General features: G+C 35.8%; 57 protein-coding genes and 1 pseudogene (2 of these 58 only partly in view). 34 read left to right on the top strand and 24 right to left on the bottom strand.

Annotation, left to right across the window (positions count from 1 at the left end; genetic code table 11):
* Nucleotides 1–956, top strand: the 3' portion of a protein-coding gene (locus WBG21_RS03180; protein WP_340074735.1) for an MlaD family protein. 16 nt of this gene lie to the left of the window's left edge; only the last 956 of its 972 coding nucleotides appear in the window; the start codon falls outside the window, past its left edge; the stop codon is at nt 954–956.
* Nucleotides 957–962: 6 nt separating this feature from the next.
* On the opposite strand, the gene WBG21_RS03175 is transcribed toward WBG21_RS03180, so the two are convergent.
* The 7 genes from WBG21_RS03175 to WBG21_RS03145 form a co-directional block, all read right to left on the bottom strand.
* Nucleotides 963–1727, bottom strand: a complete 765-nt coding sequence (locus WBG21_RS03175) for an LOG family protein (RefSeq protein ID WP_340074733.1) — start codon at nt 1725–1727, stop codon at nt 963–965.
* A 65-nt stretch (nt 1728–1792) separates the two neighbouring features.
* The gene (locus WBG21_RS03170; protein ID WP_340074731.1) at nt 1793–2467 is read right to left on the bottom strand and encodes an ABC transporter ATP-binding protein; all 675 of its coding nucleotides are present in this window, start codon (nt 2465–2467) and stop codon (nt 1793–1795) included.
* Nucleotides 2468–2476: 9 nt separating this feature from the next.
* Nucleotides 2477–3739, bottom strand: coding sequence for an ABC transporter permease (locus WBG21_RS03165; protein WP_340075105.1), 1263 nt, complete (start codon nt 3737–3739; stop codon nt 2477–2479).
* Nucleotides 3736–4731, bottom strand: a complete 996-nt coding sequence (locus WBG21_RS03160; RefSeq protein WP_340074729.1) for an efflux RND transporter periplasmic adaptor subunit — start codon at nt 4729–4731, stop codon at nt 3736–3738. Before WBG21_RS03160 ends, WBG21_RS03165 begins: the two co-directional genes overlap by 4 nt.
* A gap of 189 nt (nt 4732–4920) precedes the next feature.
* Nucleotides 4921–5289 (bottom strand): cupin domain-containing protein, encoded by a 369-nt coding sequence (locus WBG21_RS03155; RefSeq protein ID WP_340074727.1) that lies wholly within the window; start codon nt 5287–5289, stop codon nt 4921–4923.
* Between the two features lie 24 nt (nt 5290–5313).
* The gene (locus WBG21_RS03150) at nt 5314–5871 is read right to left on the bottom strand and encodes a hypothetical protein (protein ID WP_340074725.1); all 558 of its coding nucleotides are present in this window, start codon (nt 5869–5871) and stop codon (nt 5314–5316) included.
* Nucleotides 5872–5876: 5 nt separating this feature from the next.
* The gene (locus tag WBG21_RS03145; protein WP_340074723.1) at nt 5877–7403 is read right to left on the bottom strand and encodes a helicase HerA-like domain-containing protein; all 1527 of its coding nucleotides are present in this window, start codon (nt 7401–7403) and stop codon (nt 5877–5879) included.
* Between the two features lie 56 nt (nt 7404–7459).
* On the opposite strand from WBG21_RS03145, the gene WBG21_RS03140 reads away from it, so the two are divergent.
* Nucleotides 7460–7906: a Rid family detoxifying hydrolase gene (locus tag WBG21_RS03140; RefSeq protein ID WP_340074721.1), complete on the top strand. Its 447-nt coding sequence runs from the start codon at nt 7460–7462 to the stop codon at nt 7904–7906.
* 5 nt (nt 7907–7911) lie between these two features.
* Here WBG21_RS03140 and WBG21_RS03135 read toward each other — a convergent pair whose 3' ends face one another.
* Entirely contained in the window at nt 7912–8112 is a 201-nt protein-coding gene (locus WBG21_RS03135; RefSeq protein ID WP_340074719.1) for a GDCCVxC domain-containing (seleno)protein, read from the bottom strand.
* Nucleotides 8113–8187: 75 nt separating this feature from the next.
* Here WBG21_RS03135 and WBG21_RS03130 point away from each other — a divergent pair, with 75 nt between their 5' ends.
* The gene (locus tag WBG21_RS03130; protein WP_340074717.1) at nt 8188–8820 is read left to right on the top strand and encodes a 7-carboxy-7-deazaguanine synthase QueE; all 633 of its coding nucleotides are present in this window, start codon (nt 8188–8190) and stop codon (nt 8818–8820) included.
* A gap of 1 nt (nt 8821) precedes the next feature.
* Here the strand turns inward: WBG21_RS03130 and WBG21_RS03125 are convergent, their stop codons facing one another.
* Complete coding sequence (locus tag WBG21_RS03125) at nt 8822–9592, bottom strand: membrane metalloprotease (RefSeq protein WP_340074715.1); 771 nt, start codon at nt 9590–9592, stop codon at nt 8822–8824.
* 122 nt (nt 9593–9714) lie between these two features.
* Between WBG21_RS03125 and WBG21_RS03120 the strand changes: the two genes are divergently transcribed.
* On the top strand, nt 9715–10215 hold the full coding sequence (locus WBG21_RS03120) for a YkgJ family cysteine cluster protein (protein ID WP_413789390.1): 501 nt from the start codon (nt 9715–9717) through the stop codon (nt 10213–10215).
* 9 nt (nt 10216–10224) lie between these two features.
* Here WBG21_RS03120 and WBG21_RS03115 read toward each other — a convergent pair whose 3' ends face one another.
* On the bottom strand, nt 10225–11550 hold the full coding sequence (locus tag WBG21_RS03115) for an exo-beta-N-acetylmuramidase NamZ family protein (RefSeq protein WP_340074710.1): 1326 nt from the start codon (nt 11548–11550) through the stop codon (nt 10225–10227).
* Between the two features lie 3 nt (nt 11551–11553).
* On the opposite strand from WBG21_RS03115, the gene WBG21_RS03110 reads away from it, so the two are divergent.
* The gene (locus tag WBG21_RS03110) at nt 11554–12789 is read left to right on the top strand and encodes an ABC transporter permease (RefSeq protein ID WP_340074708.1); all 1236 of its coding nucleotides are present in this window, start codon (nt 11554–11556) and stop codon (nt 12787–12789) included.
* Nucleotides 12790–12900: 111 nt separating this feature from the next.
* Nucleotides 12901–13878: pseudogene (locus WBG21_RS03105) on the top strand (PLP-dependent cysteine synthase family protein); the annotation flags it as partial.
* Nucleotides 13879–13987: 109 nt separating this feature from the next.
* Here the strand turns inward: WBG21_RS03105 and WBG21_RS03100 are convergent.
* Entirely contained in the window at nt 13988–16444 is a 2457-nt protein-coding gene (locus tag WBG21_RS03100) for a M14 metallopeptidase family protein (RefSeq protein ID WP_340074707.1), read from the bottom strand.
* A 136-nt stretch (nt 16445–16580) separates the two neighbouring features.
* Here WBG21_RS03100 and bshC point away from each other — a divergent pair, with 136 nt between their 5' ends.
* Nucleotides 16581–18191, top strand: coding sequence for a bacillithiol biosynthesis cysteine-adding enzyme BshC (bshC, locus tag WBG21_RS03095; protein WP_340074705.1), 1611 nt, complete (start codon nt 16581–16583; stop codon nt 18189–18191).
* Between the two features lie 84 nt (nt 18192–18275).
* Nucleotides 18276–20033: a M14 family metallopeptidase gene (locus WBG21_RS03090; RefSeq protein WP_340074703.1), complete on the top strand. Its 1758-nt coding sequence runs from the start codon at nt 18276–18278 to the stop codon at nt 20031–20033.
* Here the strand turns inward: WBG21_RS03090 and WBG21_RS03085 are convergent.
* Complete coding sequence (locus WBG21_RS03085) at nt 20020–20610, bottom strand: NUDIX hydrolase (RefSeq protein ID WP_340074702.1); 591 nt, start codon at nt 20608–20610, stop codon at nt 20020–20022. The genes WBG21_RS03090 and WBG21_RS03085 overlap by 14 nt on opposite strands.
* 7 nt (nt 20611–20617) lie before the next feature.
* Here WBG21_RS03085 and pyrE point away from each other — a divergent pair, with 7 nt between their 5' ends.
* Together pyrE and WBG21_RS03075 are read left to right on the top strand one after the other, a co-directional pair.
* Complete coding sequence (gene pyrE / locus WBG21_RS03080) at nt 20618–21259, top strand: orotate phosphoribosyltransferase (RefSeq protein ID WP_340074700.1); 642 nt, start codon at nt 20618–20620, stop codon at nt 21257–21259.
* Nucleotides 21260–21275: 16 nt separating this feature from the next.
* The gene (locus WBG21_RS03075; RefSeq protein ID WP_340074698.1) at nt 21276–21668 is read left to right on the top strand and encodes an SRPBCC family protein; all 393 of its coding nucleotides are present in this window, start codon (nt 21276–21278) and stop codon (nt 21666–21668) included.
* A 16-nt stretch (nt 21669–21684) separates the two neighbouring features.
* Here WBG21_RS03075 and WBG21_RS03070 read toward each other — a convergent pair whose 3' ends face one another.
* Entirely contained in the window at nt 21685–22416 is a 732-nt protein-coding gene (locus WBG21_RS03070; protein WP_340074696.1) for a biotin--[acetyl-CoA-carboxylase] ligase, read from the bottom strand.
* Nucleotides 22417–22511: 95 nt separating this feature from the next.
* Between WBG21_RS03070 and rsfS the strand changes: the two genes are divergently transcribed.
* From rsfS to WBG21_RS03040, 6 genes are all read left to right on the top strand, one after another.
* On the top strand, nt 22512–22883 hold the full coding sequence (rsfS, locus tag WBG21_RS03065) for a ribosome silencing factor (RefSeq protein WP_340074694.1): 372 nt from the start codon (nt 22512–22514) through the stop codon (nt 22881–22883).
* A 15-nt stretch (nt 22884–22898) separates the two neighbouring features.
* Nucleotides 22899–24884: an ATP-dependent zinc metalloprotease FtsH gene (gene ftsH / locus WBG21_RS03060; RefSeq protein WP_340074692.1), complete on the top strand. Its 1986-nt coding sequence runs from the start codon at nt 22899–22901 to the stop codon at nt 24882–24884.
* Between the two features lie 109 nt (nt 24885–24993).
* Complete coding sequence (locus tag WBG21_RS03055) at nt 24994–25599, top strand: LUD domain-containing protein (protein ID WP_340074690.1); 606 nt, start codon at nt 24994–24996, stop codon at nt 25597–25599.
* Nucleotide 25600: 1 nt separating this feature from the next.
* Nucleotides 25601–26404 (top strand): phosphatidate cytidylyltransferase, encoded by an 804-nt coding sequence (locus WBG21_RS03050; RefSeq protein WP_340074688.1) that lies wholly within the window; start codon nt 25601–25603, stop codon nt 26402–26404.
* Nucleotides 26394–27041, top strand: a complete 648-nt coding sequence (locus tag WBG21_RS03045; RefSeq protein WP_340074686.1) for a phosphatidylserine decarboxylase family protein — start codon at nt 26394–26396, stop codon at nt 27039–27041. The genes WBG21_RS03050 and WBG21_RS03045 overlap by 11 nt, the downstream gene beginning before the upstream one ends.
* A gap of 6 nt (nt 27042–27047) precedes the next feature.
* Nucleotides 27048–27311 carry an acyl-CoA-binding protein gene (locus WBG21_RS03040; RefSeq protein ID WP_340074684.1) on the top strand — a complete coding sequence of 88 codons (264 nt, stop codon included), beginning with the start codon at nt 27048–27050 and terminating at the stop codon, nt 27309–27311.
* A gap of 4 nt (nt 27312–27315) precedes the next feature.
* Here WBG21_RS03040 and WBG21_RS03035 read toward each other — a convergent pair whose 3' ends face one another.
* Nucleotides 27316–29949 (bottom strand): valine--tRNA ligase, encoded by a 2634-nt coding sequence (locus WBG21_RS03035; protein WP_340074682.1) that lies wholly within the window; start codon nt 29947–29949, stop codon nt 27316–27318.
* A 130-nt stretch (nt 29950–30079) separates the two neighbouring features.
* On the opposite strand from WBG21_RS03035, the gene WBG21_RS03030 reads away from it, so the two are divergent.
* On the top strand, nt 30080–30466 hold the full coding sequence (locus WBG21_RS03030) for a DUF1573 domain-containing protein (RefSeq protein WP_340074680.1): 387 nt from the start codon (nt 30080–30082) through the stop codon (nt 30464–30466).
* Between the two features lie 42 nt (nt 30467–30508).
* On the opposite strand, the gene WBG21_RS03025 is transcribed toward WBG21_RS03030, so the two are convergent.
* Nucleotides 30509–31846, bottom strand: a complete 1338-nt coding sequence (locus tag WBG21_RS03025) for an aspartyl protease family protein (protein ID WP_340074678.1) — start codon at nt 31844–31846, stop codon at nt 30509–30511.
* Between the two features lie 145 nt (nt 31847–31991).
* Here WBG21_RS03025 and WBG21_RS03020 point away from each other — a divergent pair, with 145 nt between their 5' ends.
* The 10 genes from WBG21_RS03020 (at nt 31992) to WBG21_RS02975 (ending at nt 42187) form a co-directional block, all read left to right on the top strand.
* The gene (locus tag WBG21_RS03020; protein WP_340074676.1) at nt 31992–33185 is read left to right on the top strand and encodes a pyridoxal phosphate-dependent aminotransferase; all 1194 of its coding nucleotides are present in this window, start codon (nt 31992–31994) and stop codon (nt 33183–33185) included.
* A 4-nt stretch (nt 33186–33189) separates the two neighbouring features.
* A complete protein-coding gene (murB, locus tag WBG21_RS03015; protein ID WP_340074674.1) occupies nt 33190–34203 on the top strand; it encodes a UDP-N-acetylmuramate dehydrogenase in 1014 nt (337 codons plus the stop codon).
* 145 nt (nt 34204–34348) lie between these two features.
* Nucleotides 34349–34885: an RNA polymerase sigma factor gene (locus WBG21_RS03010; protein ID WP_340074672.1), complete on the top strand. Its 537-nt coding sequence runs from the start codon at nt 34349–34351 to the stop codon at nt 34883–34885.
* Between the two features lie 18 nt (nt 34886–34903).
* Complete coding sequence (locus tag WBG21_RS03005) at nt 34904–35668, top strand: anti-sigma factor (protein WP_340074670.1); 765 nt, start codon at nt 34904–34906, stop codon at nt 35666–35668.
* 59 nt (nt 35669–35727) lie between these two features.
* On the top strand, nt 35728–35934 hold the full coding sequence (locus tag WBG21_RS03000) for a membrane or secreted protein (protein ID WP_340074668.1): 207 nt from the start codon (nt 35728–35730) through the stop codon (nt 35932–35934).
* A 90-nt stretch (nt 35935–36024) separates the two neighbouring features.
* Nucleotides 36025–36588 (top strand): RNA polymerase sigma factor, encoded by a 564-nt coding sequence (locus tag WBG21_RS02995; RefSeq protein ID WP_340074666.1) that lies wholly within the window; start codon nt 36025–36027, stop codon nt 36586–36588.
* On the top strand, nt 36585–37802 hold the full coding sequence (locus WBG21_RS02990; protein WP_340074664.1) for an Nramp family divalent metal transporter: 1218 nt from the start codon (nt 36585–36587) through the stop codon (nt 37800–37802). The genes WBG21_RS02995 and WBG21_RS02990 overlap by 4 nt, the downstream gene beginning before the upstream one ends.
* A 244-nt stretch (nt 37803–38046) precedes the next feature.
* Nucleotides 38047–38922 carry a lipoyl synthase gene (gene lipA / locus WBG21_RS02985; protein ID WP_340074662.1) on the top strand — a complete coding sequence of 292 codons (876 nt, stop codon included), beginning with the start codon at nt 38047–38049 and terminating at the stop codon, nt 38920–38922.
* 22 nt (nt 38923–38944) lie between these two features.
* Nucleotides 38945–39946, top strand: a complete 1002-nt coding sequence (gene gap / locus WBG21_RS02980; protein ID WP_340074660.1) for a type I glyceraldehyde-3-phosphate dehydrogenase — start codon at nt 38945–38947, stop codon at nt 39944–39946.
* Nucleotides 39947–40045: 99 nt separating this feature from the next.
* Nucleotides 40046–42187 carry a response regulator gene (locus WBG21_RS02975; RefSeq protein WP_340074658.1) on the top strand — a complete coding sequence of 714 codons (2142 nt, stop codon included), beginning with the start codon at nt 40046–40048 and terminating at the stop codon, nt 42185–42187.
* Between the two features lie 11 nt (nt 42188–42198).
* Here the strand turns inward: WBG21_RS02975 and lpxK are convergent, their stop codons facing one another.
* On the bottom strand, nt 42199–43203 hold the full coding sequence (gene lpxK, locus WBG21_RS02970; protein WP_340074656.1) for a tetraacyldisaccharide 4'-kinase: 1005 nt from the start codon (nt 43201–43203) through the stop codon (nt 42199–42201).
* 45 nt (nt 43204–43248) lie between these two features.
* Here lpxK and WBG21_RS02965 point away from each other — a divergent pair, with 45 nt between their 5' ends.
* From WBG21_RS02965 to WBG21_RS02940, 6 genes are all read left to right on the top strand, one after another.
* Nucleotides 43249–44343 carry a Nif3-like dinuclear metal center hexameric protein gene (locus WBG21_RS02965; RefSeq protein ID WP_340074654.1) on the top strand — a complete coding sequence of 365 codons (1095 nt, stop codon included), beginning with the start codon at nt 43249–43251 and terminating at the stop codon, nt 44341–44343.
* A 3-nt stretch (nt 44344–44346) separates the two neighbouring features.
* Nucleotides 44347–45126 carry a zinc ribbon domain-containing protein gene (locus tag WBG21_RS02960; protein WP_340074652.1) on the top strand — a complete coding sequence of 260 codons (780 nt, stop codon included), beginning with the start codon at nt 44347–44349 and terminating at the stop codon, nt 45124–45126.
* A gap of 64 nt (nt 45127–45190) precedes the next feature.
* Nucleotides 45191–45760 (top strand): non-canonical purine NTP diphosphatase, encoded by a 570-nt coding sequence (locus tag WBG21_RS02955; protein ID WP_340074650.1) that lies wholly within the window; start codon nt 45191–45193, stop codon nt 45758–45760.
* A 99-nt stretch (nt 45761–45859) separates the two neighbouring features.
* Nucleotides 45860–47605, top strand: a complete 1746-nt coding sequence (locus tag WBG21_RS02950) for a DEAD/DEAH box helicase (RefSeq protein WP_340074648.1) — start codon at nt 45860–45862, stop codon at nt 47603–47605.
* Nucleotides 47606–47691: 86 nt separating this feature from the next.
* Complete coding sequence (locus WBG21_RS02945) at nt 47692–48450, top strand: carboxypeptidase-like regulatory domain-containing protein (protein WP_340074646.1); 759 nt, start codon at nt 47692–47694, stop codon at nt 48448–48450.
* A gap of 70 nt (nt 48451–48520) precedes the next feature.
* A complete protein-coding gene (locus WBG21_RS02940) occupies nt 48521–49000 on the top strand; it encodes a hypothetical protein (protein WP_340074644.1) in 480 nt (159 codons plus the stop codon).
* A gap of 3 nt (nt 49001–49003) precedes the next feature.
* Here the strand turns inward: WBG21_RS02940 and WBG21_RS02935 are convergent, their stop codons facing one another.
* The 8 genes from WBG21_RS02935 to mnmC2 all read right to left on the bottom strand — a co-directional run bounded on the left by WBG21_RS02935 (nt 49004) and on the right by mnmC2 (nt 56983).
* Complete coding sequence (locus WBG21_RS02935; protein WP_340074642.1) at nt 49004–50170, bottom strand: sigma-54-dependent transcriptional regulator; 1167 nt, start codon at nt 50168–50170, stop codon at nt 49004–49006.
* A 3-nt stretch (nt 50171–50173) separates the two neighbouring features.
* A complete protein-coding gene (locus tag WBG21_RS02930) occupies nt 50174–51034 on the bottom strand; it encodes a mechanosensitive ion channel family protein (protein WP_340074640.1) in 861 nt (286 codons plus the stop codon).
* 3 nt (nt 51035–51037) lie between these two features.
* Complete coding sequence (locus WBG21_RS02925; RefSeq protein ID WP_340074638.1) at nt 51038–52375, bottom strand: ABC transporter permease; 1338 nt, start codon at nt 52373–52375, stop codon at nt 51038–51040.
* Nucleotides 52368–53306, bottom strand: a complete 939-nt coding sequence (locus WBG21_RS02920) for an ABC transporter ATP-binding protein (protein ID WP_340074636.1) — start codon at nt 53304–53306, stop codon at nt 52368–52370. Before WBG21_RS02920 ends, WBG21_RS02925 begins: the two co-directional genes overlap by 8 nt.
* A gap of 205 nt (nt 53307–53511) precedes the next feature.
* The gene (gene dnaJ, locus WBG21_RS02915; RefSeq protein ID WP_340074634.1) at nt 53512–54630 is read right to left on the bottom strand and encodes a molecular chaperone DnaJ; all 1119 of its coding nucleotides are present in this window, start codon (nt 54628–54630) and stop codon (nt 53512–53514) included.
* Nucleotides 54631–54661: 31 nt separating this feature from the next.
* The gene (locus WBG21_RS02910; RefSeq protein WP_340074632.1) at nt 54662–55225 is read right to left on the bottom strand and encodes a nucleotide exchange factor GrpE; all 564 of its coding nucleotides are present in this window, start codon (nt 55223–55225) and stop codon (nt 54662–54664) included.
* A gap of 107 nt (nt 55226–55332) precedes the next feature.
* Nucleotides 55333–56241, bottom strand: a complete 909-nt coding sequence (locus tag WBG21_RS02905; protein ID WP_340074630.1) for a TIGR01777 family oxidoreductase — start codon at nt 56239–56241, stop codon at nt 55333–55335.
* A 73-nt stretch (nt 56242–56314) separates the two neighbouring features.
* The gene (gene mnmC2 / locus WBG21_RS02900; RefSeq protein ID WP_340074628.1) at nt 56315–56983 is read right to left on the bottom strand and encodes a tRNA (5-methylaminomethyl-2-thiouridine)(34)-methyltransferase MnmC2; all 669 of its coding nucleotides are present in this window, start codon (nt 56981–56983) and stop codon (nt 56315–56317) included.
* Between the two features lie 132 nt (nt 56984–57115).
* Here mnmC2 and WBG21_RS02895 point away from each other — a divergent pair, with 132 nt between their 5' ends.
* A protein-coding gene (locus tag WBG21_RS02895) for a branched-chain amino acid aminotransferase (protein ID WP_340074626.1) crosses the window boundary here: on the top strand, nt 57116–57671 show its 5' portion. It continues 512 nt past the right edge of the window; only the first 556 of its 1068 coding nucleotides appear in the window; it begins with the start codon at nt 57116–57118; its stop codon lies off the right edge, out of view.

The following is a 57671-nucleotide window of genomic DNA, read 5'->3' as shown; positions in this document are numbered from 1 at the left end:
CCGAAAAAATAAAACTTGGAATGTTTGTTATTATTGGGCTTGTTTTTATAGCAATAGCTTCTTATTTGATCGGGAATAAACAAAACTTATTTGAAAAAACATTTAAAATCTATGCTGTTTTTAATAATGTAAATGGTCTTCGTTTGGGCAATAATGTTCGGTATTCCGGTATTAATACAGGAAATGTCAACAATATTGAAATGCTAAATGATTCAACTATCATTGTTACAATGACCATAGAGCAGGAAATGATAAAGCATATAAAAAAGAACGCAGTGGCTGCTATAGGTTCTGACGGGCTTGTGGGCAACATGATTATTAATATCATACCGGGCGAAGGTAAAAGCACTGCAATAGCTCCTCGAGATACTATCCGTTCTTATAACAAAGTCCGGACAGATGATATTCTAAATACCTTAAGCGTAACCAATGAAAATGCAGCAACCCTAACAGCTGACCTCTTAAAAATAACTAATAGTATTGTTGAAGGGAAGGGTACTATTGGGATCCTCCTAAACGACACTATAATGGCAGCTGACCTAAAACAAACCATTACCAACTTAAAAGTTACAAGTAAAGAAGCTGCCTACTCTATCAATACACTTAACAAAATAATTGCTTCAGTAGACTATAAAGAAACTGTAGCTGGTGTCCTCTTAAGCGATACTGTTTCTGGAAAGCAGATAAAATCATTGATTACCAATTTGCATAGCTCTAGTGAAGGGATCACTATTGCTACAGAAAATTTGAATACCATCCTTAAAAATATAGAAGAAGGGGAAGGGGCTATTAACTACCTAGCTAATGATCCTATCTTTGTACAGCGATTGGATTCAACCATGAAAAACATCAACGAAGGCAGTAAACGGTTTAATGAGAACATGGAAGCACTGAAGCACAATTTTCTTTTCAGGGGCTATTTCAGAAGATTAGAGAAGAAAAATAAAAAAGAATAGCGGTATTTAAGTAGTTCTTTTTTCTATAGCTTTTTCACCAAGCCACCAACGTGTTTTGTATGGCTTTTCTACCAATCCAAACTTTTTTACGGCATGTACTTTTAAATGGGCAACCATTTCATCCACAGAATCAGTTATAAATAAAAGTTTTTGATCTTCTTGGTCAATACTTTCGTTTTCTGTCATAATTTGTATATGATGGTATAGCTCTTTGTGATATTCTTTTCCAAAAATTACCACAGGGAAGTGTTTGATCATTTTTGTCTGTATGAGTGTAAGCGACTCAAAAAGCTCATCAAGTGTTCCAATACCTCCGGGCATTACCACAAAAGCATATGAATATTTTATCAATAGAAATTTACGAACAAAAAAATACGGGATGTTAATCCACTTATGAAGGTATGGGTTTGGATCCTGTTCATGTGGTAAAATAATATTGCATCCTACAGAATGCCCTCCAGATTCATATGCTCCCTTATTGGCTGCTTCCATAATTCCAGGGCCTCCTCCGGTCATTACCGTAAATCCCATGTTGGCCAAAGCCTTTCCTACTTCTTCAGCTTGCTTATAATGTAAATTGTCCGGCTCAAAACGCGCAGAGCCAAACACCGTTACACACGGACCTAAAAAGTGCATCTTCCGAAAGCCTCTTATAAAGTGATATTGTACTTTTAATGTAAAAATAAATTCTTTCCAACGGGTTCGGGGCCCTTTTAAAAAAGAACCTTCTTCTGTTAAAAATACTTTCTCGTTATTCGTTTTCTTGCTCATGTGAATACAGATTTAAGGTGTACTTTTTATCGTTTTATCAAAGTTATTGATAATATAGTATATGTTCAATTTAAGATGGTTCCATCTCCCATTTCGATAATCCGGTCCGTCTTTTCTGCAAAATCCATATCATGTGTAACAACCAGTAAAGACAATCCTTGTTCTTGACTCAATTGCCTGAAGACATTGAATACATTCTCTGCATTATGGCTGTCTAAATTCCCTGTAGGTTCATCTCCCATTACAATGGATGGGTTGTTAATTAATGCACGGGCAATAGCTACACGTTGTTTTTCTCCTCCGGATATCCTTGAAGCTTTTTTCTTAGCTAAATGTCCTATCTCTAAAATATTTAGTTTATTCATTGCATCCTGTTCTATCTCTATAACTGTTTTTTTTCCTAATTTTTTAGCTGGGAGCATCACATTTTCCATAACGCTAAACTCCGATAGCAAATAATGAAATTGAAATACAAAACCTATATGCCTATTTCTAATTACAGAAAGTTCACGATGGTGCTTCCCCGTAACTTTTTCGCCATTTATAAACAATTCTCCTTCATAATCTGTATCCATTGTAGATAGAATGTACAATAAAGTAGATTTTCCACACCCTGATTTTCCCATGATAGAAGCAAATTCACCTCTTTTTACCTCAAAATTAATATCTTTAAGCACATGGAAAAGTACTGGCTTTTTAAAATATTTATTGATGTTTCTTGCTTCTAATACGGTGTCCATTTTTTAATCTTATTGCCCTCTTATAATCCTTACAGGGTCTATCCCTTTGGCCTTTTGAGATGGTAAGTATCCAGCCAAAAAAGTGGCCACTATGGCAAAAGTAATCCCTATTGCATAATATGATGGGTTATAGTTAATCGGATAGGTCTTTATAGTAGGTAGTGCTTCTGTCTCAAAAGGCACTGTATCTATAAAAGAAGCAAGGGCATACCCTATAAAAAGCCCTAATATGCCTCCTATAATCCCAATAATCATAGCTTGACTCAAAAAAATATACTGTACATCTTTTCCTGAAAAACCGGTTGCTTTTAAAATAGCAATGTCATTCATCTTCTCATAAATAAGCATATTGAGGATATTGTAAATACCAAAACCGGCAACAATAAGCAATGTAATTGAGACTGCGTATGTAATAAGGTTTCTAATGTTAGAACCTGTTTCAAACTGAGCATTAGCTGTATTAACATCTATTGCCGTAAGTTTAAATTGTTTTTCTATCGTTTTGGCCATAGGGGTTGCTTCATTAATGTCATGAAGTTTTACATTAATATCGGTAATATAGTTTTCCGCTTCCCCAAGGATACGTTGCACCGTTTTTATATTTGCATAACTTTGAATATTATCAATATCAGCAATCCCACTTTGATAGATGCCCACTATTTTTAAGGGGAAAACAGCTCCTCTCACAGTACTTATTTGAACACGGTCTCCCACATCAAGCGACATTTTATAGGCAATTCCGGCACCTATTAAGATAGCGTTGTCGCCCTTTTCCAAATCTTCTGGTGTCCCTTTTATGATATATTCATCGAAGTTAAATAACCGTGCTTCATCTATTGCATTAATTCCACTTAAATTTCCTCCTATTTCTATTGAACCTGCTATATAAAAAATTTGTGCCTGAAGTTGTGGAATAGCCCCTTTCACCCTTTTATCTTTATTTAGATAATTAATGATAGGAAGGGCATTATGGATTTTAGCAGGGTTTTGTTTAGGTTTGACCGAGTGTATTATTTTATGGCTGTTTTCAAAAGCAGTATATAGGTCTACCGGTTGTTTTTCTGAAGGTTTTATCTCATTGTATATATGTACGTGGGGGGTTCGGTTTAGTACAAGCCCATCTAACATTTCATTAAGCCCTGTCATAAAGCTCACTAAGGTAATATAAGCTCCTATGCCGAACATTACACCAAGTGCTGCTGTAGTAGTTTGTTTCCTTCTACTAATCAGATGCGTTTTGGCAATGCTTAATATAACGCTCCAATTCATCAGTCCTCGGGTTTATATATGTGGGTTTCTTTATTAATCCCTGAAATAACTTCTACAACATCCATATTGTGTAATCCGGTGACAATAGTTATAACCCCTCTCGCTGTTTTTACCTGATTTGTACCTATAAGATATACTTTAGGAATAGTAAGTACATTTTCTTTTTTGGCAATAATTATATTTCCTTCACCTGATAAACCGGGGTATAATACATCCGGTTGCCCCTTAAAAACTGCCTCTACGGTAAATGTTTGCGAGCGTTCATCTTTTTTAGGGTATATTTTATGGACTATTGCCTCAAAGACCGTAGCGTTATAGGCCTCTAATGTTACCAATACCGGTTGCCCTATAGCTACTTTCACAATATCTACCTCATCAACCAACATCTCAATAACAAAAGTATCTGTCCTGCCTATAGATGCCAATGGTTGCTGTGTTGTTATTGATTCTCCTGGGTTTTTATACAAGGCATACACTGTTCCATTTATTTTACTGGCAACCGTATAGTCATCTGTTGTTATAAGTGCCGTTTTATAATTGTTTTTTGCTTGCTCTAAAGCACTTTGCAACTCATTCTTTGTAGTTTTGTACCTGCTTTTAAGCAACCTAAGTGTATTGGCTGATAATTCATAACGAAGTTTTTTTGCATCAAAAGTTTCTTTAGTCCCTATATTTTGCTCCCATAGGTTTTTCTGCCGAAAATAGTTGATAGAATCATTTTGGTACTGAAGAAGTGCTGTCTTTATTTCTGTTTCCAACTGTGTTAATAGCGTTGCACTCCCTTTATAGTTTTTTTGAGCCAATTCTAATGCTAAACGAGCATTTTCCGTATTGAGTTTTGGCGTATTATTAATAACCTGAAGGATTGGAGTCCCCACAAGAACAGTATCATTTTCTTCCACCAGGTTCTTATCCAATATACCACCTACAGCACTATAAACTTCATACAAACTGTCCGGTTGGACAGTAACCGATGCATAAACTGATTCAACCAAATCGGTTACAGTTGGTTTTATATATGACTGATTTTTATTACAAGAAACTAAAAGAATAAAAAAAACTATTAATGAATAGAACAACTTCAATGCAAATCATTTTTTAATTAAGAGGTTAAATTACGAAGAAAATAAATGCATGAGAAATGACAGATATCATAACTTATGTAAAAGTGCTTTTTCATTCTTTTATTCTTCTTCTCTATTAGCTATTTCTATAGAAAAAGCAGGTAAACAAACAGCTACATATTCACAAGGTTCATCAAATGGATTGGAATATTGAACCCGCGTATGTTTTTCAATTTTAATGGATTGCCCTGCCTCCAAAACAACAATTTTATCCTCAATATTAAATTGCTTTTTACCTTTTAAAATTAGCGTATATTCATCAAATTCAGGGGTTTGAAAAGGCTCGCTCCACCCAGGAGGTGCTACCATCCGGGCAATGCTTATATCGGTATTTCCATCGGTGGCATTGCCAAAATGTTCCTCAATATGTTTACCATCATCAGTCGGAACAACAAAGGGTGTTTTTTGAATAGTATGGCTTTTTTTCATTTAATTATAAATAATGTTTATTTATTATTCCCACCCTATCATAAAATACTTGATTTTTGCATTGTCCGGAATTTGGACAGCTTCTATCTTTTGACTGGTATTATATCGGAGATCTGCCGGCAATTCTTTTTTATCAATCGTAAAATAGGCGTCTATTTCATTCACAAAAATCAACACATTGTTCATTGTATTTACAATTTTTGAAATCTTATGGTTATCCTTAATTGTTTTGAAAGTACTATTTACATTAACGCCTTTACCCGTTTTATAACGCTCGTCATAAATTTGGATATTTTCAATGGTTCGAATACTATCAGATGGTTTTGAAGGTGAAATTGTCATCAAATGCTTCCCTCCTTTTTCATATATTAAGTAACGGACTGTACTGGCATAACCAAAGCCTTTAATGCCTCCATCTTCATATATGGAGTCATTTGCAAAAATGCTATCTAATTCTTCAACTCCAGTTTCCTTAGTTAAATATCCAACTTGTCCTTTTGTTATAAGAAATGGATCCGTTTTTTCGGTACACTGCCAAAAAAACGCAACTAATATTACTATCAAAAAAATATGCTTTCTCATATCTATTATCTTCTTTTTTTACTTTTACTGATAATTCCCAGAACACCACGTATAAAAGTGGCACTTGTTACCACTTTTAAAATAGGTTTTACCCAATCTACTTGCTTCTGAGTAATTTTCTTTTTTGATTTGTTTTCTATTTTTTCACGTTCTTCCGCTACCTTTTGTTTTGCTTCTGCTGCTGCAATTTTATCATTTAATAACTCATACGCACTCTCTCTGTCTATTTCTTCATTGTATTTTTTTATAAGCTTAGAATGATCAATTACGTTTTTAAGTTCTTCTGCTGTTAACACATCCATACGGCTCATCGGTGCCCGGAGCATGGTAGCGGCAAGCGGCGTTGGCCGGCCTTTTTCATCCAATGCTGTAACTAATGCTTCCCCAATACCTAATGAGGTTAATACTTCAGTTGTCTTGTAATAATCTGATAACGGATAATTTTCTGCGGTTAGTTTTATAGCTTTCCGGTCTTTAGCCGTGAATGCCCTTAGGGCATGCTGTACCTTTAGTCCTAATTGGGAAAGTACAACATCCGGCACATCTGTTGGGTTCTGGGTAACAAAATACACTCCAATTCCTTTAGAACGGATAAGCTTAACTATATTTTCTATTTGATTGAGGAGAGCTTTCGAGGCTTCATCAAAAATAAGATGGGCTTCGTCTATAAAAAGCACCAACTCAGGCCGGTCACTATCACCTTGTTCAGGAAATGTAGCATATAGCTCTGCTAGTAAGCTCAACATGAAAGTGGAAAACAATTTAGGCCTGTCTTGTATATCTGTCAAACGGATGATATTGATGTATCCCCTACCATTTTGATCAATTCGTACCAAGTCGTCCACATCGAATGAGCGTTCTCCAAAAAAACGTTCAGCTCCTTGTTGTTCCAACTCAACTATTTTTCGAAGAATGGCTCCTGTAGAAGCAGTAGATATACGGCCATAAACATCCTCAAATGCTTCCTTGCCCTCATCTGTTGCGTATTGGAGAACCTTTTTTAAGTCTTTTAAATCTAATAGGGGCAATTTATTATCATCACAATATTTAAAAACTACCGCTAAGACCCCTTGTTGTGTTTCATTTAAATCTAATATCCTGGAAAGTAGTACAGAGCCAAACTCCGACACGGTGGCCCGCAATCGCACACCTTCTTGTTCGGAAAGCGACAATATCTCAACCGGAAAACCCTTGGATTCAAATGGAAAACCTATTTTTTCATGGCGTTCATCTATTTTAGGATGTCCCGAACTGGGCTGTGCAATACCGCTCAAATCACCTTTTAAGTCCATTAGAAGGACAGGGATTCCTTTATCAGAAAGGTTCTCAGCAATAATTTGTAATGTTTTTGTTTTTCCTGTACCGGTAGCTCCTGCTATAAGCCCATGACGGTTCATTGTTTTTAAAGGAATTTTTACATAGGCGTTGGTAACTGTTTCTCCATCTAGCATGGCAGCACCTAATGTTATATAATCGCCTTTCGTAGTATATCCAGTCGTAATATGGTCAAAAAAGGCTTGTTTTCTATCCATGCATTACAATTTTTTATAAAAATAGCGTAATTTTAATCAACTTAAAAAATCAACTGATGAAATCATCCATACTGTTTCTTCTTATTCTCTTTTTAACCGGATGCACTACAGAAAATACTCAGAAAAATGAGATTGTTTTTCACCCCTCACATATAGAACAGCGATTGAAAAATCCGTTTAGTGATGCTGTAGAAGCAAATGGCTTTCTATTTCTCACCGGACAAATTGGGTTTGATTATGAAGAAGGTGCCTTAGTGGAAGGCGGCATACAAACAGAAACGGAACAAGTGATTAAAAACATCGAAGCCGTCTTGGAACAGCATGAATTAACGTTGGACAACGTAGTTAAATGTACCGTTATTTTAAGTGATATTAATGATTTTGCTGCTTTTAATTCCGTATACAAACAATTCTTTACAAAAAAACCGGCCCGGACTACTTTTGCTGCTTCCGGACTGGCCCGAAATGCTAAAATAGAGATTGATGTGATTGCTAAGAAATAATATGATTAGCAACAATTCTTTTTCCCCTGAATAAAAGGGCATTTTTCGGAACTATAAGAGCAATAGACACAACAATCGCCCTGAAGAGGTTTTAGAATAGTTTTACAGTCGTTACATTCATAAAAATATTGACAAGCGTTTATTGGCATTTGCTCTTCTTTTTTATACCCACACTTTGGGCAGGTAATTACTGTACTGGTATTCATTTTTATTTTTAGACTTAACTACAAAGATATTCCATTAGGATTTAACAAACTTCAAACAATTCCTATCTTTACAGCATGATAAAAAATGAGGTTGCTGCATTAGTCGACAAAGGAGAAATGCTACCCTTGATGGAAGCATTTTACACCATTCAGGGGGAAGGGTATCATAAAGGAACCGCAGCCTATTTTATACGTATTGGAGGTTGTGATGTAGGCTGTCATTGGTGTGATGTAAAGGAAAGTTGGGATGCTGCTACCCATCCGCCCACTGCTATAAAAAGTATTGTGGAAAATGCAGCAAACTATTCAGATACGATTGTGGTTACAGGAGGAGAGCCATTGATGTGGAATATGAAACCATTAACTTCACAGTTAAAAGCAGAAGGGCTTAAAACACATATTGAAACTTCAGGAGCTTATCCACTTACAGGCATTTGGGACTGGATCTGCCTTTCTCCTAAAAAAACAAAGTTGCCTTTGGATGAAGTCTACATAAAAGCAGATGAATTAAAAATCATCGTTTATAATCAACACGATTTCATTTTCGCAGAAGAACAAGCTAAAAAAGTTGGTGAAAATTGTATTTTATACCTCCAACCGGAATGGAGCAAACGAGATAAAATTATCCCTGCTATTGTTGATTACGTAATGAAACATCCTAAATGGAAAGTGTCATTACAAACACATAAATATTTGAATATTCCTTGATTTATTTGCCTCCATTTGCCTGTAGGTCCTGAATGCATAATGCTTCCAATTGAGGTATGGTGTTATTAGACATCATATCTAAGCTCCCAAATTGTATTTGTGCTTCCATTAAACATCCGTCTACATTACAGTGGTTTCCATTTTCCGTGTCTAAATGATCTGAAGTCAACGGGGTACCCAAATCTACCAAACCTAAGATGTGTGCAAATTCATGCATTAGTGCAGCACTCTCAATAGTGGTACTCGTAATACCTGCATTGTTATTGGAAGCTTCAAAAATAGTGCTTTCATAAATCACAATAGATGTATTCCGGTATGCAGAGCCTAGTACTACTGAAGGACCATTGGTATTCTCCGAAGGTGCATCAGCGAAGAATATATAAACTGCTATTTCATTTCCTTCATTATAGTTCACTCTAAAATCTGTTTCTAAATCAGCTATTTCTTGTATCGAAAATTCATCATCATTAGGAGACGATACTTCCGTATACTCTACGGTAACTCCTCCGGGTTTAAATGTACGGTCATTGATAAAAGAAACCAGATTGGCTATCGCTTGGTCTGTAGGGCGAAAACCGCTTACGTATACTATTTCGAGCACTAAGCTTGTGAAATCATTTTGTGTGAGTAAATCTCGTGCTGAAGAACCTACAGGTTGTAAGTTAGCTGACCTATCAACAGGTGGTGTCACATCTTTGGGATCATTATCACTAGAACAGCTAATGATAAACAAGAACAAAAATAATACAGCTAATACATGTAATTTTTTCATAAAAACAGGTTTTATTTTAAGGGCAATCTTTCATAGTATAACAGCTTAAAAACGAAAAACCCCATATGATTGTTATAATATATTTAATACTGTCTGTGATAAAATACTATTTTTGAAATGTTATGAAAATAAATGAACTCTTAAAACAACTTCCACAACTTGCCAAAGATAAGTACAAAGAAAACAAAAAATATTTTTCAAAACTGAAAAAGAAACTCCCGAAAGATTTGGACTATCTAATGCAAGAACTTCATGAAGCTGAATTTCAGCACACTAACTGCCTTTCTTGTGCAAATTGTTGTAAAACAACTGGCCCTCTTTTTACCAAAGCAGATATAGAACGTATTTCCAAACACTTGAAATTAAAGCCTCAAAAATTTATAGATCAGTATTTAAAAATTGATGAAGACAATGATTATGTATTGCAAAATGTCCCTTGCGCTTTTTTAGATCATGAAAATTACTGTATGGTTTATAATGTCAGGCCTAAAGCTTGTAGAGAATACCCGCATACCGACAGAAAAAAGTTTCACCAAATAACCCATCTCACTTTAAAAAATATCGCTATTTGTCCTGCCGCATATAATATTGTAGAAGCCATGAAGAAACAAGTCCAAGTTTAATTTAACCTTTTAATTATAGATTAAATACTTTTTTCGCATTGTTTTGTATTTTTCCAAATCTGCTTCCCAAGTTTCTTTAATAGTTTCTTCTGTATTACCCAACTCTATTTGTTCTTGTAATTGTGTAGTTCCTGCCAATTTGGTGAAAAATGAATTAAAAAAAGAAGTTTTGTCTGTTGTTGCTTGGTACGTCTTTATCAACCACGACAGGTCTAAATAGTTTCTATCAGGTACCGCTCTTAAATCTTCTCCGTAACACTTTTTCCCTTCATGTAGCGGATATTTAGCACCTCCGTTAGGTTGTGGTATAAAAGAAAACCCACTTTCTGGTAGAAAAGGAGAACCGTATACCTGAAATTGCATGTCTGTGCCCCGGCCTACACTTACATGAGTCCCTTCAAAAAAGCAAAGGCTCGGATAAAGGTTAATAGCCTTATCGTTTGGAAGGTTTGGCGATGGGAATATCGGCAAACTATAGCTATAGCTTTTTGAATAATCTATACATTCTATAACTGTTATATCACATTGAATTCCACCGGTCAGCCATTTTTCACCATTGATCATCTGGGCATACTCCCCTACAGTCATTCCATGAACCACAGGTACAGGGTGCATCCCAACAAAACTTTTGTGCTGTATTTCTAAAACGGGGCCGTCTACATAAAACCCATTGGGATTGGGACGGTCTAAAATCAGCAAAGGCAATCCTGCTTCCGTACATGCTTCCATTACATAATGAAGTGTAGAGATATAGGTATAAAAGCGTGCACCCACATCCTGAATATCAAAAATAAGCATATCCAAGCCTTGCAATTGCTCAGGTGATGGTTTCTTATTTTTTCCATATAACGATATAATAGGTACCCCCGTTTTTTTATCAACACCGTCAATAACTGTTTCTCCCGCATCTGCTGTCCCCCTAAAACCATGTTCAGGAGCAAAAACCTTTTTCACATTTACGTCTAACGAAATCAATGAATCTACTAAATGTGTATATTCATCCGTATAAATATCAAAAAGAGCTACTACTTCATAAAAAATATCTTCTTCAGGATCGTAGGTCTCAAGTGTGTCGTTAACTTTAAAAGATTTAAAAATAACACTTGTTTGATTGGCTACCACACCTATTCGTTTTCCTTTTAGCTCTGGAAGGTAGTAATGGAGCCTGTTTGCTCCTACCGTAACATTTCTGTTTTGATCGCTGTATCCATAATAATTCCCTTGATATAAAGGTTTATTATTTTGCTTGTCCTTAATATTTTGGCTCTTTAAACAAGAGAAAAAAGCGAGGCATAATAATAAAACTGTATTTTTGAATTGTTTAATTGATATCATCTTTTGAATTTAGCATATTTCATAGCAAAACGGCTTATTACCGACAAACAATATAAAAATAGCATATCGGCACCAATAATAAAAATGGCGATTGCCGCCATTGCTTTGGGGTTAGTTATGATGCTGGTAGCTATTGCCACCGGCACCGGATTGCAGCAAAAAATACGAGAAAAAGTAGCTGCTTTTAATGGACATATCCAGATTTTTAACTATGATAGCAATAACTCTGCCGTTTCGTTAACCCCTATAAAGATACAGCAAGATTTTTACCCTGAATTTAACAACATAGAGGGGATAACACACATTCAAGCTGTTGCCACAAAGGGGGGGATCATTCGTACCGAGGATACTTTTGAAGGGGTCATTGCTAAAGGTGTAGGCACTGACTATCAATGGGATACATTTAAGAGTTATCTCATTGCAGGACGGATACCGGACTATTCCGGAAAATTGAATAATGAGGTGCTAATTTCAAACTATCTTGCTAAAAGACTTCACCTGAACATAGAAGATACTTTTTTTTCATTTTTCTTGAAAGATGATGGAGGCCAGATACCCAATCAACGAAATTTTAAAATAGTCGGCATCTACGAAAGTGGTTATGAAGAGTTTGATGCTACCTATATTTTCACGGATATTCGTCATATCCAACGAATGAATAAATGGAAAGAAGATGAAATTGGCAATTTTGAAGTGTTTATTGACGATTTCTCCAAAATCAAAGAAAAAGGACAAGAAATTTATGGTAAAACGCTTTCTACGCTTGATTCACAAACGATTACCGATAAGTATAACTATATTTTTGAATGGATCAATTTGTTTGATTTTAATATTGCCATTATTATCGGAATTATGATCCTTGTTGGAGGGTTTAATATGATTACTGCTCTGCTTGTTCTCATTTTAGAGCGTACACAAATGATCGGTATATTAAAAGCACTGGGAAGTACGAATGCCAACATCCGAAAAATATTTCTTTACAATGCCACTTACTTGATTTTAATAGGGTTGTTTTGGGGAAATGTGATCGGGATTGGGTTGCTACTCATTCAAAAATACTTTGGTTTCATAAAACTAGACCCTGCTACCTATTATGTCACAGAAGCTCCTGTATATTTAAATGTAGGGAATATCCTAGCCCTAAATGCAGGCACTTTGATTTTATGCCTAATCATGTTGCTCATCCCTTCCTATATTGTATCTAAAATAACCCCTGTGAAAGCCATCAGGTTTGAATAGTTTTTATCATGTTTTATTTCTTTCTCAAAATATTAAAAAACTATAAATCATAGACTATAAATTCAAAATCATCCGTCCTATTTATTACCTTTGCCACTTCAAAATAATGACATGGAATACGCAAAAAACATCCTCGAAACTATCGGAAACACACCATTAGTAAAACTCAATAAAATTACTAACGGAATTGATGCATTGGTTTTGGCAAAAGTAGAAACTTTTAATCCCGGAAACTCCGTAAAAGACCGTATGGCTGTGAAAATGATAGAAGATGCAGAAGCAGATGGGCGATTGAAACCCGGAGGGACTATCATTGAAGGGACTTCAGGAAATACAGGCATGGGGCTTGCCCTTGCGGCAATTGTTAAAGGATATAAGCTTATTTGTGTTATTAATGACAAACAATCCAAAGAAAAAATAGATATCCTACGGGCTGTAGGTGCCGAAGTTATTGTATGCCCAACTAGTGTGGAGCCCTCAGATCCTCGTTCCTATTATTCCGTTTCTAGGCGATTGGCCAAGGAAACTCCAAACTCTTGGCATGTAAACCAGTACGACAACCCCTCTAATGCACTAGCCCACTATGAACAAACCGGGCCCGAGATATGGAAACAAACTGAAGGAAAAATAACGCATTTTGTAGTGGGCGTGGGAACAGGAGGTACTATTTCAGGTGTTGGGAAATACTTAAAGGAACAAAATCCAAACATAAAAGTATGGGGAGTTGACACATATGGTTCTGTGTTTAAAAAATACCATGAAACAGGGATTTTTGATGAAAATGAGATATATCCGTACATTACGGAGGGAATTGGAGAGGATATTTTACCTGAAAATGTGGATTTTAGTATTATTGACGGGTTTACAAAAGTAACTGATAAAGACGCTGCTATTTTTACCCGAAAACTAGCCAAAGAAGAAGGTGTTTTTGCAGGGAATTCGGCAGGAGCAGCTATCAAAGGTGTACTTCAATTAAAAGAACATTTTAAACCGGATGACATTGTAGTAGTCCTTTTTCATGATTCAGGAAGCCGGTACGTGGGTAAAATATTTAATGATGACTGGATGAAAGCACAAGGGTTTTTAGAATAACAATTCTTTCTCGGTTTGATTATTTTTTCATTAAATTCTGCATAGACTTGAAAAATCTGTTGAAAGACATTCAATACTCATACACTTTTCTGTCTCTAACTATTTATTATCGATTATTCACCATAAACAAAGCATTGGCAAAAAACAGTTTGCCGTTTTCCCAAAATCCTCTAAACAAGGGGTTGTCTATCATATAAACCACATTGCCACGCCCATAGTTTTCTGCACCAAATACTAATGATTTTGGCACTTGTTTTTGGGCTTCGCTTCCCGCAAAACCAGCTATAGGAGTTCCTTTATTTTCAATATATACTACATTTCCTTCCTTTAGGTATTCGTAGCTATTACTGGTTAACTTTAACGTGAAATAATTTCCGCCATAACCGTACGCCAATGGATGTGAAGTATCTACTTTTGTTTTAAATATGGCTCCTGTAATATAGTTTTTTACCCGCCCACGTTCCTTATCTTCATAAGCTGAGGGCATTATTTCTTCTTCATCCTTATGCTGTTCTTTTTCTTTCAGGCCAAACCCATTATCCCCTGTAAGGATATTAACAGCACCTCCTATAGCAATTAGTTTGCCTCCGTTGCCTACCCATTCTTTTATATGTTTCATTCGTTTTTCCGTAAAAAAATCACCTCGCCAAGCTTGCGGAAGTATAAACACCTCATATTTCGATAAATCTACATTATCAAAATAATCAGTATCGATTACTGCTACCGGATAACCTAGTTGCTGCTCGAAAAAGTGCCAAACTTCTCCAAAACTTAATGTAGACACAGATCCCCCTGAGAGTATCGCTGCTTTCACATTTGGAATCATTTTTACAGCACTAGACCCGAAATCTTTCCCACTATCCACAAATCCTGTTCGAGTGGCTGTTAAGTTTCTTCCATACTCATATGCAATAGCTACAAGTTCTGTGTCAAAATTTTCCTTGTTTTTGTTATCTGTACGGGTAATGATCAGACTTCCCCGTTCAAATCGCTCCCCTTCTACTGAAAATGGTTCTTCATGGTAACGCACACGGAAGTTCTTATTTAAAAGCGCCGCTAAAAAACGGGCATCCTCCATACTGTTCCACTTTGTTACATAGGCATATGCATTTTCATATGCTTTGTTAGATACTGTAGAGGCTACCTCTAACACAGTGCTATTGACTATTGTTTCTGAGGCAATTGCACGCAACCCATATGCATAAGGAAGCGACCATGCCGTAATATCATAGGTAAGCGAATCGCTCAGCTTAGTTTTAGGTTCAAAAAGTACTTTTACTAATTTTCCTTTCATTTGATCGGTATGAACAACCAAATCTGCAGAAGTCGTTTTTATACTACCGGTTTTTCCTATACTATAATCATATCCTTTTACAGTAGTTGCACTTGCATTTCCATATGTAATTTCATGTTGATCCAAAAGCTTTTTTAAAGCATTGATTTTATCAGGGTTTCCGCTCATTACATAGCTTCTGTATTTGAAACGTTTATCTGCATAAAACTTTTTAAATTCATCATTTAGTTTTTCAGCATTTTTACTGGCAATCTCCACCGTAGAGAGCCCGGTTGTATTATGATGCGCAATCCGGTCCTTTAGTGTAAGTGTATCACCATAACTAGTCAATACTCCCAATCCTGCTCGCCCACTTCCTCCTTGCTCATAAGTCATTCCGATGGCACCATTATATGTAGGATAGGTATCACCGTAACTGGGATAAAGCAAATCAAAAATTTCTTTTGTAAAATAGAACCACCCATTCGCATCAAAATACTTTGCATGGTTTTTTCCTATAGTTACCTGAAAATCGCGTTGCCATTGTGTAATCACCTCATGTAACGGCTCTGCTGCAGGTGCAAAATAATAAGGGTTATCCACTCCTTGCTCATGGAAATCAACATGTACATGCGGTAACCATTTATTAAATATTTTTAAGCGCTGTTGGCTCTCTTTTTGAGTTACCCAAGCCCAATCACGGTTAAGATCGAACATATAATGGTTGGATCGCCCGCTTAGCCACCCTTCATGATGTTCCTTACTGTTCGGATCATTATTATATGGCGTGTTTTTGAACTGATTGTACCAATTCACATAACGATCACGCCCATCTGGGTTGATACAAGGGTCTATAATAACAACTGTGTTGTCTAACCATGCTTGTTTTTTAGATATCAGTTCATAGAGGGTCTGCATAGAAGCTTCTGTACTAACACTTTCATTACCATGGACATTATACCCTAACCATACAATAGCTTCAGAAGGGCTTCCTTCTCCTTTTATCGTTTTAAGGTGTTCTTGACGGATTTCTTCTAAATTATTGCCATTAGCCTTTGATGAAACATAGGCAACCATTAATTTCCGTCCCTCATAAGTTTCTCCATAAACTTCCAGTTTTACCATTTCAGGAACAGTTGCTGCTACATATTCATAGTAATCCATTACCTGATGGTGCCTTGTGAAACGAGTACCCAGTTCATACCCTAAAAATGTAGAAGGAGATTGAATGTTTTGTGAAATGGAAACAATAGAAAAAAAAGAAAGCACAAGAGTATATATAAATCTCATTTGTTACAGTGTTTATTGATATCTTTCCAAAGCTACTAATTAAAATACAAATTGTATAGTAAACATCTTAACGTATTTTTAGGAATCGAAAAAAGAAAGAATTTTATCTTTACCGTCTAATTTTTTCACTTTCTGTATGTCAACTGATTGTATTCCTTTTAAGGAAACCGGATATTTTTCAACACTGATATGTGATTATATTGATGCTAACAATAGCTTAAGACATTTTTATAACCGCTATCCGAGCATAGAAAATTTTAAAGCTCAAATAACAGAAAAGGCAACATCCTATTCGCAAAAATCAAGAGACATTCTCGTTGATGCTCTTGTAGCCCAGCACGAAAACATTCATTTATATGAAGCTACAAAAAAGAATCTTTCCCTTTTAAAAAATAGCACGACCTATACCATAACAACCGGACATCAGTTAAACTTATTTACCGGGCCTCTTTATTTTTTGTATAAAATAATTGCTACAATTAATCTGGTAAAAAAATTAAAAGAGCAATATCCCGAATATGATTTTATCCCTATATATTGGATGGCCACAGAAGACCATGACTTTGATGAAATCCGGTATTTCAATTATAAAGGCAAAAAAATTCAGTGGGACAAACAGGTAGAAAATAACAACCAGGGTGCTGTAGGGGCATTTTCTAATGAAGGGTTGGAAGCAGTTTCTGATTTGTTTTCAAAAGAATTGGGCATAGGAAAAAAAGCTGATGCAATCCGAAAGTTATTCAAAGAAGCATACGCTAAACATAACACACTTTCCGAAGCTACCCGTTACCTAACCAATGAACTCTTTAGTGAATATGGATTGGTTATTATAGATGGCAATGACAAACAATTTAAACAACTGTTCATTCCATACATGGAAGAAGAACTTTTGAAAAATACCTCGTATAAAAAAGTTTCCGAACAGGCAGAAAAATTAAATAGTATTTCCTATAATGTTCAGGTAAACCCAAGAGAAATTAACTTATTTTACTTAATGGAAAATAAGCGGGAACGCATCATTGAAAAAGATGGAATATACTTTGTTAATGATACTGACCTGCAATGGAAAAAAGATGATTTCATCAAACACTTAAATAAAAATCCCGAGCGATTTAGCCCTAATGTGATACTCCGTCCACTCTATCAAGAAGTTATATTGCCCAACCTATGTTATATTGGAGGTGGTGGTGAAATTGCTTATTGGCTGGAGCTTAATTCTTTTTTTAATGCTGTGAAGGTTCCTTTCCCCATGCTGCTTGTTAGAAATTCAGCATTGATACTATCAAAAAACCAAGAACAAAAACTTAAAAAACTAAACATCGCCCCTCAGCAACTTTTTCTAAAACGCAATGAATTGATCAATCAAAAAATAAAAGACATTTCCGATATTTCTATTGATTTTACACCTCAGAAAAATCATTTAAAAGAACAATTCAAAGCACTGTATGAACTTGCAAAACAAACTGATAAATCTTTTCTAGGGGCTGTTAAGGCACAAGAGGTAAAACAATTAAAAGGGTTAATTAAACTGGAAAAGCGGTTGCTAAAGGCTCAGAAACGAAAATTAAATGACCATGTAATACGGGTTAGAAAAATACATGAAGCGCTATTTCCCAATGAGAGTTTACAGGAAAGGATTGTTAATTTTGCTGAATTCTATGAGAACTATGGCAATGATTTCATAAAGACTCTAACTAAATCCATAAACCCTCTTCAACCAGGTTTTATTATTCTCATATTAAAATAAAAATACATGTTAGCTGCTTTTAATCAATCATTTATCCCGTTATTTTTTACTATGTTTGACATTGAAATTTTGAATCGTTAATAGATGAAACGTTACTTTTTTTTAATAGCATTGCTTATTCTCATAGCTTGTAAGGACACTAAAAAAGAAAAAAAAGAAAGTTTTATTACTCAATTTGAATTGAGCAATGGCACAGAAACACCTGTTTATCAGGAAGTTATTGATTATTATATTGAACTGGCGCGTGAATTCCCCTCTATAAATATCCAGACGATGGGGCAAACAGATAGTGGTTATCCGCTCCATATAGTTACATACAATGCTGCTGGTGATTTCAACTTTTCTAAATTACGTGATCAAAATACCATCATCCTTATCAATAATGCCATTCACCCGGGAGAAAGCGATGGTGTAGATGCAACTATGCTATTGTTCAGGGATTTGGCCAAAGGCACTGTCAATGCTCCTAAACAAACTGTATTAGTCACCATTCCTATCTACAATATTGGTGGGGCCTTAAACAGAAACACTACTACAAGAGCTAACCAAAATGGCCCTGTAGCCTATGGTTTCCGGGGCAATGCCCGAAATTATGACTTAAATAGGGATTTCATTAAAAACGATACACAAAATGCACGGTCTTTTGCAGAAATATTCCATTTGGTACAGCCTGATATTTTTATAGATAATCATGTAAGTAATGGCGCTGATTATCAATACACTTTAACACATCTTTTTACACAACATAACAAATTAGGTGGCAATCTCGGAGGTTATCTCCATACGCAATTAATGCCAAAATTGGAAGCCGATCTTGCAAAAAAAGAATGGGACATTACTCCCTATGTAAACGTATATAACAGAGTTCCGGAAAGCGGATTTTCCCAATTTATGGATTCCCCTAGGTACTCGACTGGTTATACCTCCCTATGGAATACCTTAGGTATGATGGTAGAAACACACATGCTAAAACCCTATAAACAACGTGTAGAGGGTACCTATGAGATTATGAAAAGTATGGTTTCCATTGCTGATAAGGATTATGACAGTATAAAAAACCTCCGTAAAGAAGCCTTTGAAGCTTTTCAAAATAGCAAAACGTATGCACTAAATTGGGGAATTGACACTACACAAACCACAGTACTTCAATTTAAAGGTTTTGAGGCCGATACCATTACAAGTGATGTCACAGGACTTCCAAGACTTAAATACAATACCGATCGCCCTTTTATAAAAGAAGTTGTTTATCAAAATTATTTTAAAGCAGTAAATGAAGTAGAAATTCCGGAAGCATACATTATTCCACAAGCGTGGAGCGAAGTAATTCAACTTATGAAATACAACAACATAGCAATGAAAACAATGGTGAACGATACCCTTATTTGGGTAGAAAAATATCGGATAACGGATTATAAAACCCGTCCTTCTGCATATGAAGGCCACTATCTACATTACAACACTAAAGTTATTTCTGCTCTTGATAGTATTGCTTTTAGGAAAGGAGATATCATGGTAAAAACCAACCAGCCCGGAATACGGTACCTACTGGAAACCCTAGAACCTGAAGCTCCGGATTCCTTTTTCAATTGGAACTTTTTTGATACTATTTTGCAGCGAAAAGAAAACTTTTCTCCCTATGTTTTTGAAGATATCGCCAAACAAATGCTTGATAGTGACCCTGAACTTAAAGAAGCTTTTGAGGCTAAAAAGTTAGCAGATCCTGATTTTTCATCAAATGCATATGCCCAACTTAATTGGTTATATGAACACTCCGCTCATTATGAAAAAGCACATATGAATTATCCGGTCTATCGGGTTCCTAAGCCAACTAATAATCCTTGAGGAGCGATTTAATGTTTTGATATGAATTTTTAAGAGCCTCCGGTATTTGTGTTGCAGACTTCCATTCAACATGTTCAATACCTTCTTCACATTCTGCAACCAGTTCACCTCTATACTCGGTTTTCATTGTAAACCAATGTGTTTCCTTTAACTTGTACTTCCCGTTCCTTTTAAATATATGATAAGTCCTTGCTAAAAAATTATCGATCACCAGTTTTTTTACCCCTGTCTCCTCTTCTACTTCACGAATAGCTGCCTTTTCAAGGGTTTCTCCCTTATCAACTTTCCCTTTCGGAAGGTCCCATTTACCATTTCGAAAAATAAAAAGCACTTCTTTCTCTTTATTCAAAACCAATCCACCGGCAGCAACCACTAATGACATTTTCTTCTTAAGAATGGGCAATAGTTGAGATGCATCAAGATGATACAAATACGCTGCTCTGATCTCTTTTTTCGTAAGTTGCCGTATCACTTCCTCCATATTCACCGTTTCAAATAAAAACAACTTAAAACCTGATTCTTTTACCAGCTTGTTTGTTAATACAATACGATGATCGTTCACAAAAACTTCATACATTTGCACCATGGTTCTAGATAAAGAAATTGCTAAAAAAACAGCCGAACTGTTATTACAAATTAATGCAATAAAATTGAATCCTAAAAATCCTTTTACATGGGCTTCAGGATGGAAATCACCTATCTATTGTGACAACAGGATTATCTTGTCTTTTCCTGCCATCAGGAACTTTATCAGAGAACAAATGGCAAAACAACTAGAAAGACAATATGGAAAACCCGACGTAATTGCCGGGGTAGCTACCGGAGCCATTGGTATTGGCATGCTTGTAGCAGAATACATGGGGTTGCCTTTTGTATATGTGCGACCTGAGGCTAAATCGCATGGAAGGCAAAATCAAATTGAAGGTTTTCTAGAAAAAGGACAAAATATTGTGGTGGTTGAAGACCTTATCAGTACCGGAAAAAGTAGTTTAAATGCTGTTTATGCATTAAAAGATGCCGGTACAACTATCAAAGGTATGATCGCGATCTTTTCTTATGGTTTTGAGATATCCTTAAAAAACTTTGAAAAAGAAAAAGTAAATTTATGTACCCTGAGCAATTATGATATGCTATTAGAGCAAGCTATTGCAACAAATTATATTAACGAAAAAGAATTACAAACTTTAAAAGATTGGAAGTCCAATCCATCCGAATGGACTCCCTAGAATCCCTAATTAGGTTATGAATATACAAAGTCCAAAAGTTACTGTCAACAAATCTGCACAAGAATTATTTGAGCTTTTGAGTGATATAAAAAACTTTGAAAAACTCATGCCAGAAAACATGAGCAAGTTTGAAGTCCTCGAAGCCGACACTTTTGTTTTTGCGCTAAAAGGAATGCCCGAAATTGTTCTTAAGCTTAAAGAAAAACAACCTTTTGATAAAATAATTTTGGGTGCTGCAAGCGATAAGCTGCCTTTTACACTGACCGCAGATATTCATGAAATCGAAACAACAAAAAGTGAAGCACAATTAACTTTTGAAGGTTCTTTTAACCCTATGATGGCCATGATGATAAAAGGCCCTATTACTAGTTTTATCAATACCCTTGCAGAAAAAATGAAAACATTATAATTGAATTTTATCCATCTCAGTAAAGAAGTTTTACTTCTTTCAGCTCAAATTCTTTCATTACTTCATCTTCTAGCAAAACTTTTAATCTTCCGTCATTAGAAATTCCTTTTATATACCCCATGAATAATTGCCCCTTAGCATCTTTAAATGTCGAAGGCTTATCCTTTCTGAAAAGACATGCTTCATAGGTTTGAGATAATTCCTTAAATATCTTTTCGATGATATATTTTTCATATATCTGTAATTTTTGAATGATCCGTTGTACGAGTTCATCCAAATCATAGCTTCGTCCTGTTAACAATTTTAATGAGGTAGCATTCAATAAACCAGAAAAATCTGTTTGGTTGACATTTAACCCAATTCCTATAATAGTATTATATAACTGCCCCTGTTTTATGACATTTTCTATGAGAATCCCACATATTTTTTGATTTGCTGACAAAATGTCGTTCGGCCATTTGATTTTCAACTGTGGGATCGTCAATGATTGCAAAACATCATAAACAGCCAATGAAACTGCTATATTCAAGTAAAATTGCGCTGTTCTGTCAACACACAAAACCTTCTTATAGATACTACAGGTAAGGTTTTTGCCCGGTTCCGACTTCCAGGAAGTGCCCATTTGCCCTCTCCCGCCCGATTGGTATTCTGCAAGTACTACTGTATAATCATTCAGTTCTTTTTCACCACTTAATTTTTTTAAAAAACTATTTGTAGAATCAATGGCATCAAGTTTGATCATATCCATGAAGACAGCATTTGATTTTATTATCTAATCTTATGTTAATTTGAATGGTCGAAAAGACAAAAAAGTAATAACTTTGCGTAAAGTAAATAAATTTAATGGCAATAAAAAAAAGTAGTCCTGATCAACTCATAACACTTATTATCAAAGGAATAGAAGAAGTAAAAGGAAAAGATATAAGTATTTTAGACTTGAGAGCTATTGAAAATACTGTTTGCGACTACTTCATTATTTGTAATGGTACTTCAAATACACATGTAAATGCCATTGTAAATTCCATCCAGAAAACTGTTAGTAAAGAAAATAAAGACAAGCCTTGGCATGTTGAAGGCTCAGATAATAGTGAATGGATTTTAATGGACTATGTAGATGTTGTAGTCCATGTATTTCAAAAACAGACCCGAGAATATTATGACATTGAAGGATTATGGGGTGATGCAAAAGTTAATTCCATTCCTTCTAATTACTAAAGTTAAAAACACAAAATGGCAAAGAAATATAATAGAACTCCTAATACAAACCCTAAAAAACCAAGATTTAGCTCTTACTGGGTCTATGCGGTAATACTCATAGTCATTATTGGAATGCAGTTTTTCTCTGGAGGAGGTGGATTTCAGAAATTAGCCCCTACTACACCTTCTGAGCTTCAAGAGTTTCTAAAAAATGGGGATGTTGAAGAGATTGTTATTATTACCAATACGCGACAAGCAAAAGTATTCCTTACGGAAGAGGCTTTAACGAAAGACATTCATAAAGACATTGGCACAAATTCTTTTTTGCCTTCTACAGGAAAAACACCTCATTACGAGTTAAAGTTTGGAGACCTTCAAAATTTTGAAAATGAAATTAAAAAAACCAAACAGGACAATAACCTAGATACTATCATAGACTATGATACCGAATCCAATCTGTTCGGTGACCTTATACTTACATTATTGCCATTTGTTTTAATTATTGTCATATGGATTTTTATTATGCGACGTATGTCAGGTGGCGGTGGCGGTGGTGCAGGTGCTCAAATATTCAATATTGGAAAATCGAAAGCACGCCTCTTTGATGAAAAAATAGATACTAAAGTAACTTTTAAAGATGTTGCAGGATTAGAAGGCGCCAAAGAAGAAGTCCAGGAAATTGTTGAATTTCTAAAGAAACCTGAAAAATATACTTCATTAGGAGGTAAAATTCCAAAGGGTGCTTTACTTGTAGGCCCTCCGGGAACCGGAAAAACCCTTCTTGCTAAAGCAGTAGCAGGAGAAGCAAAAGTACCTTTCTTTTCATTATCCGGTTCTGACTTTGTAGAAATGTTTGTTGGTGTAGGTGCCTCTAGGGTAAGGGATTTATTTAAACAAGCAAAAGATAAAGCCCCTGCTATTGTTTTTATTGATGAGATAGACGCTATCGGACGTGCTCGGGGGAAAAACAACTTCACCGGCTCAAATGACGAAAGAGAAAATACTCTTAATCAACTACTAACAGAAATGGATGGTTTTGGCACTAATACCAATGTCATTGTATTGGCTGCTACAAACCGGGCAGATATTCTGGACAAAGCATTGATGCGGGCCGGAAGATTTGATAGGCAAATCTATGTAGATTTACCCGATTTACGCGAACGTAAAGAAATTTTTGAAGTCCATCTCAGGCCTATTAAGGTTTCTGAAACATTGGATATGGATTTTCTTGCAAGACAAACCCCCGGTTTTTCAGGGGCAGATATTGCCAATGTTTGTAATGAAGCCGCCCTTATAGCAGCAAGAAATGGAAAAAAGGCAGTAGACCGGCAAGACTTTCTTGATGCGGTAGACCGTATTGTTGGTGGGCTGGAGAAGAAAAATAAAATAATTACCCCTGAAGAGAAAAAAACCATCGCTTATCATGAAGCAGGTCATGCTACTGTAAGCTGGATGTTGGAACATGCCGCTCCTCTCGTAAAAGTGACTATAGTTCCCAGAGGACAGTCTTTAGGTGCAGCATGGTATTTACCGGAAGAACGTTTAATTGTAAGACCTGACCAAATGCTCGACGAAATGTGTGCAACATTGGGAGGAAGGGCTGCTGAAAAAATTATTTTTGACAAAATATCTACCGGGGCGTTAAGTGACCTTGAAAAAATTACCAAGCAAGCGAGAGCAATGGTTACTATTTATGGGCTTAATGAAAAAATTGGCAACCTCACTTATTATGATTCTACTGGACAAAGTGATTACAGTTTTACAAAACCATATAGTGAGGAAACAGCACTCACTATTGATAAAGAAATTTCCCGAATCATAGAAGAGCAATATCAAAGGGCAGTAAACCTTCTTGAGGAAAATAAAGATAAGCTCATCGAGTTAGGTGAACGACTCTTAGAAAAAGAGGTTATTTTTAAAGATGACCTTGAAAAAATATTTGGCAAGAGACCCTATGAAAAAGAAGACATGCAAGAAAAGGAAGCAGGTAAAGAGAAAGAAGATGTAAAAGAAAAGTAACCTCTTTGAATGCATGTCACATAAATTATCTTGTCAATTAGCCAATAAATTCCTTAAAATGACAGATATTTTATAATTTTATGGAAAATTCACAGTCCCCTGTATTTAAATGAGTTTATTCAAGAAATTTTTTGGACGAAAAAAAGAATCTTCAGAAGAGAAAAACATTGTTAAAAGAGGGAAATTTATGCCTGAAATAAAACTCCCTGTGGATGAAAAGTTCACTATCAATTTCAAAAAGAATGGAGGGAAGTTCATATACTGTGAATCTATGGAAGAAATTCATGAAAACTTCTCTAATATTCTTAAAGAAAATGCATGGGAAAAAACCAAAATATATTGTATAGACACTTCATTACAAGAAAAATTTGAAAAGCATAATGTGATTTTCTCTAAAAAAAATAATGGTTCTACATTGTTTTTGACTTGTTGTGAAAACCTAGTAGCAGAAATAGGGGGCATCTTGGTATCTTCTAATCAAATTGGAGAAGAAAAATTAAAAACACTTCCTGATAATTTTATAGTTTTTGCAGCTACCAGCCAGCTTATAAATACCATTGGTGAGGGCCTTAGACGAATTAAAAACAAAAGCAGTGGAAAAATTCCAACCAACATTACTACCATAAAACATTTCAATACCGATCAGGAAAACGATTTTCTCTCTTACGGAAGTAGCTCAAAAAACCTATATTTGCTTCTACTCGAAGATTTATAAGATGAAAGAGTTTCTTAAGCGTTCTATTACGGGAATTTTATATGTTTTGTTATTGCTTGCCGCTGTTTTTTTGAGTACCGATGCATTTGATTTTTTATTTCTTGCCTTTGGATTAACCTGTATCTATGAATTTAAGAAGCTTATAAAGCTAAGAGGGTATTATATTTTTATAGCATTTATGGCGCTTTGGTGGCTGTTTATTTACTTAATAAAGGAAAAAAGTGTCATTTATACGTTTTTAGTTATTTCATGTGCTGTAAATATCTTTTTAATTACTTTTTTATTTTCAAATAAAGAACATCGCTTTTCTAATACCCAGAAGTTTCTAATTACACTTTTTTATATTGGAGGGGGAAGTATTTTTTTAACAATGATTCCATACAAAGATGACCACTTTGCAAAATACATGATAATCAGTATTTTTATATTGATTTGGGTAAATGACTCTTTTGCTTTTTTGGTAGGGAAAGCTTTTGGGAAAAATAAACTTTTTAAAAAAGTATCCCCAAAGAAGACCATAGAGGGTGCTTTAGGAGGTTTCATTTTTGCACTGATCGCTGCTTTTTTGTTATGGAAATATGGTCATGAAATGCATATGAAAGAGTGGATGATTTTAACTTTTATGGTAGTTATAATGGGTACTTTAGGGGACCTTATTGAATCAAAATTTAAGAGAACCGCAGGGGTTAAGGACAGTGGCGCCATTTTACCAGGACATGGGGGGCTATTAGACCGGTTAGACAGCCTTATTTTTACTGCTCCATTTGCTTATCTAACGCTTCAAGTATTTAATTATGTTTCATAAAGAAGGATATAAAATTATTTCAATTACATTTATTAGTGTAGCCATTGTTGCGTTAGTTGCTGAATATTATATTGCAGTAATCTGGCTAAAACTTATTCTCCAAATTAGCGCTATTATTTTTCTCATACTTATACTTCAGTTTTTTAGAAACCCTAAGAGAAACCCCACTGAAGCAGCTGGTAAAGTAATTGCTCCGGTAGATGGCAAAGTAGTTGTTATAGAAGAGGTGTATGAAAAAGAATATTTCAAGGATAATCGGATCCAGCTATCAATATTTATGTCACCTATAAATGTACATGTTACACGTTACCCCATAGGTGGTACCATTCTATTCAGTAAATATCATCCGGGAAAATATTTAGCTGCTTGGTTACCTAAAGCATCTGAAGAAAATGAACGTACCACTATTGTTATAGAAAATACCACTTATGGTAAAATCCTCTATAGGCAAATAGCAGGGGCGTTGGCAAAACGTATTGTCAATTATGCTCAAGAAGGGATGGAGGTTATCTCCGGTAAAGATGCAGGGTTTATAAAATTTGGCTCTAGAGTGGATGTATTCCTTCCTCTCAATGCAAATGTTAATGTCACTCTCGGACAGAAAGTGAAAGGAGGTATTGATATTATCGCAAGTTAATTAAGCATGGAGAATAAAGGACTAGACAACGAATTTGAAAAAGCGGTCGCAATTGTAAACAATTATGTAAAGCCATTGCCCGCCGACTTTTTATTACGCCTCTATGCTTATTATAAAATTGCCAATAAGAATTTTGAAAACCCCGGTAGTAAAAAGCCTCTTATCAATGCTTTTAAAGCAAATGCATTGTTCCAAGCTAAAAATATTGATGAAAATGAAGCCAAAGAAAAATATATAGCATTGGTCAAAGAACATCTTCTTGAACCATAGCCATTTATTTTAGTCTTGCCATACTTTCTTTTATAGTTGCTATTTTAGCCAATGCATCCTCTTCTTTTTTACGTTCCATAATAACCACTTGCTCGGGAGCATTATTTATGAAGCGTTCATTCGTAAGTTTACTTCTTACTGATTTCAGGAAACCTTCTGAATAAGTCAACTCTTCTTTAAGCTTTTTTAGCTCTTCTTCAATATTTACAGCATTTTTCATTGGGATGAAGTATTCATTTGATTTTACCCTAAATGTTTGTGCACTATCTATTTTTTCATTGCTGTAAGTGACTGTTGATATATTTCCTAGTTTACATATCACACTATCGAGTGAAGAGTTCACATTCTCATAGTTAACAACAAAAAGTGCCAACTCTTCTTTAAAAGCTATACTTTTTTCTTTTCTTATGGTCCTTATACCTGATACTACTTCGGTTAAATAATCAAAATCAGAGATTACCTTTTTATTAAAAGGTTTTATCTCAGGCCATGTTGCTATAATAAGTGCCTCTTTGGGATTTCGCTTTTTAATATGTTGCCATATCTCTTCTGTCAAAAATGGCATAAACGGATGAAGTATTTTTAAATTCATCTCGAAAAACTCCACAACAGCTTGATATGTTTTTGAATCAATAGCTTCACCATAAGCAGGTTTTACAATTTCTAAAAGCCATGAACAGAAATCGTCCCATATTAGTTTATAAGTAGCCATTAAAGCATCAGAGATGCGATATTTACTGTAATGGTCTTCTATTTGATTAAGTGTTTCTTGTAGCTTAGCTTCATACCATTCAATTCCTTTTTTCGCAGCTTCCGGTTGACTTATCTCAGTATCAATATCCCAATTTTTTATCAAGCGAAATGCATTCCATATTTTATTAGCAAACCCTTTTCCTTGCTGGCATAATGATTCTTCAAATAATAAATCATTTCCGGCAGCAGAACTTAATAATAAACCTACACGAACACCATCTGCACCATATGTTTCTATAAGTTTTAACGCATCCGGCGAATTACCAAGTGATTTGGACATTTTTCGGCGTTGCTTGTCCCGTACTAAACCGGTCAAATATACATTCGAAAAGGGCTTTTCTCCTCTATATTCATATCCGGAAATTATCATTCGGGCTACCCAAAAGAATAATATGTCAGGGCCTGTTACCAAATCATTGGTTGGATAATAATATTTAATATCGGGATTGTCAGGTTCCAATATGCCTCCAAAAACACTAATAGGCCATATCCATGAAGAAAACCAAGTATCTAAAACATCTTTATCTTGTTTTAGATCATTTAAAGACAGGCTAACATTTCCTGTCTTTTCCCTTGCAAGTTTTAAAGCAGTTTCTTTATTTGCTGCTACTACAAAATCTTCTTTTCCATTTCCATAATAATATACAGGTATTTGCTGCCCCCACCACAATTGGCGTGAAATGTTCCAATCACGAATGTTTTCCATCCAATGACGGTAAGTATTTTTAAATTTATTAGGGAACAACTGTATTTCATTCGTTTCCAATACTGCTTTTAATGCAGGTTTCACCAATTCGTCCATCTTTAAAAACCATTGCTCAGACAGCCTTGGTTCTATAACTGCTTTTGTCCGCTCAGAAGTCCCTACTTTATTAAGATAGTTTTCTTTTTTTATCAAAAACCCTTTTTCCTCGAGTTCTTTTGTTATTTCTTTCCGAACCTTAAAACGGTCTTTTCCTTCATAATGCAATCCATAGGAGTTCAATGTAGCATCTTCATTAAAAATATCTATAGTTTCCAATTGATGCTTATCACCTAAATTTTTGTCATTTACATCATGTGCAGGAGTAATTTTTAAGCATCCGGTACCAAAATCCATAGCAACATACTCATCCTCAATTATAGGTATTACACGATCACAGATAGGCACTATCGCTTTTTTTCCTTTCAAATGTATATAACGTTCATCATCAGGATGAATACAAATGGCAGTATCTCCTAAAATAGTTTCAGGACGGGTTGTCGCAATAATTACCTTTTCATCACTTCCTTCTATTGGATAAGCGATATAATATAAGGTTCCTTGCTGTTCTTCATAAATCACTTCTTCATCCGATAATGTGGTTTTAGCTTCAGGATCCCAGTTAACCATACGGTAACCCTTATATATATATCCTTTTTTGTATAAATCGACAAATACCTTAATAACCGATGCTGACATATCATCGTCCATGGTAAACTTTGTTCGCTTCCAATCGCAAGAGCAACCTAGTTTTTTTAACTGCTCTAGAATAATTCCGCCATGTTTATGAGTCCAGTCCCATGCATGCTCTAAAAATGCTTCTCTTGATATCTCATTTTTACTTATTCCTTCCTCTTTAAGCTTGTTCACTACTTTAGCTTCTGTAGCAATAGATGCATGGTCCGTTCCCGGTACCCAACATGCATTATACCCTTTTAAGCGGGCTCTTCGTATCAATACATCCTGAATAGTATTATTGAGCATGTGCCCCATATGTAAAACACCTGTCACATTTGGCGGTGGAATAACAATGGTATAAGGTTTTCTATCATCTGGTTCAGAATAAAAAAAACCGTGCTCCATCCAATAATTATACCATTTATCCTCAACTGCTAAAGCATTATATTTAGGTGGAATTTGCATAGTTTGGTGCGATTTTTGAAAATGACTTTACAAAAGTAGCTATTACACTAAGATTTTGAAAGAATTAGCCTTTATTTTGAATGTTAAACAAAAATGTAGTTATTTTACAGTTCATTAAAAACTAAAAGCCATGAAAAAATCTGTTATTTTAGTATTTTTTGCATTAGCGAGCATTGCTGTCCTAAATGCTCAGGAAAAGGTTGCAAAAATTGAGTTTAAAGAAACTACCATAGATTATGGTCAGATAGAAAAAGGTAGTAACGGTATACGCATTTTTGAATTTACAAATACTGGAAATACCCCATTAGTAATTTCCAGTGTAGCATCTAGTTGTGGTTGTACGATTCCTAAAAAGCCAGAAGAACCTATACAACCTGGAAAATCTTCTACTATAGAGGTTAAATATGATACAAATCGTGTAGGACCTATACGAAAAACAATTTCTGTTACCTCCAATGCGGACACACCCTATGTCGCATTAAAAATTAAAGGAGAGGTGTTAGGGCCTAACAATTAAAAATAAATCAAAAAAGCTCGGGATTACCGAGCTTTTTTTTAGTTATAATACTCTTTTTAATTCAAACAAGAAACTAAGTTCTCTACCTTCCCTTTCTATCACTAAACGTATACGTCTTCCTTCTTTTTCATTCAACATTTCTATTACCTCCTGTAAAGAATGTTTATATGTTTGTTTTCCGTTTATGGTTATCAATATATCTCCTTTTTTCAATCCTACCTCTGCTGCCGGACTTCCTTCTCTAATTTCGGCAATTTCAATAGCAGGTGGAAGCAATATCTTAAAAAGGTCCGTTAATAATATTTGTACATTTCCTGAAGCATCGTTATTTCTTTCTACAACTCCAAAAACGTTGGCCTCTCGTTCTTTTACATATCGGATACCATTGTGTTGTACCTCTATTCCACTCATATTGTACTTGAAGCGTTCTTTAAATTTACTGTTTTTTCTAAGTCTTATTTTTCTTGATTGATAGTCCAACGTTACATGAAATCTTTTTAACACATCACCTCCAAGGCTACCATCTCTTTCTTTGATATTTTTTATAGGAGAAATTGAGATTGAGTCAGGAAAAGCAACTTTGGCTTCTTTTAAGCTAAAATTACCCAATTGAAAGCTTTTTACTCTAGCTCGCGACCCATAGATATTTCCGCTTAATCCCCTACCTATATAATCCCTAAAACTTTTTTCAGGAATCTTTATATTCTTTTCTTCATTTGGAAATAACCACAAAGCATCACTATTACCGGAATCTAAAAGAAGTCTTACAGGAATTTTTAGTGCTTCTTCACTACTCACATAGGCATCAACGTAAGCTTTGTTTTGTATAAGCTCAATAGGAAATTCTTCACATTTTCTACATTTTTTAGGTTCATAATAGAGTCTGTTATGGAATTTCACAGTCTTAGTCATGTAATTAATATCCAATACAAAATCTTTTATCAAGTCAAATCCTATAATTCCATGCACCGGAATACCTAAACGAGGTGATAGGTTAATTTCCTGATCAAGAACCATGTATAAATCTTGGTAATTATTATAAATATCCCCTATCTTAAAAAAGTTTCCTTTTGAATGAAGTGCCTTAACCGCTTCTCCTTCTCCTAACCCTCTTATATATATTTCTTCTATATTTTTCACCTCCAGAGAATCATTATCGGACAAATTAAATAGAATGGGCTTATTCACACCTGTATCGAGTATAAATGATAATTCTATACCATTTACTTCTACAGGGATAATTATTAAATTACTAACAAGTTTAAACCTTACTTTTTCTTTTTTTTGGCCTTTTGGAAGTTTGAAAGTAGACTGGCTATATGTATAAAACGAGCAAACAACAAAAAGAACAAAAAAACATTTTAAATATAATTTCAACATAAATAATCTGTACTACGCAGGTTCAACATTTAAATGTAATTAATGGTGTGGTTGTAATAGGAAATTTAACATTATTTAACTTCATGAAATATACGACCTCATTGAAATATATTTTGCAAATTTGCAAAATTAAAAAGACATATTTATGCCAACTATATCAATAAAAGGAGCTCACATGCCCGAATCACCTATTCGTAAGCTTGTTCCTTATGCAGAAAATGCCAAAAAACAAGGTCGAAAGGTATACCACCTTAACATCGGACAACCAGATATTCAAACACCTAAAATTGCATTAGATGCCATCAAGAACAATACCATAAATGTACTCGAATATAGTAGAAGTGAAGGTTCAGAAATATACCGGAAAAAAATAGCCTATTATTATAAAAAAAACGCTATCAATGTAACTGCAGAGGACATTATTGTAACCACAGGTGGCTCTGAAGCACTGTTATTCACTATGGGAACTATCGCCGATGCAGGTGACGAAATCATTATCCCTGAACCATTTTATGCAAATTACAATGGTTTTGCAACAGCTTCAGGGGTGAAAATAGTCCCTGTAATTTCTGAAATCTCCAATAATTTTGCTTTACCCCCTATTGAAGCATTTGAAAACCTGATTACTCCAAAAACAAAAGCTATCTTAATCTGTAATCCGGGAAACCCAACCGGTTATTTATATACCAAAGAAGAAATTAAAAAATTGGCTCAAATTGCAAAAAAACACGATTTATTTCTTATCTCTGATGAAGTATACCGGGAATTTACCTATGACGGCTTAATGCACTATTCTATCATGCAAGAAGAAAGTATTGAGGAGAATGCAATCATGATTGACTCTGTATCAAAACGATATAGTATGTGTGGAGCACGAATCGGATGTGTTGTTTCTAAAAATAAAAAAGTAATTGCAACTGCTTTAAAATTTGCGCAAGCAAGACTATCACCTCCAACTTATGCCCAAATTGCCAGTGAAGCTGCCCTAGATACACCTGACAGCTATTTTAAAGCTGTTAAAGAAGAATATGTGGCTAGAAGAAATACCTTAGTGGCCGAATTAGAAAAAATTGACGGCGTAAAAGTGGCTAGACCAAAGGGCGCTTTTTACTGTATTGCCGAGTTACCAATTAAAAATGCTGATGATTTTGCACAATGGCTTTTAGAAAAGTTCCATCATAACAATGAAACTGTCATGGTTGCCCCTGCTGCAGGTTTTTACTCTACTCCAGGAATCGGACTTAATCAGGTGAGGATTGCCTATGTACTGAAAGAAGAAGATCTTATAAAAGCGGTCGCTGTTTTAAAGGCCGCTTTACAAGCATATCCGGATGCATAAGTAAATGAATATACAACACAACATATCACTAAAACCATTCAATACTTTCGGGATAAATGTTACTGCAAAGCATTATACAGTCGTCTCAAATATTGACGAATTGATCAAAGCTCTTTCATTGAGAGAATATTCTCAAAAATTCATATTAGGTGGCGGTAGTAATATGTTGCTTACAAAAGATATTGAAGCATTGGTAATCCATGTCAATATCAGAGGAATTCAAGTAGTCAAAGAAGATGACAAATATGTTTATGTAAAAGCATATGCAGGTGAGAATTGGCATGATTTTGTGTTGTGGACATTAAACCACAACTATGGAGGAGTTGAAAATCTTTCCCTTATCCCAGGAAATATAGGAGCAGCCCCCATCCAAAACATTGGGGCTTACGGAGTCGAATTAAAAGATGTTTTTGTGTCTTGTGAAGCTGTTGAAATAAACACTCAAAAAACACGCACTTTTTCAGCAGAAGCATGTCAATTTGGTTACCGAAACTCTATCTTCAAAAGTAAGCTTAAAGAACAGTACATAATAGCTAGTATCACATTAAAGCTTACTAAAACAAACCATAGCATAAACACTGCTTATGGTGCTATCAAAGAGCAGCTAAGCGATTGGGGTATAACCTCTCCTACTATTCAAGATGTTTCTAAAGCAGTTATTACAATTCGAGAGAGCAAGCTACCCAACCCTAAAGAGCTCGGAAATAGTGGGAGTTTTTTTAAAAACCCCGTAATTAACAAGCAAGTATTTGATACATTAATTAAAAAGTATCCGGATATTCCACATTACACCATTTCAACCGATAAAATAAAAATTCCGGCCGGATGGCTCATAGAAAAGGCTGGATATAAAGGAAAACGTTATGGTGATGCCGGGGTGCACAAAAAACAAGCCTTAGTGTTAATAAATTATGAAAATGCTACGGGAAATGAGCTACTTCAACTTGCTGAGGACATTCAACAAGCCATTAAAATAGCATTCGATATTGATTTAGAGCCTGAAGTGAATATTTTCTAAACTGTGCACTACAACGAAAAAGTACTTTACCGATTGTAGAATCAACACGAAATAAATAACTTTGACTAGAAGGCATACAAATGCCTGGTTCCTTCTTCTGTAGGACTTACCTGCTCACGACAAACAATCTATAGCAATACCCAAAATGTCTGAACTTCTTGAAAAGCATATCGTTCAGCTTTTAATAGAGAAAGATGAAAAAGGGATGTCATTATTATATGATTATTATAGTGATGCCCTATACGGTATTGCACTTAAAATAACTAATGATGAGGAGTTAGCCAAAGATGTTCTCCAAGAGGGACTCATAAAAGTATGGATAAAAATAGATAGTTATGACCCAAAAAAGGCAAAGTTATTTACTTGGCTTTTCCGGATTATACGAAATACTGCCATTGATAAAATCAGAAGTGTTAAACCAAAAGCCGACCAAGAAATCCAACTCGAAGTCTCCAACGTATATACTATAGAAGGTATTCGGATACATCCGGAACATATAGATGTTGTAAAACATTTAAACAATCTGGACACAAAATACCAGATGGTTATCGAAGCACTGTTCTTTAAAGGGATGACACAACAAGAAGCCAGTGAAACACTCAATATTCCACTGGGAACTGTAAAATCCCGATTAAAGATTGGCCTTCGAGAGTTACGGAAAATATATGAGGCCCCTCCTTAAGAGATAAATTATATAGATATGAAAACGGAAGAGGAACTATTCTTGGAAAGTGGATTATTAGAAAAATATTTAATGGGAAAAGCTTCCAATCAAGAAGCTCTTAAAGTAGAATATCACATTGAAAACTATCCGGTGGTAAACAAGCAGTACCAAAAGCTTCAAAAAGGGTTATGGCAATATGCGAAAGCCTTTTCCACACAGCCACCCAAATATCTAAAAGAACAAATTATTCAGGCACTTCCCATTCAAGAAGTTCACCATAGAATATCCTGGTATTATGTTGCAGCTAGCATTGCCGCTATTGTTTTTGCTTCAACTACACTATTGCTATGGATGCAAAACAACAGACTCTTACAAGAAAATGAAATTGTTGCTAGTGAAATCAATATCCTAAAGAACGATATATTGGCAACTCGCCATCAATTAGATGGTGTTAAAGAACAATTTATTATGCTCAACAATCCAGAAACACAAAAGTATGTGCTACGTGGCAATCAACGAGCCAAAAATTTAAAAACCGTAGCCTATATAAATCCGGTAGAAAAACTTTCCCTGATTAATATAGTTTCATTGCCAGACTTGCCAAAAAATCAAGTATATCAAATGTGGGCTGATGTAAATGGTGAAATGATAAGCCTTGGTATCTTAAATGATGGTGACAAAGAATTACATACTATCCCGTTTCAAGAAAATGCCATTAGCTACAACATTACAATTGAACCTAAAGGAGGAAATATCCATGCCACACTCGAAAATATCGTGGCCAATATCTCCCTGAAGTAATTGGTCATTTTCCTCTTAAAAAACACACCCATTTCACTGCAAGTTTGTACCTTTGTAGCATGAAGCTTGTTTTAATTACTATTGGGCTATTAGGTATTGCATTTGCAGGAGTTGCTATAAAAATATGGACAAAGAAAGATGGTAAGTTTGCCGGAACTTGTGCCAGTCAAAGCCCCTTTTTGAACAAAGAAGGAGAACCTTGTGGTTTTTGTGGTAAAATGCCCGACGAACAAGACTGCAAAAAATTAGAACCACAACACAATTAATTAAAAAAACAGGATTTTTTAAATCCCGGCTTCCTATTCATTTCCAATTGATTATATTTATCCTCAATAGTTTTTTAAGGATCAACGCTCGTGGATACAACATCCAAAACCATTCGAGATTATATTCAAAACGCAAAAAATGGTGATCAAAAAGCCTTTAGTTTCCTATTAAACCATTTTTGGAGCGACATATACGGATTTCAGCTTGCCCGTACACGAAATGAAAATGATGCAGAAGACATCACTATCCAAACCTTCTCCAAAGCTTTTGATAAAATAAACACCTATAATGAAGATTATGAATTCAAGACATGGCTCATTACCATTTCTAAAAACATACACATTGATATGGTCCGGAGGGAAAAAGCAAATGTAGTTAACCATATTTTTCAAGAAGAAACTGCCTATGATGTTGCCGATGATGCCCCTACTGGAGAAGACAAACTAATTACTGAACAAAACCTGGCAAAACTACTACGCTACATAAAAAAATTAAAACCTCATTACCAGGAAGTTATTAACCTTAGATATTTTCAAGAATTGAGCTATCAGGATATCGCCACTACGCTAAATGAACCAATAAACAATATAAAAGTAAAACTCTTAAGAGCTAAACGGCTATTGGCTGAAATTATTCAAAACAAAAATGTATGACTCAAATCTTCAGAAAACTGGGGCCTGGGCTACTATTTGCAGGTGCTGCCATTGGTGTTTCACATTTAGTACAAAGTACTCGGGCCGGCGCCGATTACGGATTTAGTCTCATTTGGGCGTTGTTGCTGGTAAACCTTTTCAAATACCCTTTTTTTCAATACGGCCCACGCTATGCTATGGCTACAGGGGAAAGCTTGTTAGATGGATATAAAAAACTGGGAAAAAGTGTTTTAGTCATATACTTCATACTTACGCTTGCTACTATGTTCACAATACAAACAGCTGTAACCATTGTAACAGCAGGTTTGGCAGCTAATTTATTTGGTATAACCACCAATGTTGTCATATGGAGTATCATTATAACCTGTGTATGTTTTCTCATGCTGCTGATAGGCAAATACAGATTGCTAGACAGGCTTATAAAATACATTATTATTATACTCACATTCAGTACGCTGATAGCCGTTGTACTTGCAACCAACCATATGGAAGACGGCTTGAGTTTTAAACAAATACTCCCCGAGGGAGCACTTGGTATTGCATTCCTTGTTGCTTTTATGGGTTGGATGCCTGCACCGCTCGACATCTCTATTTGGCACTCCTTATGGGCTTTAGAGAAAAAAAAGACCGTGGCCGACTATACTATAAAAAATTCTTTGTTCGATTTTAATATTGGTTATGTAGGCACTGTAGTGCTTGGTATTTGCTTTATTGTATTGGGAGCCCTCGTCATGTTCAATTCCGGGGAAACATTTGATAATGGGGCTGCAAAGTTTGCTTCACAGCTTATTTCCCTCTACACAAAAAACCTAGGTGAAGGCACCTATATTGTAATCGCTTTGGCCGCATTTACTACCATGTTTAGCACCACGATCACCACATTAGATGCCTCTCCCAGAGCTATGGCACACACATCAAAATTGTTGTTTCAAACATCGGTCAAAAAAGGATTTTTTCTATGGATGATTCTCTTAGTACTTGGTACTTGTGCCATTTTTCTTTTCTTTCTGTCTGAAATGAAGCTTTTGGTCGATATTGCGACTATCCTATCCTTTATAACTGCCCCTTTTTATGCCATTGTCAATTACACCTTAATCATATCAAAACATACTCCCAAACAATGGAGGCCAAATAAGTACATGCGGGTTTTAAGTTGGTCGGGGATCCTTTTTTTAATAGGGTTCAGCAGTTGGTACTTAATAAAATTATTATAATATATTCATTCCATTAAGGATTCTTTTAGAGGTAACGGTTAGGTTCAAATATTTTGATTTCCTCTTATCATAAACTGATCAAAATAGTTCCTTTAATAATCAAGTTAAAGATTTATAACTTTGGGAAGAACTTCATATAAGATAAGTGATTTTTTATACAATACTTCCTTATATAACTTTCAACTACTCATTTCACATAAGATTCTGGTATACTTCGTATCTTTGTGCCTCGTAATAAAGTATAATGAGCACAGAAACACTAACACATACCGATCCTCCTAAAGGAAAACCAAAATGGCTACGTGTAAAATTGCCTACCGGAAAAAAATACACCACACTCCGCGGACTGGTAGATAAATACAATTTACATACTATATGCACATCCGGCAGTTGTCCAAATATGGGAGAATGCTGGGGTGAAGGTACTGCTACATTTATGATCCTTGGAAACATCTGTACCCGTTCATGTGGTTTTTGTGGCGTAAAAACAGGAAGACCCGAAACTATTGACTGGGAAGAACCTGAAAAAGTAGCACGTTCCATAAAAATAATGAACATAAAACATGCTGTTGTTACCTCTGTAGACAGAGACGATTTAAAAGACATGGGCTCTATAATATGGGCAGAAACGGTAAAAGCCATCCGAAGAGTGAACCCGAATACCACATTGGAAACCTTAATACCCGATTTCCAAGGTGTAGAACGTAATATAGACCGGATAATTAAAGTAACTCCCGAAGTAATATCCCACAATATGGAGACCGTTCGCCGACTTACTAGGGAAGTACGTATACAAGCAAAGTACGACCGGAGCCTCGAAGTCCTTAAATATTTAAAAAAACAAGGGGCACGCCGTACCAAATCAGGTATTATGCTTGGGTTGGGTGAGCTAGAGGAAGAGGTTATCCAGACTATGCAAGACCTGAAAGATGCTCATGTAGACATTGTGACCATCGGACAATACCTACAGCCCTCCAAAAAACATTTGCCTGTTAAAGAATTTATTACTCCGGACCAATTTGAGAAGTACAGAGAGGTAGGGCTACAAATGGGCTTCCGGCACGTAGAAAGTGGTGCACTGGTAAGATCATCGTACAAAGCACATAAACATATTGATTGAGAAATCGCAACTTCAAAAAAACATGTGTAAAATTCGTGTAGCCATTAACGGCTTTGGGAGAATAGGCAGAACTGTATTTCGATTACTGATAAATCATCCTACCATACAAATTGTTGCTATTAATGATATAGCCGATACTGAAATACTAGGTCATCTGTTAAAATACGATAGCATTCATGGTACCATAAATGCTGATATCCGAGTAACCAAATCAAGTATTGCATTAAACGGACGAGAAATTCCTGTACTGAACAATAGCTCCCTTGACACCATAAATTGGATCCCTTATAATGTTGATTTTGTAGTTGAAGCTACCGGAAAATTTAAAACCAAAACACAATTACAAAAACACATTCAAAATGGGGCTAAAAAAGTAATTCTTACTGTTCCCCCACAAGATGAAGCTATTAAAATGGTCGTTATGGGTGTAAATGAACATATTATAGCATCAGATGATACTATTGTCTCTAATGCTTCATGTACTACAAACAATGCGGCTCCTATGATAAAGGTTATTGATGAGTTATGCGGTGTAGAGCAAGCATATATAACGACTGTACATTCATATACGAGTGATCAAAGTCTACATGACCGTCCACACAAGGATTTAAGAAGGGCGCGCGCAGCAGCATTATCGATTGTTCCAACAACTACAGGCGCTGCCAAAGCACTGACAAGTATCTTTCCAGAACTGGCAAATGTAATAGGTGGTTGTGGCATCCGCGTTCCTGTTGCAAATGGCTCTTTAACAGACATTACATTCAATGTGAAAAAGGAAACATCTATTGAAGTAGTCAACAATGCTTTTCTTACCGCTTCAAAAAAGTCATTAAAAAACATTCTTGCATATACGGAAGACCCTATTGTTTCCGTTGATATCATAGAAAGCCCCTTTTCTTGCACCTTTGATGCGCTTATGACATCGGTGATTGGAAAGATGGTAAAAATAATAGGATGGTACGATAACGAAGTTGGCTATAGTAGCAGGATTATCGACTTAATTGACTTTATATCAAAGAAATAACTATATTTACACCATCAACTTGACCTAATAATGCGTTTAAAATGCTTATTATTTACTCTATTCGTTACTTTCGCATCCGTTGCGCAGAGCGATAGGGCTATGAGGGATAGTATAGAAGCCCTTATAAGCAAAGCATATTATTATAAAAACATAGCGGATTTCTCCTCAGCCATCGCTTCAATTGACCAGGCTAACGACCTTGCCGAAGAGATTGATAATGAAAATTATCTGATCGATTGTTACAACCTGTATGCACTGCTTCATATTGACTTTGAGAAATATAACAATGTAGCCATATACCTGGATATTGCCGACCAGAGCCTTAATTATAACAAATACCGAAAAGGCAGTGTTATTTCGAAGGGATTGCGCGCATTGGTTTTAGCTGAAAAAAAACAATACTATGAGGCTTTAAAGTTACTTCGTGAAGCAAAGGATCTATTGAACCCTCGCGACAAAACACTTCTAAATACTATTGCATACTATGAAGGTATTGTTCATTACAAAAGAAAAGACTATGAAGAAGCAAAGGCTACCTTCGAAAAATTGCTGCCGGTAGATAACTCATACGAAAAGGATTATATTGCCGGGCGCACCCTATTATACCTGTCTAAAATACAATATCAAGCCAACAATTATGAAGATGCTTCTTTAGAGGCTATAAAAGCGCTGAATATTGCCAAAAACAATGACTTTCATAGGTTAATTATGGAAAGTAATCAAAACTTAGCACTTATATACAAAGCGTTAAACGATTACAAAAAAGCTTATGAACACCAAGTAGAGGTAGAAAAAACAAAAACACTTATCTTCAATACACAAGCATTGGCATCACAAGATAAACTTGTAGAGAATCATGATAAAGATTTTTATTTACGGTTGATAGACCAATTAAACGAAGATGCCACTGCACAACAACAACGTGTTAACATTTCTAAACTCACGTCCGTGCTGAGTTCGGCACTTCTCATCATTATATCACTTCTCACCATTTCGCTATACCGAAATAACCAGATTAAATTTAAGACCAATGACTTGTTGATGAAAAAAAACCTGGAATTGGAAATTGCCAAAGAAGAAGCAGAGAAAGCCATGCGGGCAAAAGCCCAATTTCTATCAACAGTAAGCCACGAATTACGAACACCGCTATACGCCGTTACAGGACTTACCCACTTATTATTGGAAGAGAACCCAAGTGAAAGTCAAAAAGAACATTTAAAGTCACTCAAATTTTCAGGAGAATACCTTTTAAATTTTATTAATGATATATTACAAATAAATAAAATAGAAGCTAAAAAACTAGCAGTACAAAACATTCCTTTTAACCTCAGAAAGGTACTCAAGGAAGTAGTAAAATCACTCGATCAAACGGCCAAAGAAAATAAAAACAATATATTGCTCCATGTTGATAATGACATCCCAAAAGAATTACTCGGTGATCCTTTAAAATTATCTCAAATATTCATCAATCTTATTGGTAATGCATGTAAGTTCACAAAAAATGGCGAAATAAACGTAATAGCAAAATCCATGGCTAGCCATGATGAAAAAGCTGCAATACATTTTGAAGTAAAAGATAATGGAATTGGTATATCAAAAGAAATGCAAGCCTCTATATTTGAAAGTTTTGCACAAGGTTCTATCCAAATAAACAGAAAATATGGCGGTACCGGATTGGGGCTTACTATTGTGAGAAGCTTATTGAACCTCTTAGAATCTGACATAAAACTTGATAGTGAATTAGGTAGGGGGAGCTCCTTTATGTTTGACATGGTATTCGACATTCCTACCCAAGAAGAAACAGCACCTGTTGAGATAGCCTCTGATGTTGATGATGCATTCTTTAAAAACATGCACATTCTGTTGGTAGAAGACAATAAAATAAACCAGGTCATCACCAAAAAAATGTTAGCAAAAAAGGAAATGACATGTGACATTGCAAATGACGGGTATGAAGCTATTGAAAAAGCTAAAAAGCCAATATATAATGCTATTTTAATGGATATTCACATGCCCGGTATCAGTGGGTTAAAAGCTACAGAGGAAATCCGGAAGTTCGATAAAAAAGTCCCTATTATTGCATTAACTGCTATCTCATTAGATGAAAACACAGAAGATTTTTATGCTGCCGGATGTGACGATGTAATCACCAAGCCCTTTAAACCTGAAGTGTTCTATAAAAAAATAGGAAATAATATCCTGAAAAATATTGAAGTGCGGATCGATGAACTGCACTCTTGAAAATAAGGATATCATAAACTATTCTTTACAAAACCTTCAATATAATTATCAAATATTGCGGCTTCCTCAAAGAGAAATTTTATTTCAATGGGCAAGTATTGAATCCCCTCAACACGGTCCTTTAATCGCATAAAATCCTTCTCAGTAGTGAGTAACATAGCTTGTGAATTGAAAAATGCTATTTCTTTATCAGAAAAGTAATGATGGTCTTTATAGGCATAATGCTTAAAAATCAATCCTAGCGACTTTAAATAAGCTACCATAGGAGCTGCATTCGCAATACCGGTAACCAATACAAAGGGACGTTCCTTTAAACTCCCTAAAGTATTTGATGAAGGCAATACAGTATTGCTATAATCAATGGTCGTAAAAAAAACTTTTTGATACGGCTGAATTTTCAGCTCTTGTATAACCTCATCACGTATAGCTACTGATAGTTCCTTTGGGCATTTCGTCACTACAATAATGTCTGCCCTTCCCGCTTCTTTTTTAGAATCCCTTAAATTACCTGTAGGCAGCATTAAATCATTCACATACAGACTATTATAAACTGTGAGTAGTATATTAAGCCCAGGAGTTACTTTTCTATGTTGATAGGCATCATCTAAAACAACAATTTCAGGGCTTGAATCTAGCTCCATTAACTTTTGAATTCCATATACCCTTTCTTCCGCTACCGCAACCGTTATTTCGGGAAAATTGTTATAATACTGAAATGGCTCATCCCCTATAGCTTCTACCGAGGTTTTCTTATCTGCCATTAAAAAGCCTTTGGATTTTCGTTTGTAGCCCCTGCTCAATATAGCCACTCGATATTTTCCTTTTAATAAATGGACCAAATACATTACCATGGGCGTTTTTCCCGTTCCCCCTACACTTAAATTACCAACACACAATACCGGAAAACCATAAGAAACGGACCGTAAAATGCCTTTATTGTATAAGTAATTCCGGATATGGACAATGAGACCATACAATAACGAAAAAGGAAATAGTATTTTTCGAAACCTACGCATGATGACGAAAGTATAATATTTTATCTTTGAATAAAAATTATATAGATGATTGTTCAAGATGTTATAAACCACATAGAAGAATTAGCACCATTAGCCTATGCAGAAGATTTTGACAATGTAGGGCTATTGATCGGTGAGCGAAATACAAAAATTACAAGTATTCTTGTAACGTTGGATACACTGGAATGTGTTATTGATGAAGCTATTGAAAAAAAGTGCAATCTTATTGTGAGTTTTCATCCCATTATATTCTCAGGTTTAAAACAGTTAAATGGCAGCACCTATGTAGAACGGACTGTTATAAAAGCTATTCAAAACAATATTGCCATCTATGCTGCACATACTGCCCTAGACAATACGTTTAATGGTGTTAATGCTAAACTATGTGATGTATTGGGCATTAGAAAACGTCATATCCTCATTCCTCAACAAAATACTATTAAAAAACTTATCACCTTCGTGCCCCCTAAACATGCAAACAGCGTTAGAGAAGCACTCTTTAATGCAGGGGCAGGCACTATAGGAAATTATGACAATTGCAGCTTTAATACTGACGGAACAGGTACTTATAAAGGCAATGAACACAGTAACCCGGTAATTGGGGAACGCGGCAAATTTGAACAAGAACCTGAAACTCAAATAGGTGTTATTTACCCAAAGCACCTGGAAAAAAATATACTAAATGCATTGTTTGATAGCCATCCATACGAAGAAGTCGCGTATGAATGCTATGCACTGGAAAACACTAACCAACACATTGGAATGGGTATGATTGGCGAATTGGACGATGCTATGGATGAGCATGTATTTTTAACCATGCTTAAAGAAAAACTGAATTTAACATGCATTCGGCATTCTGAACTGATTAGCAAAAAAGTAAAAAAAGTTGCTGTTCTGGGAGGGAGCGGTGCTTTTGCCATTGAACACGCCAAAAAAGCCAACGCTGATGTTTTTATTACCTCCGATATTAAATACCACCAATTTTTTCAAGCAGAAAACAGCCTCCTGCTCATCGATGCCGGACATTACGAAACAGAGCAGTTCACAAAAAATTTATTAGTTGACTATCTTAAGGAAAAAATTCATAATTTTGCAATCGTTTTATCGGAATGTAATACAAATCCAATCAAGTATTTTTAATCTATGGCAAAGAAAACAGAAGCTACCGTTGAAGAAAAGCTAAGAGCATTGTATGATCTTCAGTTGATCGACTCCCGAATAGATGAGATCCGAAATGTACGAGGGGAATTACCCTTAGAAGTGGAAGACCTGGAAGATGAGGTAGAAGGGTTAAAAACACGCTTAGAGAAACTGGTAGATGAGTCCGAAAGCCTTAGCTATGAGATCTCTAATAAGAAAAACCTTATTGAAGAAGCCAAAACACTGATCAAAAAATACAGTGAACAACAAAAAAATGTCCGGAACAACAGAGAATTTAACTCATTGAGCAAAGAGATTGAATACCAGGAATTGGAAATACAACTTGCCGAGAAAAACATAAAAGAATATAAAGCACAAATAGAACAAAAGAAAGAGGTAATTACCCAAACCAAAGAACGCCTCGAGGAGCGTGAGACGCACCTAAAACACAAAAAAGATGAGTTGAATGCCATTATGGCTGAAACAGAGAAAGAAGAAGCAGCACTCCTTAAAAAGTCTTCTGAATACGAAAACCTTATCGAAGAAAGGCTTGTAAGTGCCTATAAACGTATTCGCCAAAATGTAAAAAATGGCTTGGCTATTGTTCCTGTAGAACGTGGAGCTTCCGGTGGGTCGTTCTTTACCATCCCACCACAAGTTCAGATGGAAATTGCCGCTCGCAAAAAAATCATTACCGACGAGCATAGTGGTCGTATTTTGGTAGATCCTACGCTGGCTGATGAAGAAAAAATAAAAATGGAAGAATTGTTTACTAGCCTGTAAATACTTTCTTATATAAATCAAACCTCTCAAGATTATCTAAAATAGAGATAGTTTTGTCGCAATTATGCAACTCGTCTTCGCCACCCACAATAAAAACAAATTTATAGAAGTAAAAGCACTATTGCCTAGCTATATCAACCTATTAAGCTTAGAGGACATCCATTGTACAAAAGATATCCCTGAAACAGGCCAGACTATTGAGGAAAATGCAATTCTAAAGGCTAATTTTATTCAGGAAAATTACAATCTTAACTGCTTCGCTGATGATACCGGATTGGAAGTAGAAGCACTAGGAGGTGCTCCGGGGGTTCATTCTGCAAGATATGCCGGAGCAAACAAAAATAGTGAGGCCAATATCCAAAAACTACTTCAAGAATTAAAAGAAGATATAAACCGAAAAGCACGTTTTAAAACGGTTATTGCACTTAATTTAGGAAATGAAAAGATCATGTTTCAGGGAATTGTCAACGGACAAATTGCTCATGAGAAAAAGGGAAATGGCGGTTTTGGGTATGATCCTGTCTTTATCCCCGAAGGGCATGACCAAACATTTGCCGAATTACCATTAACTGCTAAAAATAAAATCAGCCACCGGGCCCAAGCCATGCACCAACTTATTGATTATTTAAAATGAGTAACTTTTTGATTTTCAGTTACTATTTAAGACAATTCATAAAGCAGAATCACGCTTTATCCATTTATTAACACTACCTTTGCCGCTTATTTTTATAATATGAACAAATTTGAAGAACTGGGATTGAACGATCAGCTGCTAAAAGCTGTGCATGACATGAAATTTGAAACACCTTCAGAAGTACAGGAAAAAACAATTCCCGTATTACTTCATGAGGAGACCGACATTGTCTCACTAGCACAAACAGGTACTGGAAAAACAGCCGCTTTTGGGTTTCCCCTCATCCAAAAAATAAATGCCGACGATCGTACTACGCAAGGGCTTATCCTCTCCCCTACGCGAGAATTATGCTTGCAAATAACTGCTGAATTAAAGAATTATTCTAAATATGTAAACGGATTGCATGTAGCAGCTATTTATGGTGGTGCTAGTATTTCTGAGCAAGCCAGGACCATTAGAAAAGGAGCACAAATTGTTGTGGCCACTCCGGGCAGAATGCAAGATATGATCAACCGAAAAATGGTTGACATTACCAAAATCCAATATTGTATCCTTGATGAAGCTGATGAAATGCTCAACATGGGTTTTTATGAAGACATTACTGCAATCCTCTCCCATACACCTTCTACAAAAAATACTTGGCTTTTTTCTGCTACAATGCCTAAAGAGGTAGCTACCATTGCCAAAAAGTTCATGAAAAACCCTGTAGAGATAACCGTTGGGACAAAAAATTCAGGTTCTGACACAGTACAACATGAATATTATCTTGTAAATGGTAGAGAACGTTATTTAGCGCTCAAACGATTAGCAGATGCCAATCCAGATATTTTTTCTGTTATTTTTTGCCGCACCAAACGCGATACACAAAATGTTGCTGAAAAACTGATTGAAGACGGTTACAATGCTGCTGCACTTCATGGTGATTTAAGTCAGCATCAGCGCGATATTGTCATGAAATCATTCCGCTCCCGGCAAATACAAATGCTTGTGGCAACCGACGTTGCAGCAAGAGGTATTGATGTAGATGACATCACTCACGTAATCAACTACCAACTTCCTGATGAGATCGAAACCTACACACACCGGAGTGGAAGAACCGGAAGAGCAGGGAAATCGGGTATTTCTATGGTGATTATTGCTAAAAGTGAACTACGGAAGATAAAAACTATTGAACGCATAATAAAAAAACCATTTATAGCCAAAACCATCCCTACGGGAATGGAAATATGTGAAATTCAGCTCTATCACTTGGTAAGTAAAATAAAAAATACGGAAGTACATGAAGAAATTAGCAACTACCTGCCTGCTATAAATGATGTCTTAAAAGGGATTGACAGAGAGGAACTTATTAAAAAAATGGTAACTGTTGAGTTTAGCCGGTTTTTTAATTATTATAAAAAGGCCCGTGATTTAAATATTACTGACACAAAAGGCAGGGATCCAGAAGCTACTTACAGCAATGAATCACGCTATTTTATTAATGTTGGTGAAAAAGACGGATATGATTGGAAGTCATTAAAAGACTTTTTAAAAACAGTTATGGAATTAGACCGTGACGATATCTTCAAAGTAGATGTAAAAGAAAGCTTTTCATTCTTTAATACAGATGCTCAGCATACGGATGCTATCTTGGCCATGTTTAAAGATTTTAAATTAGAGGGCCGTTTCATAAATGTAGAACTTTCCAATAAGCCTATTGGAAGAGGTGGTGGCAGAAAAAGATCCGGACACTCTAAAAAAGGACGGCACTCTTTTTCCTCAGAAAGTGGGTTTTTTAAAAATTCATCCTCTAAAAAAGGTAAAAAATCGAATTCTAGAAAAAAACAAGGTAAGCGAAAATACTAATCGCTTCTTGTTAATTTTAGTATAAAAAACAGTAGCAATCCTATTTTCTTCGTTTTGTTTAGTATTTTTAACAGCTAAATTGTGCCATGAAAAAGGGATTTCTTTTAATATTCAGCCTTGTCAGTTTACTTACCTTTTCACAAGAAATTGACAAAGTAAACGGTGTTGTTGTAAATGCTGAAAATGACCTTCCTATGGACAACGTCCATGTCATTAACCTTAACCAGGTAATTGGCACCATCACTAATGAAGAGGGAAAATTCAGAATCTCTGCAACAGTAAATGACACCCTCTATTTTTCTTTCATCGGTTTTAAACCCATTAAAGTCCGTGTAACCAATGATATGTTAAAGTTTGATGGTACTAAAATTGGCTTGACCGAATTGGCCTATGCGCTTGAGGAAGTTGTAATACAACCTTATCAACTTACCGGATACCTTGAAATAGATGCCAGAAATATTCCTATAAACACTGCCTATCGTTACAGTATTTCCGGATTACCAAAAGGCTATGAAGCACGGGGCACCCCAGGAACCGTATCAAAAGTTTTAGGTGCTATTTTTGACCCAGCAACCACACTTTTCAAAATCTTTAGTAAAAAACATAAACAGTTGCGAAAGTTGCGAAAAATGAAAAGTGATGATGAAATCCGCAACCTCTTAGCTGCAAAATTCGATAGAGAAACATTGGCCGCACTAATTCAGGTAGAAACAGACGAAATTGAAGAGATTCTCCGAAACTGCAATTATTCAAAAGATTTTATCAATACAGCGAATGATCTGCAAATATTAGATGCTATCAGTGATTGCTATGAAGAATACAAAGTTCTTAATAGGGATAATTAATTTGTTTTTTCTATTTTTAGCTTTCATTTTTTATTATTAATCTGTTATAAAAAACAGTTTTTTTATATAAATGAAACCTGAATTCAAGGAAACTCAGCGATTTACACAATGGTGGTTACAGATACTACTAAGTGCCATTGGAATAATTCCAATAGTAGGATTGTATAAGCAGTTAATATTAAATGAGCCTTTCGGGAATAACCCTATGTCAGACACAGGATTAATACTATTCTCAATAGCTGTTTTTGGTTTTCTTGCATTTTTTAAATTAGTGCACCTGAAAACTGAGATCAATCGAAAAGAAATAACTATAAACTTTTATCCAATGGTTAAAAAAAGAATCTATTGGACTGATATTAAAAATGCTAAAATTGTTAAATACGGTTTTGTAGGATATGGAATTCGAATAGGCAGTAAACATGGAACAATCTATAATATTAAAGGAAATAAAGGGATCGCTATCGAATTAAAAAATGGAAAAAAGTTTTTAATAGGGACTCAAAAACAAAGCGAACTACAAAAAATAATAGATAAATACACATCAAATTGATGTCTATCCTTTCCCCACAAATAATTTCACGTCTTCTTCCGTAACTTCTTCTCCTCCTAAGATAATAAGACGTTCTATCACATTCCGCAATTCACGGATATTTCCTGTCCAATCATACGCTTGCAATAGTTTAATTGCTTTATCAGTAAATGTTTTTACAGCACTACCTTGTTCTTCAGCAATCTTTTTAGTAAAATGAGTTATCAATAAGGGAATATCGTCACGCCTATCATTCAACGCAGGGACTTCTATAAGAATAACTGCTAAACGGTGGTACAAATCTTCCCTGAACTTCCCTTCTTCTATTTCTTTCTTTAAATCTTTATTCGTTGCTGCAATGACCCGTACGTCTACTTTGATATCTTTATCGCTTCCCACACGCGAAATTTTGTTCTCTTGCAATGCACGCAATACTTTTGCTTGTGCAGAAAGGCTCATATCACCTACCTCATCTAAAAAAATAGTGCCTCCATTAGCTGTTTCAAACTTACCTGCCCGGTCCTTTACTGCAGAAGTAAATGCTCCTTTTATATGTCCAAACAACTCACTTTCTATCAACTCAGAGGGGATTGCAGCACAATTCACTTCTATCATCGGCCCTTTAGCACGTTCGCTTTTTTGGTGTACCCAATGGGCTACCAACTCTTTTCCGGTACCATTAGGCCCTGTAATAAGTACCCGGGCATCAGTCGGGGCTACTTTTTCAATGATATCTTTTATGTTGGTAATACCCTTGCTATCACCGATCATCTCATACCCTTTGCTTACTTTTTTCTTTAACTCTTTATTCTCTACAACCAACTTCTTTCGATCCAATGCATTCCGTACTGTGTTGAGTAACCGATTTAAATCAGGGGGTTTTGAAATGTAGTCAAACGCACCCAACCGCATAGTGTTTACCGCAGTATCCAGGTCACCATGACCAGAGATCATGACAAATGGAATTTCCGGCTTTATTTTTTTTGCATTTTCCAATACCTCAACACCATCCATTTTAGGCATTTTGATGTCGCAAAGTACTAGGTCATACTCTTCTTTTTTTATCTTCTCAATTCCTTCTACGCCATCAGCAGCCTCATCAACTTCATACATTTCACTCTCTTCAGATAATATTTTTACCAATACCCGGCGTATGGCGGCTTCGTCTTCTATAAGGAGTATCTTGGACATATTTTATGGTGTTTTTTCTTGCGAATATATATGTACATCGCGTTGTGGGAACGGAATGGTAACTTGGTGTTCCCTAAATTTCTTGTCAATGGTAAAACGGATATCGCTTTTTATTTTGGGGTCTGTAAAACTATCATTTGTATAGAAATACAACCCGAAAAGCAAGGCTGAATCACCAAAATCTTCAAATAAAACTATCGGCTTCGGGCTTTTTAAAACCCCACGCTGATTAGCTACAGATTCTAAAAGCAATTTCTGTACCAATTCTACATTACTCCCATAAGCAACCCCCACTTTGACTGATTCACGCGTCATCCGATGGTTCTGCGTATAATTATAAATGCTGTCTGTTAAAAATTTATGATTAGGAATTATAATTATCTTATCATCACGTGTTATGGCTCTTGTAGTGCGTAATTTAATGTCTATGACCTTCCCTATTTTATCTTCTACTTCAATAATATCACCTACATGTAGTGATTGATCCAAAATGATAAGTACCCCTGAAATGATATCCTGAAAAAGGTATTGAAGGGCAAACCCTAAACCGACAAACAGTGCTGCAGAAGCTGTAAGCAATACCGTAAGGTTAACTCCTGAACTACTGAGAACAATAACCACAATGATCACATAAACTAAATAATTGACAAACTTAAATATGCTAACAAACTTGTTCTTGTCCTCTATTGGCAATTTAGCGGTGATAAGTCTTCGTATAAGCTTTAATGTGTAAAAAGCAATTACACAACTTATAATAATTAACAAAAGGGTTCCTATAGTTATAGAAATCCCCCCCTCACTGGAATAAATAGTAAGTGATAAAAAGGTTTTTATCTCATTTAATATGTTTTGTAAAAATTCCATATTTTAATATTTTAACCATTTATAGAGTTCTTTGTAGGTAGGTTTTTTACCATACATTAGTATCCCTACACGGTATATTTTAGAGGCAAACCAAACAATCCCTACAAAAGTACCCATTAGTAATAAAATGGATGTAATAAACTGCCACCACGGAACACCATCAGAGCCAATTCCCGATGAAAGTCGCATCAGCATCACAATAGGGGATGTTAGCGGAAATAAAGAAAATGAGACCGCTATGGGCCCATGCGGATTATCAAATACCGAGAAAAAGCCTATGTATATAGCCAACATAAGTGGCATAATAACCGGAAACATAAACTGTTGTGTGTCCGTTTCATTATCTACAGCAGCTCCTATGGCCGCATAGATAGAACTGTAAATAAGGTATCCAAGTATAAAGTAAACGATGAAAGAGGCAAACAATGTAAACCATGGGATTTTAGAAAACTCCTTTGCGTACAATTCAAATTTTTCTTGTGAATCGGATACTTGTGTTATCGTCTCCATAGCTTCTGGAGATGCATTTACAGTAGTATTGAGCGTCCCTGTATCTACTCCCATCACAGAAAAAAGAATAAGTAACAACAACCCTGCCGAGATAATCCAAATGGTAAATTGGGTGATTCCGGCCAATGAAGTCCCGATTATCTTTCCTAACATTAATTGAAAAGGCTTCACCGAGGATATAATGACTTCTATAATACGACTGGTTTTTTCCTCAATTACACTGCGCATTACAAAGGCTCCGTAAATAATAATAAACATCATAATGAGGTAGCCAAACCCTCCTCCAACAAAAGCTTTCAATTCACTAACACCTTTTAAGTTAATCTCTCCTGAAAAACTTTCTATTTTTATTTCATAGTGCTTTTCTAAATTATTTATTTCTTCAGTATTAACACCATATGTTTTTAATTTTTCTTCCCGGATATTATTTTCAATAACATTCTCCATACTTCCCAGTACACCGATGGAAGGTGCGCTATTTGAAAAAAAAGAAATGCTCTCTGATACGGTTTCAATGGTTTCTCCTTTGGGAATATGTAATAATCCGTAATAACCTATAGAGACCACGGAGTCTTTTGCTTGCTCAAGGTTTAAACCATCCAAATACACATATGACTGAGAGGCATTGGTCTCAAAAATTCCATTAAAAAGTGTACTCTCATTTAAAACAGCAATTATTTTCTTTTCATTACTATTCATTTTCGTTAGAAAGATAACAAGGGCAATCATCCCAACGATCAGCAATGGGCTCAAAACCGTCATCACAATAAATGATTTATTGCGAACTTTTGCCAGATACTCGCGCTTAATAATTAACGAAAGTTTACTCATAATTTTTATTGCTGTTTACGGTTTGGATGAAAATATCGCTCGCATTTGGAATAACCTCTCTAAAATGAGATACGGATGCATGGTTTGTAAGATAGGTTAGCAAATCATTGGCTGTATCCCCGTTAGATAGTTGAATACGGAGTTTTAATTCGTCGCCTATAGTTTTAAAATGTGCATCTGCTACAGTGAAACGCTCTGCTAGTGTAGCTTTTACTGATACCTTGTTTGTTACTTCTAACCCTACTTCGTACGTGTTGTTTTTATATTGCCGTTTTATTTCAGTCAGTTCACCATCAAGTATTTTTTTCGATTTGTCTATCAAAGCAATATGATCACACAATTCTTCTACCGATTCCATTCGGTGTGTTGAAAAAATAACCGTGGCTCCTTCTTCTTTTAATTGAAGGATTTCGTTTTTGATCAAGTTGGCATTGATAGGGTCAAAACCACTGAAAGGCTCATCAAAAATAAGTAGTTTGGGTTGGTGTAAAACTGTAACTATGAATTGGATTTTCTGGGCCATCCCTTTCGATAGCTCCTGTATTTTCTTCCCCCACCAATCACCAATTTGCAATTTATCGAACCAATGATCAAGTCGTTTCTTAGCTTCCTGTTTACTTAGGCCTTTTAACTGTGCTAAATATAGCGCCTGCTCTCCTACCTTCATACTTTTATACAGCCCTCTTTCTTCCGGAAGGTAACCAATCATGGCCACATGTTTTCGCTGCAGAGGTTCACCATTGAACAATACAGTTCCCTCATCAGGATATGTAATCTGATTAATGATACGTATTAAAGTGGTTTTCCCGGCTCCATTAGGCCCTAAAAGCCCAAAAACCTTTCCTCTTGGTATAGCTATAGAAACATCATCTAGCGCAGTAAAGCTACCAAAGCGTTTTGTAATATTACTTGCTTCAAGTAAATTATTCATAAAAGCATTTATTTTACGCTGTTTATAATCATCAGAATCTATTTCAAATATATTGAAATCCTTAGTATATACCTTATTAACAAAAACCCACCCTCAAAAAGCTTTAAGGATGGGAAAAAATTGCTATGAAAAAGAAAAAATAATGCCAGAAAATAACATCTAGCATTAACCAAAGATACATTTTTTTTAGAAATACAAAATTATTTCAAGAGAACATATCTTTTACTTTTTCAAAAAACGATTTATCTCCCTTTTCCGGTTTTGGGGCAAAGTTTTCATCTGTCTGCATTTGTTCAAAAAATGCACGCTGCTCTTTAGATAAATTCTTGGGAGTCCATACATTTACATGCACTAGTAAATCGCCACTTCCATAACCATTTATACTAGGGATGCCTTTTCCCCTGAGGCGCAATATTTTTCCTGATTGGATCCCTTCTTCTATTTTTATTCGCACTTTTCCGGTAACGGTGTCAATTTCTTTTGAACCTCCTAAAACAGCTTCCGGAATGCTTATATACAAATCGTAGTGCAAATTGTCCCCCTCTCTTTTAAGGGTAGGGTGCTCCATTTCTTCAATAGCGACCAACAAATCTCCCGGAATACCATTTCCGGGGGCTTCATTTCCTTTTCCGGTCACTTTTAACTGCATCCCATCCACCACTCCGGCAGGAATCTTTATAGAAACAGTCTCTTCCTGAATTTTTAACCCATGAATATCAGCATCTGGAGGCCTGTTGTCCATTACTTGCCCACTTCCTCCACAAGCACTACAGGTAGTGGCTGTCTGCATCCTTCCAAGAATGGTATTGGTAATTTTAGTTACTTGACCTCTTCCATTACATGTCGGGCAGGTTTTATAGGTAACTCCACCGGCCTGGATTTTTCGTTTTACTTTTACTTTTTTCTCAACCCCATTGGCAATCTCATCCAATGTAAGTTTTACCCGGATCCGAAGGTTGCTTCCTTTTATACGTCGCTGGCCACCACCTCCAAAACCACTAAAGCCCCCAAAACCACCACCAAAAGCACTTCCAAAGATATCTCCAAACTGGCTGAAGATATCTTCCATGTTCATTCCTCCTCCATTGAAGCCACCTGCACCCTCAAAAGCTGCATGACCATACTGATCGTACCTGGCTTTTTTATCCGGATCGCTCAACACTTCATAGGCCTCTGCTGCTTTTTTAAATTTTTCTTCCGCAGTTTTATCTCCGGGGTTCTTATCAGGATGGTATTCTATCGCTTTTTTTCGATAGGCCTTTTTAATCTCAGCCGCCGAAGCATTTTTACCTACGCCCAATATTTCATAATAATCTTGTTTCATATGTGCTTTTTCTTTTTGGCCATTATGGCTATTATTGCCCCACGACTACTTTAGGATAACGGATTACTTTATCGGAAAGTTTGTATCCCTTTTCTATAATATCTATGATTTTTCCTTTCATATCCTCAGAGGGCGCGGCAATTTGGGTAATGGCTTCATGAACATCGCCATCAAAAACGTCACCGGCAGCTACTTCTATTTCTGAAAGCCCTTTATTTTTGAGCGTTTCTTTTAACTTATGGCTGATGAGCTCTACTCCCTTAAAAAGCTCATCATTATCGGATTTTGCAATCTCGGCAAGTGCCCTGTCAAAATCATCAATCACAGGGAGCATTGCTGTCATTACATCCTGACTAGCCGTTTTAAATAATTCAATACGTTCCTTGGCCGTGCGTTTTTTAAAATTCTCAAACTCAGCAAATAACCGTAAAAATTTATCTTTTTCTTTATTCAACGCTTCCTCTAATGGCTCTTCTTGAGAGATTTCTTTTTGTGTTGCTACATTTTCTTCAGAAACACCCTCTTTTTGTGTTTCACTTAAGTGTTCTTCAACAATGGTATCTTTATTTTCTTCTTTTTTACTTTTCTTGCTCATAATTGTTTCCAATTTTTACCGTCGAAATTAATGACGGCAAAAGTACTGCCATTTCGTTAAAAATGTCAAAATGTCATCAAAAAAGTGAAGTAATTTTTAGGGTGCGCTTATTTAAGCAAATCTTCTAGTGCTGAACGTACGTTCTTATATTGGAAAGAAAAACCGGCCTCTTCTATCTTTTTACTACTAACACGTTGACTAGAATACACAATTTGTGCCATTGTACCCATCAATATTTTTAAAATTATTTTAGGGATATTCGGCAAAAAAAGTGGCTTCCTTAAGACAGAAGCTATTTCTTTAGTGAGTTTTTTATTGTTTATAGGATTAGGTGCAACCCCATTATAAACACCCTGTAAACCATTCTCTATGGCATACATGAATAGTCGGGCAATATCTTGGATGTGTATCCATGATTGCCACTGTTCACCACTGCCTAATGGTGCCCCCAAACCATATTTTACAGGTGTTGCCATTTGCTTTAAAGCACCTCCTCCTTTTGCCAGAACCACACCAATGCGAATCTTGACGACACCTATTCCAAGTTCTTTTATTGAATCGGCTGCCTGCTCCCATTGATAAACCACATTCCCCAAAAAAGTAGTATCTACCACTTGTGTATGCTCTTCGTAGTAATTTGTTAAAGAAGAAGGGTAAATCCCGATAGCAGATGCTGAAACAAGTTTTTTTACAGAATGGCTTTCTATACTTTCCAATCCCTTCTTCAGTACGTGCAAAGATTGTATCCGGCTATTGAGGATTTCTTTTTTGTACGATTTCGTCCATCGTTTTGCTACAGAAGCACCTGCCAAATTAATAATCGCTTCTACACCTTCAAAGCATGATACATCTACTTCCCCACGAGCCGGGTTCCAATAAAAACCTTTGTAGTTTTCTTGCTGAACAATTTGCCCTTTACGGGTGGTCAAATAATGTACAACAATCCCCTTTGCATGGCACAGTTTCACTATCTCCTTCCCAATCAACCCCGTTGCTCCCGTAATCAAAACTTTCATGGTCTTATTGTTTTAATTAAAATTACAGCTTTTAAAAAGGTTTGTAATGACTTTTAATGAAGGTTTAACACTCTTAAGTTATTTTCCGAGCCCGCAACATCTCGCGTTTTCCGGGAGGGCCGGGCAACCGTTCTACAATAAAACCTACTACTTGCATCGCCCTTCGCACACTTCCTTTAGCAGCATAGGTAACCAAGATGCCTCCCGGCCGAAGCGCCCTGTACATAATAGCAAAAATTGCTTCTGTCCACAATTCTGGTTGTACACGAGCTCCAAAAGCATCAAAATAAATAAGGTTGTAGTTGTTAGTTCCTGTTAGCTCCTGAAACTTTTTTTGCTGCTTGGTCAAATTAAAAAATGAGGTTATGGCATGACTTTCTTCCCATAAACATTTGTGTAAGTGTTCAAAAATGGTTTCATAATCAGGAATACCGAGCTGTTCCGGATAATTTAATGCTCTCCATTCCGATTCTGCCACCGGATAGGCTTCTATACCTGTATAATTGATTGTCAAGCCACGTTTTTCAGCTTCCAGAAAAGTGACAAAAGCATTCAGCCCGGTACCAAAACCTATTTCTAAAATCGAAACAGGGCGTTGTCCCTCCAACAAAGCCAATCCGTTATCAATAAAAACATGGTACGCCTCATTAATAGCCCCATGCTTTGAATGGTACTGCTCATTCCAACCTGCTATATGAATGGTCGTTGACCCATCTCCGGTTGTTATAATTTTCCGTTTCAAAACCAACTTTGTTTTATTTATGGTCTATCCCTACAAATCTGTTTCAAGATAGCTTTAATTTCTACTAAAAAAGACATTTTAACCTTTTTTATGACCGATTCCTTTTATATTTGTCATCAGAAAGAAGGATGTATGAAAAACGATCTTATGACAAAAATAGTGGTTGAAAAAGCAACCTCCTCCAAAATAGGGAATGTTGATTTTGAAAATTTGAAGTTCGGTAGCATTTTTACCGACCATATGTTTATGTGTGACTATAAGGATGGGGCATGGGGCCCGCCAAAAGTCCTTCCTTACCAACCGCTTCAACTGGCACCTTCGGCTAGGGTTTTTCATTATGGACAGGCGGTATTTGAAGGTATGAAAGCCTATAAAGATGATGAAGACGGTATATGGCTGTTCCGTCCCGATGAGAATTTCCGACGCATCAATACATCAGCGCAACGGTTAGGAATGCCCGCCTTCCCAAAAGAAGCTTTTTTTGAAGGTTTGCAAACGTTGCTAAAACTAGAAACAACTTGGATCAAAAAAGGTTATGGCAACTCCTTGTACATACGGCCTTTTATGATTGCTACCGAGGCCAGTGTACTGGCATCGCCTTCTTCCGAATATAAATTTATGATCATCTGCTCCCCTGCCAAATCGTATTACGGTGGCGAAGTACGTGTAAAAATCGCTGAAAAGTACA

The organism is Leptobacterium meishanense (assembly GCF_037645805.1).
Taxonomy (GTDB): Bacteria; Bacteroidota; Bacteroidia; order Flavobacteriales; family Flavobacteriaceae; genus Leptobacterium_A; species Leptobacterium_A meishanense.
Note: the sequence above shows the minus strand (reverse complement) of the source record. Positions and strands in the feature narration are given on the sequence as shown.

Bases quoted from the DNA above. Each gene is read 5' to 3' on its own strand.
- WBG21_RS03135 (WP_340074719.1), bottom strand. From the start codon at position 8,112: ATGAATACCAGTACAGTAATTACCTGCCCAAAGTGTGGGTATAAAAAA.
- WBG21_RS03150 (WP_340074725.1), bottom strand. From the start codon at position 5,871: ATGAGAAAGCATATTTTTTTGATAGTAATATTAGTTGCGTTTTTTTGG.
- WBG21_RS03055 (WP_340074690.1), top strand. From the start codon at position 24,994: ATGAGTTTATTCAAGAAATTTTTTGGACGAAAAAAAGAATCTTCAGAA.
- WBG21_RS03125 (WP_340074715.1), bottom strand. From the start codon at position 9,592: ATGAAAAAATTACATGTATTAGCTGTATTATTTTTGTTCTTGTTTATC.
- WBG21_RS02930 (WP_340074640.1), bottom strand. From the start codon at position 51,034: ATGGAATTTTTACAAAACATATTAAATGAGATAAAAACCTTTTTATCA.
- lpxK (WP_340074656.1), bottom strand. From the start codon at position 43,203: ATGCGTAGGTTTCGAAAAATACTATTTCCTTTTTCGTTATTGTATGGT.
- WBG21_RS02910 (WP_340074632.1), bottom strand. From the start codon at position 55,225: ATGAGCAAGAAAAGTAAAAAAGAAGAAAATAAAGATACCATTGTTGAA.
- WBG21_RS03170 (WP_340074731.1), bottom strand. From the start codon at position 2,467: ATGGACACCGTATTAGAAGCAAGAAACATCAATAAATATTTTAAAAAG.
- gap (WP_340074660.1), top strand. From the start codon at position 38,945: ATGTGTAAAATTCGTGTAGCCATTAACGGCTTTGGGAGAATAGGCAGA.
- WBG21_RS03145 (WP_340074723.1), bottom strand. From the start codon at position 7,403: ATGGATAGAAAACAAGCCTTTTTTGACCATATTACGACTGGATATACT.
- pyrE (WP_340074700.1), top strand. From the start codon at position 20,618: ATGGTTCTAGATAAAGAAATTGCTAAAAAAACAGCCGAACTGTTATTA.
- WBG21_RS03100 (WP_340074707.1), bottom strand. From the start codon at position 16,444: ATGAGATTTATATATACTCTTGTGCTTTCTTTTTTTTCTATTGTTTCC.
- WBG21_RS02950 (WP_340074648.1), top strand. From the start codon at position 45,860: ATGAACAAATTTGAAGAACTGGGATTGAACGATCAGCTGCTAAAAGCT.
- WBG21_RS02935 (WP_340074642.1), bottom strand. From the start codon at position 50,170: ATGTCCAAGATACTCCTTATAGAAGACGAAGCCGCCATACGCCGGGTA.
- lipA (WP_340074662.1), top strand. From the start codon at position 38,047: ATGAGCACAGAAACACTAACACATACCGATCCTCCTAAAGGAAAACCA.
- WBG21_RS02940 (WP_340074644.1), top strand. From the start codon at position 48,521: ATGAAACCTGAATTCAAGGAAACTCAGCGATTTACACAATGGTGGTTA.
- murB (WP_340074674.1), top strand. From the start codon at position 33,190: ATGAATATACAACACAACATATCACTAAAACCATTCAATACTTTCGGG.
- WBG21_RS02965 (WP_340074654.1), top strand. From the start codon at position 43,249: ATGATTGTTCAAGATGTTATAAACCACATAGAAGAATTAGCACCATTA.
- WBG21_RS02945 (WP_340074646.1), top strand. From the start codon at position 47,692: ATGAAAAAGGGATTTCTTTTAATATTCAGCCTTGTCAGTTTACTTACC.
- WBG21_RS03020 (WP_340074676.1), top strand. From the start codon at position 31,992: ATGCCAACTATATCAATAAAAGGAGCTCACATGCCCGAATCACCTATT.
- rsfS (WP_340074694.1), top strand. From the start codon at position 22,512: ATGGCAATAAAAAAAAGTAGTCCTGATCAACTCATAACACTTATTATC.
- WBG21_RS03050 (WP_340074688.1), top strand. From the start codon at position 25,601: ATGAAAGAGTTTCTTAAGCGTTCTATTACGGGAATTTTATATGTTTTG.
- WBG21_RS03140 (WP_340074721.1), top strand. From the start codon at position 7,460: ATGAAATCATCCATACTGTTTCTTCTTATTCTCTTTTTAACCGGATGC.
- WBG21_RS03175 (WP_340074733.1), bottom strand. From the start codon at position 1,727: ATGAGCAAGAAAACGAATAACGAGAAAGTATTTTTAACAGAAGAAGGT.
- ftsH (WP_340074692.1), top strand. From the start codon at position 22,899: ATGGCAAAGAAATATAATAGAACTCCTAATACAAACCCTAAAAAACCA.
- bshC (WP_340074705.1), top strand. From the start codon at position 16,581: ATGTCAACTGATTGTATTCCTTTTAAGGAAACCGGATATTTTTCAACA.
- WBG21_RS03010 (WP_340074672.1), top strand. From the start codon at position 34,349: ATGTCTGAACTTCTTGAAAAGCATATCGTTCAGCTTTTAATAGAGAAA.
- WBG21_RS03130 (WP_340074717.1), top strand. From the start codon at position 8,188: ATGATAAAAAATGAGGTTGCTGCATTAGTCGACAAAGGAGAAATGCTA.
- WBG21_RS03075 (WP_340074698.1), top strand. From the start codon at position 21,276: ATGAATATACAAAGTCCAAAAGTTACTGTCAACAAATCTGCACAAGAA.
- WBG21_RS03000 (WP_340074668.1), top strand. From the start codon at position 35,728: ATGAAGCTTGTTTTAATTACTATTGGGCTATTAGGTATTGCATTTGCA.
- WBG21_RS03005 (WP_340074670.1), top strand. From the start codon at position 34,904: ATGAAAACGGAAGAGGAACTATTCTTGGAAAGTGGATTATTAGAAAAA.
- WBG21_RS02990 (WP_340074664.1), top strand. From the start codon at position 36,585: ATGACTCAAATCTTCAGAAAACTGGGGCCTGGGCTACTATTTGCAGGT.
- WBG21_RS03025 (WP_340074678.1), bottom strand. From the start codon at position 31,846: ATGTTGAAATTATATTTAAAATGTTTTTTTGTTCTTTTTGTTGTTTGC.
- WBG21_RS03030 (WP_340074680.1), top strand. From the start codon at position 30,080: ATGAAAAAATCTGTTATTTTAGTATTTTTTGCATTAGCGAGCATTGCT.
- WBG21_RS03085 (WP_340074702.1), bottom strand. From the start codon at position 20,610: ATGTATGAAGTTTTTGTGAACGATCATCGTATTGTATTAACAAACAAG.
- WBG21_RS03035 (WP_340074682.1), bottom strand. From the start codon at position 29,949: ATGCAAATTCCACCTAAATATAATGCTTTAGCAGTTGAGGATAAATGG.
- WBG21_RS03115 (WP_340074710.1), bottom strand. From the start codon at position 11,550: ATGATATCAATTAAACAATTCAAAAATACAGTTTTATTATTATGCCTC.
- WBG21_RS02955 (WP_340074650.1), top strand. From the start codon at position 45,191: ATGCAACTCGTCTTCGCCACCCACAATAAAAACAAATTTATAGAAGTA.
- WBG21_RS03155 (WP_340074727.1), bottom strand. From the start codon at position 5,289: ATGAAAAAAAGCCATACTATTCAAAAAACACCCTTTGTTGTTCCGACT.
- dnaJ (WP_340074634.1), bottom strand. From the start codon at position 54,630: ATGAAACAAGATTATTATGAAATATTGGGCGTAGGTAAAAATGCTTCG.
- WBG21_RS03120 (WP_413789390.1), top strand. From the start codon at position 9,715: ATGAAAATAAATGAACTCTTAAAACAACTTCCACAACTTGCCAAAGAT.
- WBG21_RS03040 (WP_340074684.1), top strand. From the start codon at position 27,048: ATGGAGAATAAAGGACTAGACAACGAATTTGAAAAAGCGGTCGCAATT.
- WBG21_RS03070 (WP_340074696.1), bottom strand. From the start codon at position 22,416: ATGGATATGATCAAACTTGATGCCATTGATTCTACAAATAGTTTTTTA.
- WBG21_RS02920 (WP_340074636.1), bottom strand. From the start codon at position 53,306: ATGAATAATTTACTTGAAGCAAGTAATATTACAAAACGCTTTGGTAGC.
- WBG21_RS02905 (WP_340074630.1), bottom strand. From the start codon at position 56,241: ATGAAAGTTTTGATTACGGGAGCAACGGGGTTGATTGGGAAGGAGATA.
- WBG21_RS03045 (WP_340074686.1), top strand. From the start codon at position 26,394: ATGTTTCATAAAGAAGGATATAAAATTATTTCAATTACATTTATTAGT.
- WBG21_RS02975 (WP_340074658.1), top strand. From the start codon at position 40,046: ATGAGGGATAGTATAGAAGCCCTTATAAGCAAAGCATATTATTATAAA.
- WBG21_RS03090 (WP_340074703.1), top strand. From the start codon at position 18,276: ATGAAACGTTACTTTTTTTTAATAGCATTGCTTATTCTCATAGCTTGT.
- WBG21_RS02960 (WP_340074652.1), top strand. From the start codon at position 44,347: ATGGCAAAGAAAACAGAAGCTACCGTTGAAGAAAAGCTAAGAGCATTG.
- WBG21_RS02925 (WP_340074638.1), bottom strand. From the start codon at position 52,375: ATGAGTAAACTTTCGTTAATTATTAAGCGCGAGTATCTGGCAAAAGTT.